The organism is Corynebacterium sp. HMSC066C02 (assembly GCF_001814945.1).
Classification (GTDB): Bacteria; Actinomycetota; Actinomycetes; order Mycobacteriales; family Mycobacteriaceae; genus Corynebacterium; species Corynebacterium aurimucosum.
In genome coordinates this window covers 1-47,371 of record NZ_KV818446.1, presented here as the reverse complement: position 1 = coordinate 47,371, position 47,371 = coordinate 1, and the positions used below count along the sequence as shown (strand labels likewise).

Sequence of the window (47,371 nt, the reverse complement as noted above, 5' to 3'; positions counted from 1 at the left end):
CCTCCATCATGCCGGGTAAGGTCAACCCGGTTATCCCGGAGGTTGTTAACCAGGTCTGCTTCAAGATCTTCGGTAATGACCACGTGGTCACCATGGCGGCTGAGGCTGGCCAGCTGCAGCTCAACGTCATGGAGCCGGTCATCGGTGAGGCACTGTTCCAGTCCATCCGCATTATGGGCAACGCCGTCGATACCCTGCGCGAGAAGTGCGTCACGGGCATCACCGCAAACGCTGATGTGTGCCGCGCTTACGTGGAGAACTCCATTGGTATCGTCACTTACCTGAACCCGTTCATCGGCCACCACAACGGTGACATGATTGCTAAGGAGTCCCTCAAGACCGGCAAGGGAGTCAAGGACCTAGTTCTGGAGAAGGGCCTGCTCGACGAAGAGACTCTCAACAAGGTTCTGTCTGTAGAGAACCTCATGCACCCAGAATTCCGCGGTCAGCTCTACATCGACGAATAAAGCTGTGCCACAGCACTAGCGTATAGAAACGCTGATGCTGCACGCCACGCGCCCGCGCTACCTTCAACGAGGCAGCGCGGGCGCGTCGTTTTCTTTTAGTGGCTGTCCATCTCTCAAGCCCCTCGGCCCTCCTTCGAGCGAAGGGGGTGTGTAAACGGACACAATCGGGCCTGGAATCTCGCTAATGCCACATAAGTAGGGCAGAATAGAGACTGTCAGTTCTCGCGCCCAGGTCGTGTGCGGACCGTCGCGCGATTCACCCCATACTGCAGATCACCTGCACATATTGGAGTTACATAATGGTTGTTGTGCACATCATTATCGTCCTCGCGGCGATTTATCTCGGTGCCCGAATTGGTTCGATCGGCATTGGCATGGCCGGCGGCTTGGGTGTCCTGCTTCTCGGCCTGAGCGGCGTTCCCGTTACACGCGAAGACATTCCTTTCGATGTCATCGGCATCATCATGACTGTTATCGCGGCCATTGCTGCTATGCAACGCGCCGGCGGCATGGACTATCTGGTCTACCTCGCCGAGAAATTCCTTCGCAAGAATCCTAAGAAGATCACGTTCTATGCCCCTGTCGTGACCTGGCTTATGACCGTTCTGGCGGGTACCGGCCACACGGCATTTTCTACGCTTCCCGTCATCGTTGAGGTGGCCAAGGAAGGCAAGGTTCGCCCATCCCGTCCGCTGTCTATCTCTGTGGTGGCCTCACAAATGGCCATCTGTGCCTCGCCCATTTCCGCCGCCGTGGTGTTGCTAGCCTCCCTCTTGGAGCCGATGAACGTGGGCTACTTGCAGATCCTCGCTGTGCTCATTCCGGCGACATTTCTCTCCATTTTCCCTGCCGCGTGGATTGCCAACCGCTCCGGCGCGGAGCTAGAAGATGATCCCGTATACCAGGAGCGCAAGGCCCAAGGCCTGGTAAAGATGCCGCAGGGCTCCCACAATTACAGCCCGGTACAGGGCGCTAAGACCTCCGTCATCATCTTCCTCGTTGCCATCGTCATCGTTATGCTGTGGGCCACCCTGACATCTTCTCAGGTGGGACTCATCGAAGAGCCGACTCTGCCCCGCAATGAAGCCATCATGACGGTGATGCTCACTGCTGCAACCCTTATCGTGATGATCACCAAGATCTCCGCTGGCGACGTACTTAATACGCCAGTGTTCAAGTCGGGCATGTCCGCCTGTATCTGTGTGCTTGGTGTGGCCTGGTTGGGCACCACGCTCATTAACCACTACATGGAGGACATTCAGGCCATCTCCGGCTCCGTCATCGAATCCGCCCCTTGGCTGCTGGCCGTCGTGCTCTTCTTTGCTGCGGCGCTGCTGTACTCGCAAGCCGCGACCACCAAGGCTCTCATGCCGGCTGCTCTGGCCCTCGGCGTCAACCCACTGACCGCTGTGGCTGCCTTCCCTGCGGTATCCGCTCTGTTCATCCTGCCGACCTACCCGACCCTGTTGGCAGCCGTTGAGATGGATGACACCGGCTCGACCCGCATCGGCAAAGCTGTCTTCAATCACCCGTTCATCATCCCCGGCACCGTCAGCATCGCCTTGTCTGTCCTCCTGTGCTACGCCTTCGGTGCGGTCCTGCTTTAGCATCATCGAGAAATTATCTAATGTTGCTCAAGAGGCTTCTTTAGAGCGCTAAGCTGGTGGGCATGACTACGCAACCTTCTGATGTTGACATTGCCCAAGCCCACCAGCTCGAACCCATCACAGATATTGCCGCCCGCGCTGGAATCCCAGCGCCCGCCCTCATCCCTTATGGGCAGAACAAAGCCAAGGTGGATATCACCCAGGTTGGGGATGCCCCCGCCGATGGAAAGCTGGTACTCGTCACTGGCGTCTCTCCGACACCAGCCGGCGAGGGAAAGTCCACCGTACTTATCGGTTTGACCGATGCCCTCACACAGCTTGGCAAGAAGGCAATCGTCGCGCTTCGCGAACCTTCTCAAGGCCCCGTCATGGGCATCAAGGGCGGCGCTGCCGGCGGCGGCTACTCGCAGGTTGTGCCGATGGAGGACATCAACCTTCATTTCACCGGTGACTTCCACGCTATCGCCGCGGCCACCAACACCTTGGCCGCCATCATCGATAACCACATCCACCAAGGCAACGCCCTCAGCATCGATCCGCGCCGCATCACCTGGCAGCGCTGCGTTGACGTCAATGACCGCGCTCTGCGCAACGTCGTCACCGGTCTTGGCGGCCCAGCGCACGGAGTGCCGGGGGAGACCGGATTCACCATTACTGCGGCGTCGGAAATCATGGCCATCCTCGGTCTCGCTACCGATTTGGCAGACCTGAAGAAACGCCTCGGTGATATCACTGTGGGCTACACCTATGACCAGCAACCGGTAACCGCCCGCGACTTGGGCGCAGAGGGCGCACTCACCGCCCTGATGCACGATGCGCTGAACCCCAACCTAGTCCAGACCCTGGGCGGTACGCCGGCTTTCGTCCACGGCGGTCCTTTCGCCAACATCGCTCATGGCTGCAACACACTGTTGGCCACCCAAACTGCTATGCGCTTCGGCGATATCGTCCTCACGGAAGCAGGTTTCGGGGCGGACCTCGGTGGCGAGAAATTCATGGACATCAAGTCCCGCTTTGGTGAGCTTGATGTCGCCGGCGCGGTCGTCGTGGCAACGATCCGCTCCCAGAAGTACAACGGCGGGCAGCCGCGCGAGGAGCTCACCACGGAGAACCTGGAAGCCCTGAAGAAGGGCGTGGTCAACCTCGAGCGCCACGTGGAGAACCTGCGAAAGTTCGGGCTTCAGCCAGTGGTCGCTCTCAACCTCTTTGGGAGCGATACCGAGGCCGAGCGCGAGTTCATGCGTCAGTGGGCGGCCGACTTCGACGTGGCTCTTGAAGAAGCAGAGGTGTGGGCGAAGGGTGGTGCAGGGGCGACTGCGCTGGCTGAGCGCCTTCTGGACAACCTCTCCCAAGGCTCCTCCCGCCAGCTCTACGACCCCGCTGAAGGAATTGAGAGCTCCATCGACACTATCGCCAAGGAAATCTACCGCGCCGAGCGGGTGGAGTATTCTTCCAAGGCTCTCAAGGACTTGAAGTACATCAAGGACAATGGTTGGGAGCAGTTCCCAGTCGTCATTTCCAAGACCCAGTACTCCTTCTCGGATGATCCGAGCCAGCTCGGCGCTCCGGAAGGCCACGTCCTCCACGTCCGCGAACTGCAGCCGCGCACCGGCGCTGGTTTCATCGTTGCCTTAACCGGTGATGTCATGACCATGCCGGGCCTGCCAAAGAAGCCCGCAGCGAACAACATCGACGTTGCCGCTGACGGTTCCATCTCTGGGTTGTTCTAAGCCGCGGCACGGTCTTACGCAGCGCGACGGTCTACGAGGCCTAGTCGGGCCACCCGGGATACTCGGGTGGCGTACCGCCAAAAGCCGGGCAGAGGTCTTGGAACGAGCACCAACCACACAGCTTTGACGTCTTCGGCCTGAAATCTCCGGCCTTGCCATCGCCTTCGATTTTGGCCCAGAGCTCGCCTAGGTCACGCTCGAAGTACTCGAGCTCTTCTGGCCCAGGCGTGAGGAACATCGAATCCAAGACCTTGAGGTACATCAGCCGCAGCTGCGTGGGGATGGTGCCGAGAAGCCGCCAGTACACCAGCGCGTAGAAATTCATTTGGAATTGCGCGTCCTGGGAATACCGGGGAAGCGGCTTCTTTCCCGTCTTATAGTCCACCACGCGCACCTCGCCAGTGGGGGCAACGTCTACGCGGTCGATGAACCCGCGGACAGGCACACCGTTTGGCAAGACGGTATCGACGTACATCTCGCACTCGTGGGCGTCGAAACCTTGGGGGTTTTCCATCTGGAAGTAGCCCTTGATGAGCTGGCGTGCTTCGACGAAGAAATCCAGCTCCTCGGGCTCGGGTACCAATTCACGCAGCTCCGGATCGGAGTCGAGCATCACCGCCCATTCCGGCTTGATCATCTTCACCGCGGCCGGGTACTCACGTTGCTCACGGGGTAGCTGGTGCATCTTCTCCAGCACAGCGTGGACCAGCGTTCCCTTGACCTGGGCTTTTGTCTTAGGTTCAGGCAGCTTGTCAATGGCCCGGAAGCGATAGAGCAGAGGGCATTGCTTGTAATCGGAGGCACGGGAAGGGGAGAGGGCTAGTCTTTTCGGCATAATGTTCCTCAGCCTAGCGCATAGGCAACCTCGTTCCCGCCCGCATCTCCCGACGGTCCGTGGCAAGCTAGTAGGCATGAGCACTACGCAAGATTTTCTCGATTTCATCGCCGCCAGTCCCTCCTCTTATCACGCGGCTGAGGAGGTAGCGCGCGCACTCGTTGATGCGGGTTTTAGCCGCCAAGACGAGTCTGCCGAATGGTCGGCTGCACCAGGCGGTCACGTCATGGTCCGGGGAGGTGCGGTCATGGCATGGTTCGTCCCCGAAGGTGCTAGCCCGGATTCGGGTTTCCGGATTATCGGCTCCCATACTGATTCGCCCGGTCTTGCTCTCAAGCCCACTCCGGATTTCGATTCCGCCGGATGGCAGCAAGTAGCCGTGGAAGTTTATGGCGGAGTCCTTCTCCACAGCTGGTTTGATCGCGAGCTCAACGTCGGTGGTCAAGTCGTCCTGCGTGATGGCACCCGCCACTTGGTCAACACCGGCCCGCTGCTTCGTCTTCCCTCGCTGGCGATTCACCTCTACCGCAAGGATGAGTTCAAGCCGGATCGCCAGCGCCACATGCAGCCAGTGCTCTCCGTGGGCACTCCGGAAACGTCGGTGATGGGGGTCGTCGGCAAGCAGCTAGGCGTCGCCCCGGAAGATATCGCTTCCTTCAACCTCATTACCGCCGATGCCCAGCGCGGTGAGGTCTTTGGCGCCGGCGAAAAGCTCATCGCTGCTGGACGCATGGATAACCTCTCTTCCGTTCACGCCTCTCTGAGGGCTCTTCTCGCCGCCGCGCACAACGCCGATGCCATGAAGCACAAGGACATCCTCGTCATGGCGGCCTTTGATCATGAGGAGGTGGGCTCCTCCTCGCGTTATGGCGCGGGTGGCCCGATTCTGGGTGATATTTTGACCCGCACCGCACGGGCGCTCGGGGCGAACGAGGAGCAGCGCTTCCAGATGTTCACGCGCTCCAGTTGCGTGTCTGCCGATGCCGCCCACTCTGTACACCCCAACTACGCGGAGAAGCATGATCCCACGCACCACCCGATCATCGGCCAGGGACCTGTAACCAAGATTAACGGCAACCAGCGCTACGCCTCCGACGCTCACACCGTGGCCCTGTGGGAATCCGCCTGCCGCCGTGCGGACGTTCCGGTCCAGCGATTCGTGGGAAATAACGACGTGCCCTGTGGCTCCACCATCGGACCGATTTCCGCCACCCGTTTGGGCATCCCCACCGTCGACGTGGGAGTCCCAATGCTGTCCATGCACTCGGCCCGCGAGCTGGTGGGCGAGCGCGACCAACTATGGCTTGGTAACGCCCTTGAGGCATACTTGGTGGGTTAATCCTTGCCACCTTCAACTATGTGAAAGGTTCCCACGCCATGGCTTATTCCGGCCCCTTCCGCTACGGCGACCGCGTGCAGCTCACCGATGCCAAGCGGCGTCACTACACCATCGTCCTCGAGGAGGGAGGCCAGTTCCATTCGCACAAGGGCATCATCAACCACGATGATGTCGTCGGCATGGATGAAGGCTCCGTCATCGATTCGACTCTGGGTAGCTCCTTCCTCCTGTTCCGCCATCTCATGGTGGACCATGTCCTGTCGATGCCACGGGGTGCCGCGGTGATCTATCCCAAAGACTCCGCGCAGATTCTGGTCGAAGGCGATATCTTCATGGGCGCGCGCGTGCTCGAGGCCGGCGCCGGTTCCGGCGCGCTCTCGATGACGCTGTTGCGCGCCGTGGGGCCGGAAGGCCACGTTTTCTCCTATGAGGTGCGCGATGACCACTTGGAATACGCCGTGGATAACGTCACCGAATACTTCGGTAAACAGCCCGAATGGTGGAGTCCCCGCCTTGGGGACTTGGCCGATGTCACCGTCGAGGAGCTGGGCGGCCCCGTGGACCGCGTCATCCTAGACATGCTCGAGCCCTGGGAGCACCTTGAGAAGGTACGCGACATCCTCATCCCGGGCGGCGTTTTCATGACCTATGTGGCCACCGTGCCGCAGCTGATGAAGGTCATGGAGGGCATCCGCGAGCTCAAGTGCTTTACGGAGCCGCGGGCCTGGGAGTCCCTCGTGCGTGAATGGAAGGTGGAAGGTTTGGCCACCCGCCCGGAGCATCGCATGAACGCGCACACCGCGTTTCTGATCTGGACGCGCCGGCTTGCCGACGGCGTCACTCCACCCCGCCCGCAGCGCCGCGCGCGAAAATAAGCCCCGAGGTTAAACGTGGCGCACTGCGCGCTAGGGTGGACTCTATGAACGATGCCACTCATTCCCAGGAACTTGGCCAGCAGCGTCGCCAGATAGAGCAGCTCGCTGAACGCAATGCCAAGCTTGCTGCCCTGTTGAAGGATGCGCGCACGAAGCTTCAGCAGATGCTCGCGGAGGTTGACGCCCTTGCGGAGCCTGCCTCCACATACGGTGTCTTTCTGGGCTATTCCGGGCGCGCGCATGATTCACGCCGTGACGCCGAAGTTTATACCAATGGCCGAGCCATGCGGGTCAAGATTTCGCCGAACCTGGAGCCCGGCTCCCTGAAAGTAGGGCAGCAGGTGCGCTTGGGCGAGGGCTTCGTCGTCGTGGAGGCCTGCGCCCCGGTAAATACGGGCGCGCTGGCGACGATCCAAGAACGTCTCGGCACCGACCGCGCCGTGGTCATCAATTCCTCTGGTGAAGAGCAGGTTGTTCTCCTCGCTGCAGCGTTGCGGGATACCGTGCGCGCCGGCGATACCCTCTTGGTTGAGCCCAAATCTGGTGTAGCCACCGAACGCGTGCACAAGACTGAGGTAGCACAGCTCACGCTGGAGGAAGTTCCTGACGTCTCCTACGAGGACATCGGCGGTTTGGATGAACAGATCTCCCTCATCCGTGACTCCGTCGAGCTGCCTTTCCTGCACCCGGAGCTCTACCGCCAGTACGATCTCCAGCCGCCCAAGGGCGTACTGCTCTACGGCCCGCCGGGCTGCGGCAAAACGCTTATCGCCAAGGCGGTGGCGCATTCACTGTCCGCGTCGCTGGGAGCTAGTGCCCCCAGCTACTTCCTCAATGTAAAGGGCCCAGAACTGCTCAACAAGTTCGTGGGCGAGACTGAGCGCCGCATCCGCCTCATCTTCGAGCGCGCCCGCGAGCTAGCCTCCGAGTCCACCGAGGATGGCAGCCAGCGCCCGGTCATCATCTTCTTCGATGAGATGGAGTCCATCTTCCGCACCCGTGGTTCCGGCGTGTCCTCCGATATGGAAACCACCGTCGTCCCGCAGCTGTTGACGGAGCTGGACGGTGTGGAAAAGCTCAGCAACGTCATCGTCATCGGTGCTACCAACCGTGAGGAACTCATCGACCCCGCCATCATGCGCCCGGGGCGCCTCGACATCAAGATCCGCGTCAACCGCCCGACCAAACAGGGCGCACGCGAAATTTTCGCCCGTCACTTCCCGGAGTCCGTCCCCCACGAGGGCGATCTTTCACAGCTCATCGATACCGCGGTGGACGCTCTCTACGCCGAGCGGCCCTTTGTCACTCTGCACTTCGCTAACGCGGATCCGCGCGTGCTGCACTACCGGGACTTCGTGTCTGGCGCTATGATTGCCAACATCGTCTCCCGTGCCAAGAAGCTAGCGATTAAGGAAGCGTTGGACGCAACAAACTCTGCTGGGGGAGCGCAGCCCGCAGGCATCACCGCCGCGCACCTGCACCAGGCCATCGCGGCCGAGCAGGCAGAATCTGAATACGTACCGACTTCTGCCAACCCGGAGGAGTGGGCGAAGATCGTCGCCGGTACCTCCGCTGGCGCGCATGTCACCGGGGTCGAATTGATGGGAGTACAACCGTGAGCCGTGTTCTAGGAACCGAAACTGAATATGGGATCTCCACGCCGTCCAACCCGGCGTTATCACCGATTGTGACCTCCACCCATGCTGTTGTGGCTTATGCCGCCCTGCATACCGGTGCGCGCTCCCGCTGGGATTTTCGGGAGGAGCACCCACTGCGCGATAGCCGCGGCTTCGATCTCAAGCGCTACCACACGGTGCCCGTGGTGGACCCGAATGCCTTGGGTGTGGCCAACGTGGTGACCGCTAATGGCGCGCGTTTCTACGTCGATCACGCCCATCCGGAGTACTCCTCGCCGGAGTGCACGAATGCCTGGGATGCCATGCTTTACGACGCCTCCGGCGACCTGATCCTTCGTCGCGCAGGGGAGGCCGTAGCATCGCTGACCGCTCAGGGCACGTCCGTGTTGGCCACGCATGATCCCTGCCCACCGCTGAAGTTCTACAAGAACAACGTGGACGGTAAGGGGGCTTCCTATGGCAGCCACGAAAACTACCAGTACTCCAGGGATACTGACTTCGATGACATTGCCCAGGGATTGATTCCTTTCTTCGTCGCTCGCCAGGTGGTCACCGGTGCCGGACGCGTGGGATTGGGTGCTGATGGTGAAGAACCTGGTTTCCAGATCTCACAACGCGCGGACTATATCGAGCAGGAGATCTCCCTGGAAACCACCCTCAACCGCGGCATCATCAACACCCGTGATGAACCACATGCGGTCGCCGAGGACTTCGGTCGCCTGCACGTCATCATCGGTGATGCCACGATGTCCCATACCTCGACGCTGCTCAAGCTGGGCATGACCTCGCTGGTACTCGATGCCATCGAGAGCGGCGTGGACTTTAGTGACCTGCGCCTAGCAGAGCCGGTGGAGGAGGTGCAGCGGGTGAGCCGCGACCTCACTGTGACTCATAAGCTGGCGCTTCGCGACGGCCGCCACCTCACCGCCCTCGACATCCTCGCCGTCTACCGGGAGAGGGTCACCGCCACCACTGAGGCGGATGAAAAGGTGCTCGCCGCCTGGGATGAGGTTGTCGCGCTTTTGGCTGATAATCCGCTCAAGGCCGCCCACCTGCTGGATTGGGTGGCCAAGTATCGCTTGATTAAAGGCTACCTTGACCGCGGCGTCGCGGCCGATGATCCGAAGCTGGCTCTGATCGATTTGCAGTACACAGACATCGACCCCGCAAAATCCCTTTACCATGCGCTCGTGCGCAAGGGACAGATGCGCACCCTGGTCAGTGAGGAAGAGATCGCAGCGGCAGCAGAGACGCCGCCCAGCGACACCCGCGCCTACCTGCGCGGCCACGCTACCCGAAAGTTCGGGGAGGATGTCCTGGCTGCGTCCTGGCAGTCACTGACCTTCCGCATCGGTGAGGCCGAGGGAGCCAACTCTGGAACCGCCTGCGTGGCGCTCGACGACACCACAAGACTCGGGCAAGACGAGGTGGGCGCTCTACTGGAATCTGCGGGCAGTGCCGCCGACTTCGTTGATAGTTTGCGCCAGCTCGGGGTGCGAATCGAGTACCCTACACTGTATTAGCGCAGCATTCTCCACTCGCGAAAGGAGCTCTCACCATGAGCGGACAGCAGTCCCAGATTAATGCCGGTGGCGGTAACGGGCAGGGAGGTGATTCCTCGGAATTCGATGCCGGACAAGTCAGCATCAACAGCGCGGGTACCGATGATCTTCTCGATGAGATTGACGGCCTCCTGGAATCCAACGCCGAGGAGTTTGTGCGCTCCTACGTCCAAAAGGGCGGCGAATAAAGGTGGAGCAGCCCTCCGGTAGCGCCCCCGTTTATGCACGGCGGATTATGGGCATCGAAACCGAGTACGGCATCACTGCGAGCGCAAGCGATGGACAGCGGGTGATGTCCCCGGATGAGATCGCCCGCGTACTTTTCCGGCCCATCGTGTCGACGTACTCCTCCTCGAATATCTTTAGCCCCAACGCCTCCCGCCTCTACCTCGACGTCGGCTCCCACCCGGAGATCGCTACCGCCGAGTGCGATAGCCTGAGCCAGCTCATTGCCTATGAGCGCGCCGGCGATGCCATGGTCAACCGCATGGCCGTGCAGGCGGAGGAAGCCCTAGCGGACGAGGGGGAGAAGCGCGCCGTCTATCTGTTCAAGAACAACGTCGATTCTGCGGGCAATTCCTACGGCTGCCACGAGAACTACCTCATCGGCCGCCACGTGGTGCTCAAGGACCTCGGCAAAGCTCTCCTGCCATTCATGATCACCCGGCAGCTCATCTGTGGCGCGGGGATGATTAGACCTGCTAAGGGTGAGGAACCGGCGCGTTTCGTGCTCTCACAGCGTGCCGACCAAGTCTGGGAAGGTGTGTCCTCCGCGACGACTCGCTCGCGGCCCATCATCAATACCCGCGATGAACCACACGGGGATTCGAAGCGTTTCCGTCGCATGCACGTTATCGTCGGCGACTCCAATATGGCTGAGCCCACGATGGCCGTCAAAGTTGGCTCCACGCTGCTCATGCTGGAGATGCTGGAGGCCGGTTTTGAGGTGCCGAACCTCTCGGTTCTCGAACCTATTCAACACATCCGCGCCATCGCGCTCGACCCGACCGGTCGCACCCAGCTCCCGCTTGAGGGAGGCGGCAGCACCACCGCGCTCGCCGTGCAGCAAGAGCTCTGTACCGCCGCTGAGCGTTGGCTGGAACACCGCGAGGACACAGGCACGCCAACGGCTGAGCTGGCCCGTGTCGTGGACTTGTGGAAGCGCACCCTCCAGGCCATTGAGACTCAGGATTTCTCCGGTGTTGACCGCGAGATCGACTGGGTCATCAAGCGCAGCCTGCTAAACCGCTACCGCGAGCGCCTGGGCGGGGATTGGTCGCACCCCAAGCTGGCACAGATTGACCTGACCTACCACGACATCCGTCCCGGCCGTGGCCTCTACAGCGTATTGGAGCAGCGCGGCATGGTGAAGCGCTGGATCGACGATGCTGCAATCGATGCTGCCGTCGACACCGCCCCGCGAACCACCCGTGCCAAGCTGCGCGGGGAGTTTCTCGCTGTTGCCCGCGAGCTCGATGCCGCGGTAACGGTGGATTGGACGCGGATGAAGGTCAACCGGCCTGAGCCAATGACCGAGGAATTCTCCGACCCCTTTGTGTCCGAGGACCCGCGCCTAGATGGGTTGTTAGACTACATGCGTTCGCACCCAGGCTCGTAGAGCCGTAGAGCTGATCAAGGAACCTGCCACTATGCCTTCAGCAGATCGCACTGCAGCCCGGACGCCGGTCAGAGACCGCGCTATCGAAAGGCTCACCAACCTCACCTTTGCGCTGCATGGCGCCGCGCACCAAGGCGGGGTTCCTGACCGCAGCGCAGCCTGGATTCGCAGCCACGTCGAGGGCTACCAGTCTCGCAGCGACGAGGCTTTTCAGAAACAACTTTCCCGCGACATTGTGACCCTGCAGCGCGCTGGTGTTCCGGTAGTGCATAGCAGTGGGGCAGAAGGTTCGCTGTACCGGCTCGATCCCGAAAGCTACCAGCTACCTCCCGTCGATTTCACGCCACAGGAGGCCATGGTGTTGGGCGTAGCCGGCGGCATTGGCACACCGGGAGGCTTAAGCGATTTCAGCTTGTCCGCGTGGACCAAGCTGGCTGCCTCGGGCGCCTCCCGCGACTTGAGCGGAGCGCCCGTCTACACCGCTGTCAACGACGTGACCAGGCTGAGTCCAGAGCTCGTCACCGCGGTGATTACCGCCGTGCGTGCAGGGCTGCGCATATCCTTTGATTATTACGCTACGCCCTCTGCCGAAGCAGTTCGCCGCCACATGGATCCATGGGGGCTGGTCAACCACCGCGATCGCGTCTACCTTGTCGGCTGGGACGTGGACCGCCAGGCACCTCGGACTTTCCGTGCCACCCGCGTGGATAACGTCAAGCGTTCGCGTCATGCAGCCACGCACCTCGAGCCCACCGCACCACTGCAAGATCTCGTTGTGGAGGCACTAGACCGTGGCGATACCGTGGACGCTCTCCTTGACGTACCAGAGGGGCAAGCTGTCGAGCTTGTCGACGCCGGACGCAGGCGCGAGGACAACCTCGTAGAACTCACCGCCGTGCGGCGGGATTGGCTGGTGCGCACCGCTGCTGGTTATGCACCAGATGTTGTGGTGATCGAACCGCCAGAAGTGCGTGCCGACATCATCGCACTCTTAAATGTCGGTGGGAACGATACAGCGACAACGGCAACCACGGTTAAGACCACGGAGTTTAGGGAGGAGGCCCGCCATGGCTGATCAGCCCCGCAAGCTGCAATCGCTGGTTCGCTCCCTCAACCTCATCCCGTACCTGCGTAAGCACCCGGGGTTGACCCCTATGGAGGCAGCGGAGGATTTGGGGATGACCCCGGTGGAGCTCAAGGACGCCATCGACCGGCTCTTCTGCTCCGGGGTGGGCCGCAATACCGAAGACCTCATCGACTTAAGCTTTAGCTACCGCGATGGCATCGAGATTTACAACGACCAAGGCCTCACCCAGGCACTGCGTCTGACCCCCACCGAAGCTGGTGCACTATTGCTCACCCTTGAGTCTTTAGAAGCGATGCCGGGGCTTGTCGACGTCTCCGCGGTCCATTCCGCCGCCGCCAAGCTGCGCGGAATCATGGATGAAAAGACCGCCGCCATCTATGACTCCCTGGCCACGATTGATCCCGAAGAATCGCAGGTACAAGCAGCACTAGCGGGGGCCGTCGACAAGCGCCAGCAAGTGCGTTTTACCTACTGGAGTATGTCCTCCAACCGGACCAGCGAGCGTACCGTGCATCCGGCCCGCATCTTCATCGTGGATGGCGAGCCCTACCTCGTGGCATGGGATGACTCAGTGGGGGAGCACCGCACCTTCCGCCTCGACCGCATGAATGATGTCGAGGTACTCGAAGCTTCCGCTACCCCGCACGTACGAGAGCTGGATTTCAACCCAGACTCACCCTTTGGTCTAGATCACACTCTTGTTGCGGAGCTGGAGATTAACCAAGAATTCACCTGGCTAGCAGAACACTACGACATCACTCTAGGCGAAAAACTTGAAAATGGGTTCATAGCTGCGCAGATGCCCGTCGGATCCGAGACATGGTTTAGTCGTTTCGCCCTCGGGCAAGCTGACCGTTTGCGGGTCGTGGGACCCCAGAAGCTTGTCGAGGCCATTTCGGAGCATAGAAATCGGGCGCTGGAGCGTTATACTCAACTGCCAGACTAAGAGCTCTCCTGCGTGCGCCCCGTGCAGCACTTCGTTGTGTGGAACCGTACGCTTTATCGACCTAGAAAGAAGGGGCACCCTCAATGACCGTGGGACCTTTGGAAATCGGCCTTGTCGTTCTCGTTATCGTGCTGTTGTTCGGCGCAAAGAAGCTGCCAGAGCTAGCTCGCTCTATGGGCCGGTCCATGCGCATCTTCAAGTCTGAAGTAAAAGAAATGAAGGAGGAGAACAACACTCCTGAGCAGCAGGCCCAGATTGCTGCTTCCAAGAAGAATGACGAAGACTTCTGGAATAGCCCGGAAATGCAGCCGCGTGCTTCTAAGCCGGCTGACGGAAACCAGAACTAATAATCTTTTCTCGGCAAGCAGGCCGCGCTCTGAGTTTTTCGGAGCACTAGGGCCTTGCCTGCCGCCGTGGGCTTTTCTGTGGAGGTCTTGCTGTGAGTGCCGCGAGCACACCGTCTAATGCTGGTTTTAACGCGCGGAAACAAAAATGGGGCTCAAAGCTACGCCGCAAGCCCAAGAATCCGACGGGGGAGATGACCCTAGTCCAGCACCTCCAGGAGCTGCGCCGACGCATCGTCATTTCTCTCCTCGCTTTGGCGGTTGGCGCCATCATTGGTTTTATTTGGTACCAGAACGCCCCGTTTGGCACGTCACCGCTGGGCGAAATCCTGCGCGGTCCTTATTGTTCGCTTCCTGAGGAAAAGCGTGTTTCTTTCACCTCCGACGGTGAGTGCCGCCTGCTTGCCACCAGCCCGTTCGAAATGCTGTTATTGCGCCTCAAGGTCGGTGCGTTGGCTGGCGCGGTATTGTCCTCACCGGTCTGGCTCTACCAAATCTGGGCCTTCATCGTGCCTGGCCTCCATAAGAACGAACGCCGCTTTACCTTCTTGTTTGTCTCGACAGCGGTTCTGCTTTTCGTCCTCGGCGCGGTTCTTGCCTACGTCATCCTTTCCGTGGGCTTGGAGTTCCTCATGGGAATGGGCTCCGAATACCAGACTGCGGCACTGACGGGTGAGCGATACTTCTACTTCTTGCTAGCGTTGCTCCTGATTTTCGGTGTGAGCTTTGAGATCCCATTACTCGTGGTCTGCCTCAACCTCATTGGTGTATTGGAATATGACCACGTCAAGGACAAGCGTCGCATCATCATTGTCGCCATCATGATTTTCGCGGCGGTTGTCACACCAGGCCAAGAGCCCTTCTCAATGTTGGTCTTGGCCGGAGCCCTCGTAATCCTTGTCGAGATAGCCTTCCAATTCTGCCGCATCAACGATAAGCGCCAGAAGCGCGAGCGCCCTGACTGGCTTGACCTCGATGACGAAACTGCCTCGTCCTTGGGTGAAGGCCCGGGTGCCATAGGCGCACCAACTCCTGTATCTGCATCCACAAGCGTTTCCGCTTCTTCGCGGCCAGTATCTTCGAGGCCTGTATCCCCGGCTTCGACCGGTGAAGCTCGGGTGTCGAAGCCTCAACCAACGAACACGCAGCCCCCGCAGAGCGGCTTTTTCGACGACGTTCTGTAGGCTTGTCGGCCTTCTTAGGGAACTTGTTCACGTTCCCGCTTGACACCAGGGACCGGCGTATTAGCAGGCGGTGTCTGACAGGTACCCTGGGGACTTATGACACTGACGCATCTGGACGAGTTCACCCAAGCACTTCCGTACTCACTGGATGATTTCCAAATCCAAGGATGCCAAGCCGTCGAAGCCGGCCACGGCGTTCTGGTCTGCGCGCCCACCGGCGCGGGTAAAACCGTGGTGGGTGAGTTCGCCGTGTCCTTGGCACTGCGCCAAGGGACCCGCTGTTTCTACACCACACCCATCAAGGCGCTGAGTAACCAGAAATACCACGACCTGGTTGACGCACATGGTGAGGATGCGGTCGGCCTGCTGACCGGTGATGTCTCCATCAACTCCTCCGCGGACATCCTCGTGATGACCACTGAGGTCCTGCGCAACATGATTTATGCGGGTTCAGGCGCACTGGATCGCTTGACCCACGTGGTGATGGATGAGATCCACTTCTTGGCCGACGCCTCACGCGGCGCAGTATGGGAAGAAGTCATCCTCAACCTGGAGGAGCACGTCTCCATCATTGGTCTATCCGCAACGGTGTCCAACTCCGAGGAATTCGGCCGGTGGCTGACCACCGTACGTGGTGACACCAAGGTCATCGTCACCGAAAAACGCCCCGTACCGCTGGATCAGTGGATGATGGTCGGCCGCAAAATCTATCCGCTCTTCGAACCCGACTCAGGCGGACAGGTAAACACTGAACTGGCGCGGCGCATCCAACGCCTGGAGACCGGCGATACCGATAATGGCCGCGCAGACTATGCCCAGAACCGTGCGAGCTTCCGCGCCCGCGCCCGTCACAAAGGCGGCGGGCGCCACGACCGGCACAGTGATCGGCGCAGCGGCGCACCCCGCGTGCAAGACCGCTACCGTCCGCTCGGCCGCCCGGAGGTACTCAAAGAGCTGCAGGCCATGGAGATGCTGCCGGCGATTACCTTCATTTTCTCCCGCGCAGGCTGCGATGGTGCGCTGTATCAGTGTTTGCGCTCCCGCATGGTGTTGACCTCCCCGGAAGAAGCCACCGAGATTAAGGCCATCGTCGATAAAGGCGTGGAAGGCATCCCGGAAGAGGACCTCAAGGTCCTTGATTTCAAGCGTTGGCGCGAGGCACTCTCGCGCGGCTTTGCTGCTCACCACGCAGGCATGCTTCCGGCCTTTCGGCACATCGTGGAGGAACTCTTCGTCAAGGGCCTCGTCCGGGCAGTCTTCGCCACCGAAACGCTTGCCCTGGGCATCAACATGCCGGCGCGCACCGTGGTGCTGGAGAAGCTGGTGAAGTTCAACGGCGAGGCACACGTGGACCTGACACCGGGCCAGTACACACAGCTCACCGGCCGCGCCGGTAGGCGAGGCATCGATACCTTGGGCAATGCCGTCGTGCAGTGGGCACCAGCTATGGATCCCACGGCGGTGGCGGGACTTGCATCGACCCGTACATATCCGCTTATTTCTACCTTCGAGCCCGGCTACAACATGGCCATCAACCTGCTGGGCATGCTCGGCTTTGATGACTCGCTGCGCCTGTTAGAAAAATCTTTCGCCCAGTTCCAGGCGGATGGATCCGTTGTGGAGGAAACCCGTGAGATTGAGCGCGCCGAGCACCGCGTTCGGGAGCTGCGCGCACAGTTGGATCAGGCCGTGGACAACCTGGCCCCGCCAGCCACCGATGGCGAAGACCCAGCTGAGATTCTCATGGATTATATGCGGCTGCGCCGCGCACTAACTGAGGAGGAAAAGTCAGCACGGGCTTCCAAAAAGGAGGAGCGCAACAAGGAGGTCGCGGCGGTCCTTGCCCGACTCCAAGTGGGAGAAGTCATCGCTATCGCCACGAAGAAGCGCCCAACGCTGGCCGTCGTTATTACCCCGGCAAACCAGACCGCTGATCCGCGCCCCTGGGTTACCACAGAGACTGGGTGGTCTGGTCGCATCGATTCGGCCGGTATTGATAATCCGCCAATCGTCGTCGGACACATGAAGCTACCGCGCGCAGCGCAGAAGAATCCGCGCCGCCATACCCGATTTGTCCAAGAGGCCTTTAAGCGCGACTACTACAAGCGACCTAAAAAGATGCGCACCGAGCCGCGCAATCGCCCCAACAAGAAGATCGCGCAGTTGCGCGATGCCCTCCGCGAACATCCGGTGCACCATTGGCCGGCGACCGACCGCGAGCAATTGGCCGGTGTGGCACAAAAGCTGGCGCGCCGCGAGAGAGAACTGGCGCGACTAGAGGCCAAGGTAGAGCGCGCCACAGATACCCTTGGCCGTACGTTTGAGCGCATCGTGGACCTGTTGGCAGAGATGGACTACGTGGAGTTCGAAGGCTATGGCGAGAACCGCGAACCGGTCATCACGGACGAAGGCGAGCGCTTGGCCAAGATCCATTCCGAATCCGACCTCCTGGTTGCTCAATGCCTCAAGCGCGGTATCTGGAACGAGCTTGACCCGGCGGAGCTCGCTGGTGTGGCTTCGCTCTGTGTCTTCGAAAACCGCAAGGCCACCCGCGGCGAACCTGGCGCAGCAACCGACGAGATGGCGGACGCCATGAACGCAACCTGGCGCATCTACGGAGAGCTTGTTGCTGATGAGAAGCGCCATAACCTGCCGCAGACCCGTGAACCGGAACCTGCCTTTGCGCTCGCCATCCACCAGTGGACCGCGGGCGCCCCCTTGGCTTATTGCATGGCCGCGGCAAACGAATCCGGCGCGGAACTCACCCCCGGTGACTTTGTCCGCTGGTGCCGACAGGTCATCGACCTGCTCCAGCAGGTGGCCAAGACCGGCTACGAGGACGAGATTCGCCGAAATGCCCGGCGCGCCATTGACGCGATCCAGCGCGGCGTCGTCGCCATCGGCGCCTAGGCCTAGCGCCTAGTTTTCGGAGCCACCGCGAAGCAGTGCCGTGGCTGCCGCCGCGAGTGCTTGGCGGTGGGGCGCAACGAGTGCCACAGTGGCGAGCTTGAGGTTGCGCCCCAGCGGGTTAAGTATGAGGGCTTGCGTACCGATGACGGCGTCATCGACTACAGCTGGACCGCCCGAGTCACCTTTGACTGCCGGAATCGTGTTGAAAACAAATCCGGCGGGGGAGACAGTGGTGCGGAAGTCAATGGACCAGGTGCGGAAGAAGGGAAGGAGAAAAAGCCCACTGCGTTGCTGGGCACGGCGAGCTTTTCCGCCGTATCCCCAGGTGGTGACTGGGGCGCGGAATGGTGGGGTGCTTTTTGCAAGCCCAGGAAGGTCCCGGGGAGGGGCCGGCCGGTCTAGCAAGCACAGCGCCATGTCGGTCCCGTCAATCGTGCGCACGGCGGCCACGCGCCGCTTGAACCCGCCACTCACCTTGTAGTGTTCCCCTCTGTCAAGGCCGCTGCGGAAAAAGTGCGCGCAGGTCAGAACCAACCGGGTTGCCTGCTGGGTGCGGGGGTCTAAGGACGCATCGATGAGCACTCCCGAGCAATAGCTTGAGCGATTACGGATCTTGACGGCAGCGCGATGGGAATTCACGCCTCCCAGCTTAACCGGACGAAGGCGGGCGGTAGGCTAACTGTCATGACTGATTATGCGTCCCGACTGAGCCGCTCCCGCACTATCGCCGCTGCTAAGGGCATCGACATCCTGTTAGTGGGGACAGGTGCCGAATTCGCGTACCTCACCGGTTCGTGGGTTTCCTCCCACGAGCGCCTGACCTGCTTGGTTATCCGCCCCGATGCCGAACCGGTAATCGTCGCCCCCAACACCGACATTGAGTCGCTTCAGGGCGTCGCAGCCCACCTAGTGGGATGGAGCGATGGGCAGGATCCCTATGCGCTGGCTTTGGAAGGCGTGCGCCCCAATACCGTTGCCTTGGGCTCCTCACTGACCGCCGATCACGTATTGCGTTTCCAGTCCGCAATTCGAAGCCAGCTAGATCCGTCCTCGCCGGATGTAACGCACGTGGAATACCTTCTAGCTACTGAGGCACTGGCTGAGCTCTTTAGTCGCAAAGACCCAGACGAGGTGGCGGAGCTACGCGCTGCCGCGGCGGCTATCGATGCCGTGCACGCCGAGGTCCCGCGTCTTTTAGAACCGGGACGCACTGAGGCCGAGGTAGCGTCTGATTTGCGGGAACTCATTTTGCGCGAGCACCGAGAGGTGGACTTCATCATCGTTGGTTCCGGCCCAAACGGGGCGAACCCGCACTACGACTATGGGGACAGAGAACTTGGCGCGGGCGATCCCGTGGTGGTGGATATCGGAGGGACGCTGCCGTCCGGTTATCACTCTGACTGCACCCGCACCTATGTGGTGGGGGCAGCCCCCTCTGCGGCACCCGCCGATTTCCAGGAGGCCTACGCGGTGTTGGAAAAGGCCCAGGCTGCCGGACGAGCTGCCGCACGCCCGGGGGCGAGCGCCCAGGATATTGACCGCGCCACGCGCAAGGTGATCGATGATGCTGGGTGGGGCGAGTATTTCACGCACCGCACCGGGCACGGCATTGGCTTGTCCACGCACGAGGAGCCCTTCATCATGGAGGGAAATGAGCTGGAGCTTTCCCAGTCCATGGCCTTTTCTATTGAGCCGGGTATCTACGTGCCGGGTAAGTGGGGCATGCGTCTGGAAGACATCGTGGTGACCACTGAATCCGGGTGTGAGTCCCTGAACCAGGCACCGCGGGGGTTACGCTAATGAGACGCACTGGTGCGCTGTTGATTCTTGGCGGGCGCAGCGATATCGGCGGCGAGCTTGCGCGTCGGCTGTGCGCAGGCCGCCCAGTGGTACTTGCCGCGCGGGGTGAGCACGGTATGGAGGAACTCACCACAGAGCTTCTCCGCAGAGGGGCGATTTCCGTGCACACGCTATCTTTCGACGCTGCGGATGTCTCCTCCCACCGCGCGGTCATCGAACAAGCCTCAGCACTCGCGGGTGAGGACATCACAACAGCAGTCGTCGCCTTCGGAATCCTGGGTGATCAGGAACGCGCCGAGCACGACGAGGCCCAGGCCTTCGACATAGCACTGGTGGACTATGCAGCACAGGTATCCATGCTCACCGTGCTCGCTGATGTCATGACCACGGGCCACATCGTGGCCTTTTCGTCCATTGCCGGCTGGCGTGCGCGCAGAGCCAACTATGTCTATGGCTCGACCAAGGCAGGCCTGGATGCTTTCTGCCAGGGGTTGGCGGATCGGCTGCAGGGCAGCGACCTAGCCCTGATCACCGCGCGCCCCGGGTTCGTCATCGGATCCATGACTGAGGGGATGAAACCCGCGCCCTTGTCGGTGACCCCAGACGTCGTGGCACAAGCTGTGGTGAAGGCCATCGAGTCCTCGTCGGGTACCGGGTCCCCGTCGGATTCACGGCCGGTCTCCCGCACGCTATGGATCCCTCGGAGGCTTCAGGTGTTGGCTTGGATCATGAAGCTGGTCCCACGGCCAATCTGGCGGCACATGCCGCGCTAGTGATGCCCGAGGGCGGGAGAGTTGAGGGCGGGAGAGTTAGCGTCAAAGATGAAGCCGCGCGGGGCAAGGACTCGCAAGACGACGTCAGCATCGCCTTCGGGCAAATCGTGGATGACCAAACCCCGCCACGGCGTTACTGAAATCGAAGCGCCCAGCTGGGCGATGAGTCCTGCGTACTCCCCAGGCAGCACACCATCCTGCAGGCCCGCACCCAGATCGACGCGGCCGGGCTCAGTGTGTTCGGTCAGCCAGCCGATGGGCAAGGTCGGCGCGGCAAAGGCAGCACGCGTCGGTGAGGGGAAGCCATCGATGGCTTCAGGGCGCTGAGCAGATAGCTCGAGCACGTAGTCGACGAGCTGAGAAATCGCATCGTCTAGTTCTAGGACCGGACCGGTAACCGCCCCCTCTCGGATGAGGCGCGCGGAGCTGGCGTCCTCGTCTTCTCCAGTGCTAGCACCGGATAGTTGGAGCCCAGCCGCCACACCGTGTGAGAGGAGATCGCCCGCGCCACCATCGATACCAAAGACTGCATCCTGGTCGAGAGCGGCGGAGGCTCCTTCAGCTTCGGCCAGGACATCAGCAACGCGCTGCGCCACACGGCGTGCATGAAGGGAGAGGGGAGAGGCCAGCACGTGGGCGTCGGTGGTGGGCAGGGGGACATCGCCAAGCACCTGCTCATCGCGGATGCCGCGCAGGCTGATGACGCTGTGCTCCTCAAGGTACACATGGCCATCGCCATATTCCCTGGCGGCCTGGCCTAGGACAAGCCACTGCTCGGGGGTGACAACACCACCGGCGGGATGGAAGCGCAAGGTATCGGATTCGGAATGCTTCGACTCGGGAAGGGACATGGTGGGTCAGTCTAATCGCTCCGGGAGAGTCACCAGCGAACCGGCAGGTCCAGCAAGTATGGTGGGCTGCATGCCGTTTCTTCTGTTCATCGTGTACATCCTCCTCGAAACCCTGGCGTTTTGGGCAGTTGCCGAGTGGATTGGTGTGCTGTGGGCACTACTAGCCTTGGCGCTGACCATGCTCTTCGGTATGACGATAGCCAGCTGGGAAGTTCGCCGCATGATGGTCAGCCGCATCCGCCAGACCGAAGACGGAGTCTATGTAATGGAGGATCCCACTCCAGGTAAAACAGCCGGCAACGTCGGCCTGACTATGGTGGGCGGAATCCTGCTTTCGCTGCCCGGCTTCGTCTCCACGATCATCGGGGTTCTGCTCATTTTTGCGCCAACGCGTTCCATCATCCGCACGCTTCTTGCTGCGTCGATGTTCCGGAAAATCGAAGACATGGGCGTGCGCGTTTACGAGGCCTCACCCATGGCGCAGCACCGCGACTCCTATGGATCCTTTGGAAACTTCGGTGCGGGCGCTGCCGGCAGCGCCATGGGAAGCAGGGGACAAGCGGACCAAACGCACGAAGTCCTCGATGAAGATGAAATCCGCACATGGACCCAACACGTCAAGCCCGAAGACTTTGAGGACGGAAATAAATAGTGCTCGCTGTGTGTGCCCGGCTTGTCCTCGCAGCTCTTTCGGGCGCGGTCACGTATCTGTCGGTGGAGCCGCGCGGCTGGTGGGCTGCGGGAATCATTGGGGTGGCCATGTTGGTGGCTGCGTTATCTCCTTGGCGAAAGCCCCTGCATTTAGGGTGGGCGGCGCTCATCGCTGTGGTCCATAGCGCTGTCTTGTATCTATTCACCCTGCCGTGGATTGGTGAGCTCGTGGGCAACATGCCCTATATTGCGCTCGCTATCTTCCTGTCCTTGTACAGCATCCTCCTCGGCGTCGGCGGGGCAGCGTTGCTGCGCCTGAATTATGGCTTCGCACTTTTTCCCTTCTTTTATGTGGCGGTGGAAATGCTGCGCTCCTCCGTGCCCTTTGGGGGGTTTGCCTGGGTACGTCTGGCGTGGGGACAGATTGAAGGGCCGCTTGCCAACCTTGCCCCATGGGGTGGGCCTGCGCTCATTAGCTTTGCGGTCGTCTGCGTCGCCGCGGGTGTGGTGGGCCTTACGCGCGCACCACGGTTGGCCTGTGCCTTGCTGGCGGTGCCGCTTCTTGCAGGGCTCATCGCAGCGCAAGGCGTGAATCGACCGAACCACACCACAGGCACGGTCACGGTAGCCGCCGTCCAGGGAAACGTCCCGCGGCTGGGCCTTGACTTTGCAGCGCAACGCCGCGCAGTGTTGGATAACCACGTCCGCGTCACTGAGCAGGCAGCCCAGGATGGCGCTGAGCCAGACATCGTCATTTGGCCTGAGAACTCCTCCGACATCAATCCTTTTGCCAACGAGGACGCACGGGCGCTTATCGACGGCGCCGCCCACGACATCGACGCCCCCATCTTGGTCGGAACTCTCACCCGAGATGAGGTCGGCGCGCGCAATACTATGCAGGTATTCAACCCGGATGGCTCGGTGGGGCAACACCACTACAAGAAGTACTTGCAGCCCTTTGGTGAGACGATGCCGATGCGCGATTTCTTTAGGAAGATCACTGATCTGGTAGACCTAGCGGGCGATATGAAGCCCGGTGACGGGTCAGGCGTGGTGACCATGGCCGGGACTGCAGTGGGCGTTGCTACGTGCTATGAGGTCAGCTTTGACCAGGCGTTCCGAACGGCAATCGATAACGGCGCACAGATTCTCACGACGCCGACAAATAACGCCACGTTCAGCGATTCTGACATGACCTACCAGCAGCTGGCCATGAGCCGCCTGCGCGCGATAGAAGCGGACCGAGCCGTGGTTGTGGCCGCCACATCTGGAGTCTCAGCCATCGTGCACCCCGATGGTTCAGTGAGCCAAGACAGCGGTATCTTTGAACCGGCTTATCTCGAAGAGGAACTTCCGCTGCGAGAAGGGCGTACATTTGCGGTGCGTTATGGTTCGCTCCTGCAGTGGCTCATGACTATTATTGGAACGGTCTGCGCGCTGTTTGCGATCTATTCCACCCGCTTGTCCGGACGACGCAGCGCGTCTTAAAGCAGAAACCTAAAGGAGCAAGGAACTAGTGAGCTCGACCCACGAATCTACTCTGGTCATCATCCCCACCTACAACGAGATTGAGAACCTGCCGCTGATCACCGGCCGCGTGCGCAAGGCCACTCCCGAGGTTCACATCCTGATCGTGGACGATAATTCCCCGGATGGCACCGGAGAGGCCGCAGACAAGCTGGCCGCTGAGGATTCTCACCTGCACGTGCTGCACCGTGAAGGCAAGGGTGGCCTTCTTGGCGCTTATATCGCCGGCTTCGAGTGGGGACTGGAGAAGGATTACCAGGTTCTGTGCGAAATGGACGCCGACGGCTCCCACGCGCCGGAGCAGCTCCACCTCTTGCTTGAAGAAATCAAGAAGGGCGCAGATCTGGTCATTGGCTCTCGCTACGTACCGGGCGGAGAGACAGTGAACTGGCCTGCCAACCGCGAGCTGCTTTCCCGCTTGGGCAACAAGTACATTTCGGTTGCCCTGGGTGCCGGAATCAATGACATGACTGCTGGCTACCGTGCTTTCCGGCGCGAGCTGCTTGAACACCTCGACTTTGAAGAGCTCTCCAACGCCGGATACATCTTCCAGGTGGACGTTGCCTTCCGCGCCATTAAGGATGGCTTCGATGTCCGTGAGGTTCCGATCACCTTTACCGAGCGCGAGCTTGGCGAATCCAAGCTGGACGGCTCCTTTGTCAAGGATTCCCTGCTCGAAGTAACCAAGTGGGGCGTGGCTCACCGCTCCGAGCAGATCAGCGATTTCACCTCGGAGGTTTCGAAGATCGGCTCCCGCACGGTCAAGGACCTGGAGCTTGGCCCGAAGGTCAACACGGCAAAGAATGCCGTGGCCGACTTTGTTTCCGAAGTCTCCAACCTGGTGAAAGGCACCCTCAAGCGTTAATTTGATGCTCATGGCGCCTCATACACGCGCGTAAGGAATAAGAACCAGCCCGGAAGCCCGTTATGGTTTCCGGGCTTTTGCCGTAGTTACCAGTGCTAGTGCTAATGTCATAAGTAGCACTGTAGCTGGTGCACAGTGATTTACTTCACTGTTTCTCACACTACGGATCGTTCGGCACGTACCTGTCGATGGAGGAGATTTTGCTATGGCAACCGTAACGTTCAAAGATGCATCCCTGACCTACCCGGGAGCAAAGGAACCCACCGTCAAGAAATTCAACCTGGAAATCGCTGATGGCGAGTTCCTCGTCCTCGTCGGTCCTTCCGGCTGTGGTAAATCCACCACACTGCGCATGCTGGCCGGTTTGGAAAACGTTACTGACGGTGCCATTTACATCGGAGACAAGGACGTCACCCACGTTGCACCGCGTGACCGTGACATCGCCATGGTTTTCCAGAACTATGCTCTCTACCCACACATGACCGTGCGCGAGAACATGGGCTTCGCACTGAAGATCGCCGGCAAGTCCCAAGACGAGATCAATAAGCGCGTCGACGAAGCAGCCGCTACCTTGGGCCTGACCGAATTCTTGGAGCGCAAGCCGAAGGCCCTGTCCGGTGGTCAGCGCCAGCGTGTGGCCATGGGCCGCGCCATTGTTCGTAACCCGCAGGTCTTCCTCATGGATGAGCCGCTGTCTAACCTCGATGCCAAGCTGCGTGTTCAGACGCGTACGCAGATTGCAGCCCTGCAGCGCAAGCTTGGAGTTACCACCGTCTACGTCACCCACGACCAGACGGAGGCCTTGACCATGGGTGACCGTATCGCGGTGCTGAAGGATGGCTACCTGCAGCAGGTTGGCGCGCCCCGCGAGCTTTATGACCGCCCCGCCAACGTCTTCGTCGCGGGCTTCATCGGCTCCCCAGCCATGAACTTGGGCACCTTCTCAGTCAAGGATGGTGACGCCACCTCTGGCCACGCTCGCATCGAGCTTTCCCCGGAAACCCTTGCCGCGATGACGCCCGAGGATAATGACCGCATCACCATCGGTTTCCGCCCGGAAGCACTGGAGATCATTCCGGAGGGCGAGTCCACAGATCTTTCCATCCCGATCAAGCTCGACTTCGTGGAGGAACTTGGTTCTGATTCCTTCCTCTACGGCAAGTTGGTGGGCGAGGGCGACCTTGGATCCTCAAGCGAGGACGTCCCCGAGTCCGGCCAAATCGTCGTCCGCGCTGCGCCGAACACCGCGCCGGCCCCGGGCAGCATTTTCCACGCGCGCATCGTGGAGGGTGGCCAGCACAACTTCTCGGCGTCGACCGGCAAGCGCCTTCCTTAAGCCCCCGTGCCGGCTGCCCCGCGGCACGTAATGAATAGGACAGTTTCAGCCATAGTCAGCAGAAAAGGTGGAGTGATTCACCATGAAAGAGTCCATGAGCATCACCTCGTCGACGTACGCGTCGGCACTGCTGACGCTGCCCTGGGACACACCATTAGAGCAGTGGCCCGATGCTCTCATCGCCGCATTGCCCAGGGGTATTTCCCGGCATATCGTGCGGTTCGTGGGGATCAACCGTGGCATCGTCGCGGTCAAAGAAATTGGTGCGCGTACCGCCCACCACGAGTACAAGATGCTGCGTGAACTGCAGCGCCTTGGCGCCCCTAGTGTGCGCCCCGTAGCCGTGATCACCGGCCGCCATCCGGCAGAGGAAGACTACGGGGAACTCACCGCAGCTTTGGTAACCGAGCACTTGGAGTTCTCCCTGCCCTATCGCGAGATCTTCTCTCGGCACCTCACGGTCGTGGAAGCGGAGAAGCTCATCCGCGCCCTGTCCGTGCTGTTGGTGCGGATGCATCTGCTCAACTTCTACTGGGGCGATGTGTCACTGTCCAACACTCTCTTTCGGCGCGATGCTGAGACCTATTCCGCCTATCTTGTCGATGCCGAGACGGGCGAGTTCCAACCCAACCTCTCCGAATCACGCAGGCTTTACGACGTCGACATTGCCCGCGTCAACATCATCGGCGAGCTCATGGACCTACAGGCGGGTGAATGCTTGGATGGGTCTATCGATGTCATTACACTAGGCAGCCTTGTCGAGAGTTCCTATCTTGAGCTGTGGACAGAACTCACCGCTGAGGAGGCCGTGGATGCCAGTGAGTACTGGCGCGTCTCCGAGAGAATCGACCGCCTCAACCAACTGGGCTTTGATGTAGGGGAGCTCAAGGTAACCAAGGACGATTCTCGGCAGGTGGTGCGAATCCGGCCCGTAGTGGTGGATCCGGGTCACTATCGTGCAGAGCTGTTGAGCTTAACTGGACTCAGCGTCGAAGAGCATCAAGCCCAACGCCTTCTGGGCTCCATCCAGGCCTACCAGGCCGTGGAATGTGGGCCTCACGTCGGCCTTACCCAGGCCGCGCACTTGTGGATGACGCATGAGTATGAGCCGACTATCGCTGCCGTGCCCGAAGAGATGCTAGACAAGCTTGAGCCGGCACAAATCTTCCACGAGATAGTCGATCACCGTTGGTTCCTCGCCCAGGAAAGGGGAGAGGCCGTCACGCTCGCGGAGGCCACGGCATCCTATCTGGCGTCTGTACTACCAGCCCGCCGTGCTGAGGCCCGGCTCCTCAACACGCCCCCGGCAGACGAAGACTTGTCATAACCTCTCGCGTGTCCCAACAACGCCCGCAATCTCAAATCCAACCAGACTTTTTCAACTGCTTTTTATATGTTTTGTAAGTTTTAAGCCCGATTGCCCCATAAATGGGGAGGGTTTCCATGCCCGAATATGGATATGGTCACAATCGGGTGTTTTATGTCCGAATTCTTTTGAATATGTGGACTACCTCACTAAGATGGAGGGCAGGCTAACCAGTTCATAGTCGGACTACGATCCGCTATGAAGCACTTGGTGGCGCTGGGAAGAAGCCTTCGTTACGGGAGGTCTCCCAGACACAACCGAATACGAGCCGGGTATCTATCCCTGGCCCACCATCCCGCTTTTCATCAAGAAAGATGAGGACCTCATGAAGCGTCTTACTCGCATCGCATCCATCAGCATGGCATCCATGCTCGCCGCCGCAAGTCTCGTCGCATGCTCAGGCTCCACCGACGAGGAAGGCGATGTTTACTTCCTGAACTTCAAGCCTGAACAGGACGCGGCATACCAGGAAATCGCAAAGGCCTACACTGAAGAAACCGGTGTCAAGGTCAAGGTCGTTACCGCCGCCTCCGGCTCTTATGAGCAGACCCTCAAGGCGGAAATCGGTAAGGATGAAGCCCCGACTCTCTTCCAGGTCAACGGACCTGCTGGCTTCATCACCTGGCAAGACTACATGGCGGATATGTCGGACACTGAGGTAGCTAAGCAGCTCACCGACGACATCCCACCGCTAACCACCGAGGACGGAGAGGTACGCGGCGTCCCGTTCGCCGTCGAAGGCTTCGGCATCATCTACAACGACGAGATCTTCGACAAGTACATCGCCACCTCCGGCGCGAAGATCAAGTCCACGGATGAAATCAAGGGCTACCAAAAGCTCAAGGAAGTCGCCGAGGATATGCAGGCAAAGAAGGACGAGCTCGGTATCGAGGGCGCCTTCGCCTCCACCTCACTGACCTCCGGTGAAGACTGGCGTTGGCAGACCCACTTGGCTAACGCTCCGATCTGGCAGGAGTACCAGGACAAGAACGTCGAGGACACCAACGATATCGAGTTCTCCTACAACAAGGAGTACAAGAATCTCTTCGACCTCTACCTTGATAACTCCACCGTAGAAAAGTCTCTTGCACCTTCTAAGACGGTGTCTGATTCCATGGCTGAGTTTGCGCAGGGTAAGGCCGCCATGGTTCAGAACGGTAACTGGGCATGGTCCCAGATTTCCGAGACCTCTGGCAACGTGGTCAAGGAAGACAAGATCAAGTTCTTGCCCATGTACATGGGTCTGCCAGACGAAGAAAAGTACGGCATCAACGTCGGCACCGAGAACTACTTGGGCGTGAACTCTGAGGCCTCTGAGGTCGACCAGCAAGCCACTAAGGACTTCGTAGATTGGCTGTTTACCTCTGATGCTGGCAAGGAGCACGTGGTGAAGGACCTGGGCTTCATCGCACCGTTCGAAAGCTACACCGCTGAAGACACCCCGAATGATCCCCTTGCTGAGCAGGTCGCGGAAGCTATCGCTAACGAGGATCTGACCACCTACCCGTGGAATTTCCAGTACTTCCCGTCGCAGCAATTCAAGGATGACTTCGGCCAGGCCTTGTCGCAATACGCCTCCGGAACGCTGAAGTGGGAGGACGTCGTCAAGCAGTTCAAGGACAACTGGGCTGCTGAGAAGGAATCTAACTGGGGCTAAATCTTTAAAGTCCCAATCCCCTCGCCAAACGTCTTCCGGCATTGGAGGGCGGGGAGGGGAGTAGGTGAGGATTGTGGCCCACGCCGGTGGCACGTGCGCGACTGGTTCTCCGCATCCTCAGCCTCTTCTCCTCGCCGCCTTCCCGCTGGGAAACGTGTGGCACCACCTGAAGTTAAGGTTTCACCACCATGCAAGCAACGCTGAAGAAGTATTTCCCAGTCTTTGTCTTGCCCACCCTTCTGGCATTCATGATTGCCTTCTTGGTGCCGTTCATCGTGGGTTTCTTCCTCTCATTTACGAAGTTCACCACCATCACCAACGCCAGATGGGTTGGCATCGACAACTACGTCAAAGCTTTCTCCCAACGCGAAGGTTTCATCTCCGCCTTCGGTTTCACCGTCCTCGTGGTCATCGTTTCCGTGATCACCGTCAACGTCTTCGCCTTCCTCTTGGCGTGGATGCTTACTCGCAAACTCCGCGGTACCAATTTTTTCCGCACAGTCTTCTTCATGCCGAACCTCATCGGCGGCATCGTGCTGGGTTATACCTGGCAGACCATGATCAACGCCGTGCTCTCGCACTATTCCACAACGATTAGTGCGGACTGGAAGTTTGGCTACGCCGGCCTCATCATGCTGCTTAACTGGCAGCTGATCGGCTATATGATGATCATTTATATCGCCGGCCTCCAGAACGTCCCGCCCGAGCTCATCGAGGCTGCCGAGCTCGACGGTGTCAATAAGTGGGAGATGCTGCGCCACGTCACTATTCCGATGGTCATGCCGTCGATTACCATCTGCCTCTTCCTGACTTTGTCGAACTCCTTCAAGCTCTTCGACCAGAACTTGGCGCTGACCAACGGCGCTCCTGGCGGGCAAACTGAGATGGTGGCGCTCAACATCGTCAACACGCTCTTTAACCGTATGAATGTCGAGGGGGTCGGCCAGGCCAAGGCTGTCATCTTCGTCGTCGTTGTGGTCGTCATCGCTTACTTCCAGCTGCGCGCGACCCGCTCCAAGGAAATCGAGGCTTAAGTTATGACTACCAGCACTTCAGCGCAGGCCGTTCCGGCCTCGAAGAAGAAGGACCACCAGCTTCCCTCGGATAATAAGACTCGGATGTCTGGCGGCGCCAAGTTCGTGGTCTACGCCATTCTGGTGTTCTTCACCATCGTCTTCCTTGGGCCGATCCTCTTCATCTTCATCAACTCCTTTAAGTCCAAGTTCGCTATCTCCTCCGATCCTTTCTCGCTTCCCATCGGTGAAACGTGGGTCGGCTTCGAGAACTTCATGGTGGGCTTGACCAAGCAGGGATTCTTGGAAGCGACCTTGTGGTCCTTCATCATCACGATCCTGTCCGTCATCGTCATCGTGTTCTTCTCCGCGATGACCGCCTACTACATCACGCGCGTCAAGACGTGGTGGACAAACCTTCTGTACTACCTCTTCGTGGTCTCCATGATCATCCCCTTCCAGATGGTCATGTTCCCGACGGTCAAGATTGCAGACATGCTTCACCTCAACAACCCGATCGGTATCGTGGTGCTTTACCTCGGTTTCGGTTCCGGTCTGTCGGTGTTCATGTTTGCGGGCTTCGTCAAGTCCATCCCTCTGGATGTCGAGGAAGCCGCGATGATCGACGGTTGTGGGCCGATCCAAAACTACTTCCGTGTGGTGTGGCCCATGCTCAAGCCGACTGCCATTACCGTGGCCATTCTCAACGCCATGTGGGTGTGGAACGACTACCTGCTGCCGTACTTGGTCATCGGTCTGTCCACGCGATACAAGACCATCCCGGTGGTCATCCAGTCCTTCGTTGGCTCCAACGGTAACCGCGATATGGGTGCCATGATGGCCATGCTGGTACTGGCCATCATCCCCATCGTCATCTTCTACTTCTCCACGCAGAAGCACATCATCGAAGGTGTGGCTGCCGGTGCCGTGAAGGGTTAAACCGGTGCGATAGGTTAGAAAACCATGAATCGCATGCTCGGCCCCGAATCGAAGTTCTACGCTGCTCTGAGCCTCTTCGCTGACCTAGTCATCGTGAATGTTCTCTTGGTGATCACGTGCTTTCCCGTGTTCACCGGGGGAATGTCCTTGCGCACCGCCCATGCGGTGACCGGGCAGATGGTCCGGGAGGAAGGTTCTCGCCGCGGCTCAGCCTTCGTTCGGGGCCTTCTGACGCGTCCCGGGGTCAACACCGCATGGTGGTTGATTTGCCTCGCCGTCGCCGCCTTAGCCGCGTATGAATTCGCCATTATTGCCAAGGCAGATCTGGGTTCAATGGGCCTGATACTGCGTGCAGCCTTGATCTCGGGGCTTATCGTATTGGGCTGTGTCAGCGTATGGTTCTTCCATCTCGATGCGCCGGGGCTCGGATTCCGTCAAAGAAGCACACAGGCCATAATGAAGGCGGTAGGGCACCTACCGCGTACTCTATTGGCAGTATTGCCTGGCATAGTGCTTGTTCTGTATCCCGTCTTTTTCCCAGCGCAGTGGGGAGGCTACCTGTTCTTCCTCGCGGTGCTGGGCCCAGCTCTCGCGGTCTATCTCGCCGAGCTAGTGCTGCAATGGCCCGAACTCAATTCGCAATCACCCGATAGCTCTTCTTCCTAACGCGGTGCGCGCCAGCTGGCCTAAAGCCGAAAATAGGGTAGCGGTATCCACGTCATCGTGGATCCGCTACCCTGTGGTCTTTGTGGGCTTCCTAGAAGCCCTCTAAGCTTCGCCTTCTTCCTGCGCCTTCTGTTCCTTGAGCAGACGGGCGGCCGCGCGGCGACGAGAACGAAGATTCTCAATGCGCTCGGTCAAAAGTTCATCCAACTCCTCAATGGAGCGGCGCTCGCGCAGCATGTCCCAGTGGGTCCGCGGTGGCTTCACGGGCTTGGACTCGACGCCTTCGCCTTCAACCAGGGTGCCGAGTTTTCCGTTCTTACACATCCACTCCTCGGGGATCTCCGCATCGTCAGCGAAGGGCACCTCATAGATGTCGCCGTCTTCGGTGCGGTACTTCACCATTTGGCGTGGGGCCAAGTCGTGGTCGCGGTCGGTTTCGTAACTCACTGCGCCCATGCGGCTGCCACGGAGTACGCGATCTGCCATGCAACATCATCCTTTTCACGTGTTGAGGTAGGGAAGTGATCAGGGTCGACCCATATCACCCAGAGAACAATCATTATAACGAACGGCCCACTGCCTTTGTTCCCACCCTCGGTTTAATGGGCTAAGGTGTGTGAGGTGATTGGTACACAGGATCCGCAGCCCGGAAAGCCAACAAGGCGCGGCTCGGCTACCTGCCAGTGGTGCGGCAAAGAGATCGCCCAGGGCGGCCGAGGAAGGCCTCGCAAGTTTTGCTCGCCCTCGTGCAAGCAACGCGCGTACGAACAGCGCCATAACGTCGCAGGGACGCCTATTCCAGCCAACGCTGTCATCTTGACTCCGGAGAAGGCCGACCGACTTCGTGACGGCCTCTTCGAGCTTCGATGCTGTGCCGAGGACGTCGCCACGGCGGCGTCGGAAAGCGCCAGCGCTGAAGAAATGGAAGAACTGTGTGCCGAACTGGTCACATTGGCTCGCAAGCTTGAGGAATTGAGATAGCACATGAAATCTGTACTAGGCAACCGCAAACTGATTGTCAGCATCTTCGTGATCCTGATTGTGGCCTCAACGGCACTGGCCCTTGGACCGCTAGCGTTCTCTTTGATCATGGGCCGTGGCGTCCAGACCGAGCCGATCAACGCGGATAAGGTCCAAGCCGCAACAACGGACATCGACGGCGAATGGCAGGTGGCGCAAGGTTCGGCACATAACCACACCTCAGCAGGGTTTACTATCGACGAAATCCTCCCGGCAGATAAGCGCACGACGTCTGGTTCCACCAAGCACGTCACCGGGCAGGCTACCATTCAGCACGGCATCGTCGAGAAGGCGCGCATCGCCGTGGACATGTCCTCCTTGACCACGGATAAAAAGGTGCGCGACCAAAACATGAAGACGAAGCTCTTTGAGGTCTCAAAGTATCCAGAATCCACCTTTACGTTGACCGAGCCGGCTGATGTCTCCGCCGTGCCTGACGACGGCTCACTGGTTACCATCCCACTCACAGGTGACCTCACCATCCACGGTCAAACCAAGAGCGTGACGCAGGACTTCCAGGTGGTTCGCGATGGTGGCACCATCATCCTGGGCGGCGATATTCCGGTTAACCGTCTCGACTACGGAATTGAGACTCCAGAGATGATCGCCGCACGAATCTCGGAAACCGGCGAGATCAATGTCCGCGTAACTTTTGAGAAGAAATAGCTACGGTTCCTTATGAAATCTCGCCATCTCATTCCAGTCCTGTGGATCCGGCTCGTCGTGCTCGCAGGCTTCAGCATCTTCATTTGGACCCAAGACATGAAGCTCCTCGCTGCCTTCTCAGTGCTACTCGTAGTCCTTACGGCGGTACAGCTGGTGATCGCCTACCGTCAGCGCTAAAACTCGCACTCGGTACAGCCACAGAGGAACATAGGCCAATTACGTAACTGTGACTATATTTGGGCGATAAGGGGACTCGGCCGCACGGCAAACAGGGGATGCAAATTGGGAACGTCACGAGCTGTCAGCGGTTAACCCCGTACGCGTACAGTGCATTGCTTGAGGCCAATAAAGAGCACGCAAATGGACTGCCCGGAAACTGACAAAAGCAGGAAGCCGCGCATCAGCAGAAAAGTGTCATGCCACAACAACAGCGCAATATAGGAACAGTAAGCATTCCAGAAACTGCAAGGCGGACGTCTCGACACCTAAGCACCGAACGGCGGCAAGATGGGGACAGCACACCCGTCACAGCGCCACAACAATCCACGGACACCGACACCTCACGGTCAAGGCCCGCACTGGACCCGGCCAGGTTTAGCTAAAAGACCACGCTTGGCCCACTGCCTTAAACATTGTCCGATAATGTACATTATGTCAGATAATCGACGCGCCCACTTCCCGCCCAATGCAAAAACTTACCCAAGAAAAATTTTTCACCCATTGAGACTTTTATTTCATTGCGTGGGACGGTAGTGTTTCCCTCACAACCAATCGACCTATCGAAATAATCAAGGAGGGCGCCTCTCACATGACCGCCGTCAGCACAACACCGCCAAACGCAGCGGCCCCAGCACAGCAGCTCACCAAACGTGACCGTGTGCGTGTGGCCGTGGCTTCAACTATTGGCACGACCATCGAGTTCTATGATTTCTACATTTATGCCACGGCAGCCGTAGCCGTCTTTCCTTTCCTCTTCTTCCCGAAGACTGAGGATCCGACCGTTGCCCTGCTGCAGTCCTTTGCAACCTTCGGCCTTGCCTTTATCGCTCGACCACTGGGCTCACTGCTCTTTGGGCACTTCGGCGATCGCATCGGCCGCAAAGCCACGCTCGTTGGCGCACTCCTGACGATGGGCATTGCCACCTTTATCATTGGTATCCTGCCTACCTACCAAACCGCAGGCATTATCGCGCCGGCCCTGCTGGCCCTGATGCGCTTCTGCCAAGGTTTGGGCCTGGGCGGCGAATGGTCCGGTGCAGCTTTGCTGGCCTCCGAGACCGCGAAGGAAGGTAAACGAGCTTTTGCCGCCATGTGGCCGCAGTTTGGCGCACCCTTCGGCTTCCTACTGGCCAATGGCTTCTTCCTGACGCTCGTAGCCACCATGGATTACTCGCGCGGCGATACCACCGGCACCTTCATGGAATGGGGCTGGCGCCTGCCCTTCCTCGCCTCTGCTGTGATGGTGCTCATCGGTCTCTACGTCCGCTTGCGCCTGGAAGAAACACCGGTTTTCCAGCAGGCCGTTGATGAAGGCAAGAAGGTCAAGACCCCTATGGTGGAGGCTTTCCGCACAGCATGGAAGCCGATGATCATTGGCACCTTCGTGATGGTCTCTTGCTACACCCTATTCTACCTGGTCACCACCTGGATCCTTTCCTACGGTATTGGCGATAAGACCAAGGAGCTGGGTTTGGGCATCCCCTACCTGGAGTTCCTGGAGATCCAACTGATCTCTATCTTCATGTTCATCATCGGCATTCCGGTGTCCTCCATGCTCTCGGACAAGTACGGACGCAAGCCGATCTTGACCATAACCTCGCTTATCATGATTGCCTTCGGCTTCAGCTTCCCGTACTTCTTGGGCATTGCGCACGCTGACCGCAACTCCGTCCTTGGGTTCCTGGTCGTTGGCATGTTCATCATGGGCCTCATCTTCGGCCCTATGTCCGCCGTTCTCCCAGAGCTCTTCCCCACCAACGTGCGCTACACCGGCTCCGGCATCGCGTACAACGTGTCCTCTATCCTCGGCGCCGCCGTGGCCCCGTTCATCGCAACGTGGCTCGTAAGCACATACAACGTGAGCTACGTGGGCTACTACCTGGTTATCGTTTGCTTCATCTCCCTCATCGCCATCCTCATGATGCAGGAGCTAAAGGATCAGGACCTGTCCCAGGTTTAGGTCTTTAAATACAAACATCTCCCCGACTCTTTCTGGTCTGAAGCACCAAGGTCGGGGAGATTTTTATTGCGGCGTTGCGGGCTCTACTCACGTCACGCTTCACCTGACACCGCCTGCGGGCGCCATTCATGGGTGGTTGTGCCCCACTGCTGCCAAAAGTGCCAACCACCTATCACGAGCCCTTAATCTACTCAGCCTGCCTAGAAACTACGCAGTAACAGCAGCTTCAGCAGCCTTCGCATCTTCCTCGATGGGTTTACGGCGCACGATGGCGGAGAAGAGCGCACCAGTAATATTTGCCCACACCGCGGCGACCACACCCGGAATCGCCGCCTCCGGAGTGAAGAACTGCAGCGCCAATGCCGAGGCCAGACCGGAGTTCTGGGTCGCCACTTCAATTGCCGTGGTGCGTGCCGCTGCCTCGCGCTGGCGAGCAATTTTCGCCAGATAGTAGCCGAAAAGAAATCCGATGAGATTCTGGATAGCCACGCCCACGAATACCACGAGCCCCACGGTCACGAGCTTGTCCTGGGACTTTGACACCACCGCCATGACCACGCCGCCGATGCCAGCGATGGCCACCCACGGCAAGGCCGGCAGAACCTTGTCCACAGCTTTAGTAGCAATCACGCGCAGCAACAGGCCCAGGCCCACCGGAATGAGGACGGTCTGGACCAGCGACCACACCATGCCGGCACCGTCAACCTCTGCGGTTTGTCCCGCCAACCACAGCATGAGCACCGGCGTCATGATCGGCGAGACGAGGGTTGACACCGAAGTCATCGCCACCGACAACGCTACATCGCCCTTAGCCAGGTAGGCCATCACATTGGAGGCAGTACCGCCGGGCACAGACCCGAGGAGGATCAGGCCGACAGTGGCGGCGTCGGAAAGCCCTAGCATTTTCGCCACGAGCACAGCACTCGTCGGCATGATGGCAAATTGACAAATAACGCCCAAGAAGATGGGCAGCGGGCGCTTCGCCACTAGGGCCAGGTCCGGAATAGTCAGGGTAAGGCCCATGGAAAACATGATGACCATGAGCAACTGCGAGGTGTACTGCCCCACCGGTTCAAAGGTACTGGGACTCACAAAGGCGACAATGGCGCAGGCAATAATAACGATGGGAAAGATGTAGACGGCGAGTTTCTCGCCGGTCTCCCCCTCTGTACGCGGGTTCGTCATGGTGTTTCCTTTCCAGAGTATGTCTCACTAGATGAATTGAGTATCCCATATGATGAACCTCACGTACCCGTTTTGGTCCAGATTTACTGTCACGCGATAGATTAGAAATATGTCCAAGCTTTTAAGCCCCGATTCCTCTCGTTTCTCCCGCCCAGCCGGCACCACGAGCCAGGCCGACGCGGTTTCTGCACACTACAAGAACGGCTCCCCCGCCGAGCTGGTGGCGGACATGGAAGCCATCGTTGGTCACGAGAACGTGCACGGACGTCTCAGCGACCTCGTGCGCTTCTCCTCTGATGCCGGCCCTTACCGCTCCATCCCGAACATCGTGGTCTCCCCGCGCAACGCCACGGACCTCGCTGCGCTGATGAAGTACTGCGATACTCACGATCGCCACATGACCTTCCGCGCAGCAGGAACGTCGCTGAACGGCCAGGCCATGGGCGATGACATCCTCGTCGATGTCAAAACCCACTTCGGCGGCATGGAGGTGCGCGAAGAAGGCCGCAAGCTGTGGTCCCGCCCCGGCGTCATCTTGGGCGATGCCCAGGCGGTACTCTCCCGCCACGGCTTCATGCTGGGGCCGGACCCGGGATCCACGTCCGTGTGCACCATCGGTGGCGTGCTGGCCGATAACTCCGGCGGCATGCGCTGCTCTTTAGAGCGCGATAGCTACCACAGCATTGAAGAGCTCATCTTCGTCCTACCTTCGGGCACCATCGTGGATACTTCGCGCGGTGATGAGGTCTTCCGCAAGCAGGAGCCGAAGCTCCACGCCGATCTACTGGCCTTCCGCGACAAGCTGCGCGCTAATACCGAGATGGTGGACTTCCTGCGCACCAAGTTCTCCATCCGCAACACCAATGGTCTTCGTATCGACGCCTTCCTCGACGAGGATGAGCCCGTGCACATCCTCAAGCGCCTGCTCATCGGTTCCGAGGGCATCTTCGGCGCCATCACGGAATCCGTCATCCGCACGGTGAAGCTACCGCGTGTGAAGGCCACGACGTGGGTCGAGCTGCCCAACCTGCGTGATGCCGCAAACTACGTGCACCCCATCATGGAAACCGGCGCGGAAGCCTGCGAACTCCTGGTCGCCCCGGTCATGCGCCGCTCGGCCGAACACTATGCGCATGCGCCGGAATCCTGGCGCAACCTTGATGATGATGCCGCGGCACTCCTCGTCGAGGTGGGCGGCAGCGACGAGGCAGATTTGGACAAGGCCATGGATCGCCTACGCACCGTGCTTGCCGACGCCCCACTACTCCGCCCCCTCGAATTCCTCACCACCGCAGAAGGTATGCGCGGTGCGTGGGAACTGCGCAACGGCCTCTATGGCCTGCTGGGCGCAGACCGCCCGAACGGCACGGCGTACATCACCGAGGATGTCTGCTTCCCGCCCTCTCAGGTTGGCGAAGCCGCAGCAGACCTGTTGGACTTGCAGGCCAAGTATGGCTACCCGGAATCCGTCATGGGGCACGCTGCTTTTGGCAACCTGCACTTCTTCTTCACCCCGCGTTTTGATGTCGAGGAAGAGCGCGAGTCCTATGCCGCGTTCTTGGATGATCTGGCCGAGCTGGTCATTGATAAGTACCAGGGCTCAATGAAGGCCGAGCACGGCACCGGCGTAAACATGGCTCCCTTCCTGGAGCACGAGTGGGGCACAGAGGCCTTCGAGCTGTTCTGGGAAGTCAAGAACATGATCGATCCCAAGGGCATCCTGGCGCCGAACGTGAAGCTTACACGCGACCAAACCATCCACCTGCGCAACTTCAAGTCCTTCCCGAAGGTCGAGAATGAAATCAACCCGTGTGTGGAGTGCGGCTTCTGCGAGCCTGTCTGCCCCTCGCGCCACGCCACGGTGACCCCACGCCAGCGCATCGTGCTGCGCCGCGAGATGGCCCGGCAGCAAGAAGGCTCGGAGGTGCTGGCGCAGCTACAGAAGGAGTACCAGTACGACGCAGTCGACATGTGCGCCGCAGACGGCACCTGTTCTATCCCCTGCCCGATTAGCATCGATACAGGTGCGGTCATGAAGCAGCTGCGCGCGCAACAGGCTACCCCGGCCCGCGAGAAGGTGGCACTGACGACGGCGCAGCGCTGGGAACTGGTGGAAAAGCTTGCCCGCGCTGGCATCATCTCCGCCAACAAGATTCCCCACAAGCCCCTCGAGCTGGGCGCCAACATGGCTCGCAACGTGGTAGCTCCCGACTTGCTGCCCACCGTCCCGGGGCCGCTTCCGAAGGCCGCATCGCGTCTGCCGGAAACCCCGCGCGAGGGCGCTGGCGCACTCTACTTCCCTGCCTGCATCAACCGCATCTTCGGCCGCCCAGCCGGCGCGGCCAAGGATTCAGTCGACCTCCCGCGCGCCATCGTGGAACTAGGACGCCGCGCTGGCCAGCCAGTGTGGATTCCGGAGGACGTCGCGGGCGATTGCTGTGGTACACCGTGGTCGTCCAAGGGCTACAAGGAAGGATTTGAGTACCAGGCTCAAAAGATCGTGCGCGACCTCTGGCATTGGTCGGAACACGGCCAGCTGCCCATCGTGGTCGATGCTGCCAGCTGCACCCACGGGTTGCTAGATTCCGTTCCTGAGGTGCTCTCCCCTGCTGACCGCAAGCTTTGGGAGGATCTGCGCATCCTCGATGTCGTGGAATGGCTGCGCGATGAAATCGCCCCACACCTGCCCATCGTGAAAAACATGGGCAGCATCGCCGTACACCCAACCTGCTCGACTGACCACATGGGCATGAGCCAAGCGCTCGTTGACCTGGCAAACCTCTGCGGCTCTGCCAAAGTCCCGGAGGGCGCGATGTGCTGTGGCTCCGCCGGTGACCGTGTCATGCTGCACCCGGAGCTCGTCGAGTCCGCCACACGCGAGGAGCGCGTTTCTCTCGACACGGAACACTTCGACGCCTTCGTCTCCGATAACCGCACCTGCGAGATGGGCCTGGAGATGATCTCCGGACGGACCTATGAATCAATCGCAGTGCTGTTGGAACGGGCCTCCCGTCCGGTCGTCACGCCCTAGAAGAGGTGACGCTTAACGGCGACCCCCGCGGTTGCGGTGGGTCGCCACCACGTGCACCGCATCCAGCATCCCTAAGGTGAGCAGCGCCTCGCGGAGAGCAAACTGGAACGTCCAAAGGCGGCGGAAAACCTGGTCGAAGCCCGCTGCCGCAGCTTCGCGGTGCCGCCCGTCGAAGAAGCTGCGCTGGTAACGAAGCGTTTCCAGGTAGTGGGTTCCGGTGTGGGTCTGAGCGATGATGCGCAGGTTGGAGCGCCTATCGAAGAGTCGGTGGGTCTCCTCCAGCGTCGGGTAATCCAGGCCAGGCCATATATAAGCTCGCAGAACCTGAATCGCGGACTGGGCGGCCGGAGTCATCGCCTCGGTAGCAAAGAGCGATCCCATGGCCACTCGCCCACCGCTGACCAGCGAGCGATCCAGCATCTGCACATAGCGCCGGCGTTCGGGAGCCGATAGCGTCTCTAGCTTCTCCACGCTCACTATCGCGTCATAGCGCCCGCGCCACTGCTTCGGATTGGGCAACGCCGTTTCGATGCCCTGCACATGGACAGAATCAGCGGCTCCCTCAAGGAGTAGTTGTTCGTCGAACAGCGCCTGCTGCTCAGCATCCCCCGTAAGGACGTCAACGGTGGCGCGCCGGGCAACGGCTTGAATTGCTACCTGCAGACCAGTCGCCGGATAAACCAGAAGATGTGTGCCGGCGCCGGTGCGGGTGGCGTCGAGAAGCCACTGTGCAGCGCGGCGCTGCGCATCGCCCAAGTCCTCACGGTCGGTGTGCGTCGGCTCGGTCACGCTTGTCACATCGACGAAGTGCTCTTTGGGTTCTTTGCTCCCCACCCGCGCACTATAGCTGCGCACCGCTTCACGCACCGTTGTGGGAACGCCGCTAGCAAAGATGCCGCCCGAATGGCTGAGGGAATCACCCGCATACAGTTTCACCACATCAAGAGGCAGCTCGCCCGGGCTCGAAGTCTCCACCGCAAGCTCTTTCGCCTTCGGCCGGTAGCCCACCCCCAGCAGCCGCAGGAGAACTTTGACCAAACGATCGGAATCGGGCGTCGTCCACTCCCCTGCCATATAAGACTCGGCTAAGCCCAGCCAGCCTGAATCGGCGATGCGGGAGAAGAGGGCGTCGTGAAGCACGGCTAGATCTGGGTCCTCGCCGTCCAACTCGACCCCAGCTTTGGAACACGCCTGCGCAAATTCCGCCTCCGACCGGTCGCTTTTGAAACGCAGCAGGCGTGAAGAAGGGACGGTGGCCACGCCCGGCCACGCCGCAGCGTCAATCGAAGCCAAGTGGGAATACACGCTCTAGCCAGCCTTCCTCATCGCACACACGTATTTTCTTAGACTAAAACGGGCGAGCCACGAAAAGGTGGAGGCGCGGCCTAAAAAGCCAGTTAATAACCCATAAAGTATGCATGTACCGCTAGAAAGGTTTAGACTAACTCGGGTAAAATAATCTAGCTTTCTTAAGGAAGGTATTCAATCACCATGGCGCACACCCCCTACCGTCCTAGTAACGGCCGCCACCACGTCGTTGTTATCGGTGCCGGCTTCGGCGGCATCAACGCCGTTAAGAAGCTCAAGGACGCGGATGTTGAGATCACCCTGATCGACAAGAAGAACCACCACCTCTTCCAGCCGATGCTTTACCAGGTCGCCACCGGCGTCATCTCCGCCGGTGAGATCGCCCCATCCACGCGTCAGATCCTGCGCCACCAGGACAACGTCAACTTCGTCAACGGTGAGGTTACCGACGTCAACATCAAGGATCAGACCGTCACCGCAGAACTTGACGGCGCGGTTCGCACCTACGGCTACGACTCCCTCATCGTCGCCGCCGGCGCTGGTCAATCCTACTTCGGCAACGACCACTTTGCCGAGCACGCACCGGGCATGAAGACGCTTGACGACGCCTTCGAGATCCGCTCCCGCATCATCTCCGCCTTCGAGAAGGCTGAGTTGGAAGAAGATCCTGCCAAGCGTGAGAAGCTGCTGACCTTCGTCATCGTCGGAGCTGGCCCGACTGGTGTTGAGCTCACCGGCCAGATTGCTGAGCTGGCACAGCGTACGTTTGCTGGCGAATACTCCAACTTCGGTTCTTCCTCCGCCAAGATTTACCTGCTGGATGGTGCCCCGCAGGTTCTTCCGCCCTTTGGCAAGCGCCTCGGCCGCAAGGCTCAGCGCACCTTGGAGAAGCTGGGCGTTGACGTGCGCCTCAACGCCATGGTCACCGACGTCACCGCTGACGCCGTCACCTACAAGAACATGAAGACTGAGGAAGAGGTCACCATCGAGGCCGCGACCAAGATCTGGTCCGCAGGTGTCGCTGCTTCCCCGTTGGGCAAGCTTATCGCTGACCAGGCAGGTGTGGAGGCGGACCGTGCCGGCCGTGTCTCTGTCAACGAGGACCTCACGGTTGGTGAGTACAAGAACGTCTACATCGTCGGCGACATGATTTCCCTCAATCGCCTTCCGGGTGTGGCCCAGGTGGCCATCCAAGGTGGCAACCACGTGGGCAAGCTCATCGAGGCCAAGATTGATGAAGAGTCCACCGCTAACGAGGCCGAGCCGTTTGAGTACTTCGACAAGGGCTCCATGGCCGTCATTTCCCGCTTCAACGCAGTGGTCAAGCTGGGCAAGACTGAGTTCGCTGGTTTCCCGGCTTGGATTTCCTGGCTTGGTCTGCACATCTTCTACATCGTTGGCTTCCGCAGCCGCACCCTCGTTGCGCTGCACTGGCTGCTCAACGCCTTCTCGCGCGACCGCGGCAATCTGGAGATCACCCAGCAGCAGCGCGTTGCTCGCAACGTGATTGACCGCGACCTCCACTAGGTCTTACGCGTCTTTTAAGGAGAGAGGATATATCCTCTCTCCTTTCTCTTTGCCCATGTACGGTAGAGGGAAGACCAACCTAGCTTAAGGAGAAAACCGTGAGCCAACCTGCGCTGCCTCGTGTCCTCAGCATTGCCGGCACCGATCCCACGGGCGGCGCTGGTATTCACGCCGACCTCAAGTCTTTTGAGGCCGCTGGGGCCTACGGCATGGCCGTGGTGACCGCCCTGGTGGCGCAGAATACGCAGGGCGTGCGCGCTATCCACACCCCACCGGTGGACTTTTTGCGCGAACAGCTGGAAAGTGTCAAGGACGACGTGACTATCGACGCCGTCAAGATCGGCATGCTGGGCTCTGTTGCCATTACCGAAGCGGTGAGCGACTTCATTACTTCCCTCCCCACGGGTGTGCCGGTGGTCTGCGATCCGGTCATGGTCGCCTCCAGCGGTGACCGCCTGCTCGAGCCGGAGGCGGAACGCGCAGTACGTGAGCTGGCTTGCCGCGCGACAGTGGTCACCCCCAACCTGCCGGAGCTTGCAGTCCTCGCGGGCGTAGCAGAACCGCGCACCTTTGATGATGCTCTTTCTGTTGCAACCGAGTGGGCCCACGAGAACGACACGTGGGTCGTAGTCAAAGGCGGGCACCTCGATGGTGCTCAGGCCGATAACGCGACCGTAAGCCCTTCCGGCGAAATCACGCGCGTGCCCTGCCCGCGGATTGATACGAAGAACACGCACGGCACCGGCTGCTCTCTGTCCTCTGCCCTAGCGGCGCGTTTGGGCGCGGGCCAATCCCTCGACGAGGCACTGGTATGGGCAACTGAATGGCTCCACGAGGCGATCGTGCATGCGGATGCGCTCCACGTCGGGCACGGACACGGCCCCGTTGACCACGGCCACCGGCTCCGGCGCCTCGCCGCGGAGGCACAAAGTTAGCCCAGCAGATCGGCGCCTGGGCGGGTAAGCACGGCCACCATGAAGGTGGAATTCTCCTTAAAGACCTTCATGTCCCAGGATGCAAAGATGAAATCGACCCGATAACCCACTGAGCGAGCGAGGTCGAGGAAGTCCTCAAAGCCCCAGCCGCGGCCCTCGCCAAAACCGACGACGAAGCGGCCGCCGGGGCGTAGCGCGTTAAACACATTGCGCAAGGCCGCCTCACGCCCTTCGGTAGCAATGAAAGTCATGACGTTGCCCGCAGCCACGGCGATGTCGAAGTTATTCTCGGGGATTTCCTCCTCGGAAAGATCACCTACCTCCCAGCGGGCCTCCGGATAATCGTTGACCGCATGTTCGATCAAGATGGGATCGACGTCCACGCCCACGACGGTATGCCCGCGTTTTACCAACTCACCGCCAAGACGTCCGGAACCGCAGCCGGCGTCGAGAACGCGGGAGTGGCGTTCACTCATGGCGTCGATAAGCCGGGCTTCCCCATCGATATCCTTGCCCTGGGCCCGTAGCGTCTTCCATTTCCGTGCAAAATTGTGGGAATGGGCGGGATTCGCTGCAGTTACTTCTTTCCAGGTAGGCATGACAACGAGTATAGGCCTTTAGAGGTGTAAGATTTAGCCGCTCTTATAAAACGCCTATACGAAGCGAAGGAGGCTGAGACACGATGCCATCTGTACCGTCACCATTCAAGCCACGCAAGAAAAACACTTCGGACAATAATTCGCCGAGTTTTTCTGTGCCTGTCGAGCGCGCCATTGAGCACTGCCGAGTGTTCATCGACGGCGAGGCACTGCCCGGTGAGTTCACCCCGCACAGCGCGCTGCAAACCGTGGAAGAATACGGCCGCGGCTTCGTGTGGGTAGGCCTGCATGAGCCCTTAGAGTCCCAGATGACGAAGGTGGCGGCTGAGTTCCGCATCCACGAACTCATCGTTGAAGACACGGTCCAGGCCCACCAGCGCCCGAAATTAGAGCGCTACGATGACCAGCTCTTCGTGGTGGCACGGTCAGTGAACTACCGCGACCACGATGAAGTTGCCGATAAGCGCCAGATCATCTCCACGGGTGAAATTCAGATGATCATCGGCGACACATTCATTATCACGGTCCGTCACTCAGCGAAGCTGCCCAACTTAGCCTACGTGATTCAGGATGAACAGGACCTAGTTGAGCAGGGCCCCATATCGCTCGCGTGGAAGATTTTGGACATGATGGTGGACCGCTATTCGGAGATCTGCCGCCTCATCGCCATCGAGGTCGACGAACTAGAAGAAGAAATCTTCACCCCGAATTCGCTGCCCAACATTGACCGTATCTACATGTTTAAGCGAGAGATTCTGGAGATGAAGCACGCGATCGTGCCGCTCTCGCCGGCTTTGCGGGCGATGGTCGCAGACCACAAGGATCTCATTCCGAAGACGATTCGCTCCTATCTGCGCGATGTCAACGATCACCAGCTCGTCGTTCAAGACCAGGTGGCGGGCTTTGACGAGCGCTTGACCTCGCTTATCGACGCCTCCGTCGCCAAAATCAACATGCAGCAAAACTCCGACATGCGCACGATCTCTGCGGTGGTTGGCATGTGGGCCGCTCCGACGCTCGTGGCGGGTATCTACGGTATGAACTTTGATGTCATGCCGGAGCTGCATTTTCCTTGGGGCTATTACGGGGCAATTGGCCTCATGGTCTTGGTCGTGGCCGGAATGTGGTGGTGGTTCCGGCGCAATAACTGGCTGTAGGGGCTACTGCACCACCATGGTGCGCAGTGTGGAAGCAGCGAGAAGTACATCGCCCTGGCTGATTTTTACTTCCCACAGCTGCGTGCGGCGGCCCTTGTACAGCGGCGTAGCGACGGCGCTGACGGTGCCTTCGGCTACCGGTTTAAGGAAGTCTGTGTTGTTGTTCACGCCGACAACCGGCTTGCCCGCGAGAATGAGGCTGCCGACAGATGCAGTGGACTCCGTAATCGTGCAGAAAAGCCCGCCATTCGCCACGCCCCACGGCTGGTGGTGGTCTGGAACGACGTCGACCTCGGAGCGAATCTCATCAGCCGAGATGTGTGTGAAGCGCAGTCCGATGAGCCCGGCAAGCCCCTGTGGGTGAGAGTTGATGATGTCAAGTTCCTCAGCGTTGAGCGGCCGTGTTTGGGATACCGCGACAAACTTTTCAAAGATTTCAGAGTGTTTCATGCCACACCAGGTTAGTGGATATCGGTGACGTAGGATGGTGGACATGACTCAAACTGCTGAAAAGACAGATCTTGCTCAGATTGGCGTTGTGGGCCTCGCTGTAATGGGCTCCAACCTCGCGCGTAACTTTGCCCGAAACGGAAATACCGTCGCGGTCTACAACCGCAGTCCGGAAAAGACCCGCGCGCTCATCAGTGAGCACGGTGATGAAGGTACCTTCATCCCGTCCGAAACTGTCGAAGATTTCGTTGCCTCCCTCGAGCGCCCCCGCAAGGCAATCATCATGGTGCAGGCTGGCGCGGCTACCGACGCCGTCATCAATCAGCTCACCGAGGCGATGGATGAGGGCGACATTATTATTGATGGCGGCAACGCCTTATTCACGGACACCATTCGCCGTGAGAAGGAGGTGGCGGCTAAGGGCCGTCACTTTGTCGGCGCGGGAATTTCCGGTGGTGAAGAAGGCGCGCTCAATGGCCCGTCCATCATGCCTGGCGGCCCAGCAGAGTCTTGGGAGACCCTGGGTCCAATCCTTGAATCGATCGCAGCAGAAGTGGACGGAACGCCATGTGTGACCCACATTGGACCGGATGGCGCGGGTCACTTTGTCAAGATGGTGCACAACGGCATCGAATACGCCGACATGCAGGTTATCGGTGAGGCATACCAGCTGCTTCGTTATGGTGCAGGCATGGAACCAGCTGAAATCGCTGAGGTTTTCCGCGAGTGGAACGCCGGCGACCTGGACTCCTACCTCATTGAGATCACCGCCGAAGTGCTGGCACAAAAGGATCCGGAGACAGGTGCCCCGCTTGTCGACGTCATCGTGGACGCCGCCGGCCAGAAGGGCACCGGCCGTTGGACCGCCATTAATGGCCTCGAGCTGGGCGTGCCGATCACCGGCATTGCGGAATCGGTGTTCGCGCGTGCGCTCTCCTCTGCCACCGCTCAGCGTGCAGCTGCCCAGGAGGGCCAGCTGCCCTCCGGAACCATTACCGAGCTCAACGTAGATAAGGCCGAGTTCGTCGAAGACGTTCGCCGTGCACTGTATGCCGCAAAGCTCATTGCCTACTCTCAGGGCTTCGATGAGATCAAGGCTGGCTCCGAGGAGTTCGGCTGGAACGTGGACCCACGTGACTTGGCTACAATCTGGCGCGGTGGTTGCATCATTCGTGCGAAGTTCCTCGACCGCATCCGTGAGGCCTACGACAACAATGCCGACCTGCCTGCCTTGATTTTGGACCCGTATTTCAAGGGCGAGCTGGAGAACCTCATCGACCCGTGGCGCCGCGTCGTCGTTGCTGCAACGCAGCTGGGCCTGCCGGTTCCGGTCTTTGTCTCTTCCCTCTCCTACTACGACAGCTTGCGAGCCGAGCGCCTCCCTGCTGCTCTAATCCAGGGCCAGCGCGACTTCTTCGGCGCCCACACTTTCAAGCGTGTGGACCGGGACGGCACATTCCACATCGAATGGTCAGGTGACCGCTCCCTGACCGAAATGTAGCCGCCAAGCCCCTCCCCCGAGGGGCTTTTCTTATATCTGTTCCGCCGAACGTATTCTCCCTTCTCCGGCTGCGCCCCTCACCGTTCCTGCGGAGCGCTCCTAGGCGCCACACGCCGCCGTTCCAGCCATGGCTCACATCCTCTCGCCCGCAGCCACCGTTCACCCAGCCAATCCCGTCCCCTACCCTTTGTCAGCATTAGCCACGCCTGTGGCCAACCTTCCTCCCGT

At 59.7% G+C, this 47,371-nt stretch carries 41 protein-coding genes and 1 pseudogene; 34 read left to right on the top strand and 8 right to left on the bottom strand.

Translation table 11 applies throughout. The features are described 5' to 3' along the window. The 3 genes and pseudogenes from HMPREF2996_RS04095 to HMPREF2996_RS04085 all read left to right on the top strand — a co-directional run. Window positions 1–467 (top strand): annotated as a pseudogene (locus HMPREF2996_RS04095) (lyase family protein); the annotation flags it as partial. Window positions 468–766: 299 nt separating this feature from the next. After that, window positions 767–2,074 carry an anaerobic C4-dicarboxylate transporter gene (locus HMPREF2996_RS04090; RefSeq protein WP_070730242.1) on the top strand — a complete coding sequence of 436 codons (1,308 nt, stop codon included), beginning with the start codon at window positions 767–769 and terminating at the stop codon, window positions 2,072–2,074. A 62-nt stretch (window positions 2,075–2,136) separates the two neighbouring features. Further along, entirely contained in the window at window positions 2,137–3,804 is a 1,668-nt protein-coding gene (locus HMPREF2996_RS04085; RefSeq protein WP_070730239.1) for a formate--tetrahydrofolate ligase, read from the top strand. A gap of 40 nt (window positions 3,805–3,844) precedes the next feature. Here the strand turns inward: HMPREF2996_RS04085 and HMPREF2996_RS04080 are convergent, their stop codons facing one another. Beyond that, window positions 3,845–4,639, bottom strand: coding sequence for a RecB family exonuclease (locus tag HMPREF2996_RS04080; RefSeq protein WP_070730237.1), 795 nt, complete (start codon window positions 4,637–4,639; stop codon window positions 3,845–3,847). A 76-nt stretch (window positions 4,640–4,715) separates the two neighbouring features. Between HMPREF2996_RS04080 and HMPREF2996_RS04075 the strand changes: the two genes are divergently transcribed. The 11 genes from HMPREF2996_RS04075 (at window position 4,716) to HMPREF2996_RS04025 (ending at window position 18,141) form a co-directional block, all read left to right on the top strand. Continuing rightward, window positions 4,716–5,978, top strand: a complete 1,263-nt coding sequence (locus HMPREF2996_RS04075) for a M18 family aminopeptidase (RefSeq protein ID WP_070730235.1) — start codon at window positions 4,716–4,718, stop codon at window positions 5,976–5,978. Window positions 5,979–6,016: 38 nt separating this feature from the next. Continuing rightward, window positions 6,017–6,853 carry a tRNA (adenine-N1)-methyltransferase gene (locus HMPREF2996_RS04070; RefSeq protein ID WP_010186638.1) on the top strand — a complete coding sequence of 279 codons (837 nt, stop codon included), beginning with the start codon at window positions 6,017–6,019 and terminating at the stop codon, window positions 6,851–6,853. Window positions 6,854–6,897: 44 nt separating this feature from the next. Continuing rightward, window positions 6,898–8,472 (top strand): proteasome ATPase, encoded by a 1,575-nt coding sequence (arc, locus tag HMPREF2996_RS04065; protein ID WP_070730234.1) that lies wholly within the window; start codon window positions 6,898–6,900, stop codon window positions 8,470–8,472. Further along, window positions 8,469–10,013 carry a depupylase/deamidase Dop gene (dop, locus tag HMPREF2996_RS04060; RefSeq protein ID WP_070730232.1) on the top strand — a complete coding sequence of 515 codons (1,545 nt, stop codon included), beginning with the start codon at window positions 8,469–8,471 and terminating at the stop codon, window positions 10,011–10,013. The genes arc and dop overlap by 4 nt, the downstream gene beginning before the upstream one ends. Window positions 10,014–10,048: 35 nt before the next feature. Then, window positions 10,049–10,240: a ubiquitin-like protein Pup gene (locus HMPREF2996_RS04055; RefSeq protein ID WP_070446620.1), complete on the top strand. Its 192-nt coding sequence runs from the start codon at window positions 10,049–10,051 to the stop codon at window positions 10,238–10,240. 47 nt (window positions 10,241–10,287) lie between these two features. Further along, entirely contained in the window at window positions 10,288–11,670 is a 1,383-nt protein-coding gene (gene pafA, locus HMPREF2996_RS04050; RefSeq protein WP_070446621.1) for a Pup--protein ligase, read from the top strand. A 31-nt stretch (window positions 11,671–11,701) separates the two neighbouring features. Next, window positions 11,702–12,745: a helix-turn-helix transcriptional regulator gene (locus HMPREF2996_RS04045; protein WP_070643564.1), complete on the top strand. Its 1,044-nt coding sequence runs from the start codon at window positions 11,702–11,704 to the stop codon at window positions 12,743–12,745. Continuing rightward, complete coding sequence (locus tag HMPREF2996_RS04040) at window positions 12,738–13,703, top strand: helix-turn-helix transcriptional regulator (protein ID WP_070730230.1); 966 nt, start codon at window positions 12,738–12,740, stop codon at window positions 13,701–13,703. The genes HMPREF2996_RS04045 and HMPREF2996_RS04040 overlap by 8 nt, the downstream gene beginning before the upstream one ends. Window positions 13,704–13,786: 83 nt before the next feature. Next, the gene (tatA, locus tag HMPREF2996_RS04035) at window positions 13,787–14,050 is read left to right on the top strand and encodes a Sec-independent protein translocase subunit TatA (RefSeq protein ID WP_070446624.1); all 264 of its coding nucleotides are present in this window, start codon (window positions 13,787–13,789) and stop codon (window positions 14,048–14,050) included. A 191-nt stretch (window positions 14,051–14,241) separates the two neighbouring features. Further along, window positions 14,242–15,231 carry a twin-arginine translocase subunit TatC gene (gene tatC, locus HMPREF2996_RS04030; RefSeq protein WP_070710621.1) on the top strand — a complete coding sequence of 330 codons (990 nt, stop codon included), beginning with the start codon at window positions 14,242–14,244 and terminating at the stop codon, window positions 15,229–15,231. A 96-nt stretch (window positions 15,232–15,327) separates the two neighbouring features. Then, window positions 15,328–18,141 (top strand): DEAD/DEAH box helicase, encoded by a 2,814-nt coding sequence (locus tag HMPREF2996_RS04025; protein WP_070730228.1) that lies wholly within the window; start codon window positions 15,328–15,330, stop codon window positions 18,139–18,141. Between the two features lie 9 nt (window positions 18,142–18,150). Here HMPREF2996_RS04025 and HMPREF2996_RS04020 read toward each other — a convergent pair whose 3' ends face one another. Then, complete coding sequence (locus HMPREF2996_RS04020; protein WP_246822984.1) at window positions 18,151–18,780, bottom strand: trypsin-like peptidase domain-containing protein; 630 nt, start codon at window positions 18,778–18,780, stop codon at window positions 18,151–18,153. A gap of 45 nt (window positions 18,781–18,825) precedes the next feature. Here HMPREF2996_RS04020 and HMPREF2996_RS04015 point away from each other — a divergent pair, with 45 nt between their 5' ends. Both HMPREF2996_RS04015 and HMPREF2996_RS04010 read left to right on the top strand, forming a co-directional pair. After that, a complete protein-coding gene (locus tag HMPREF2996_RS04015) occupies window positions 18,826–19,941 on the top strand; it encodes a M24 family metallopeptidase (protein WP_070730223.1) in 1,116 nt (371 codons plus the stop codon). Next, complete coding sequence (locus HMPREF2996_RS04010; protein WP_070730221.1) at window positions 19,941–20,714, top strand: SDR family oxidoreductase; 774 nt, start codon at window positions 19,941–19,943, stop codon at window positions 20,712–20,714. The genes HMPREF2996_RS04015 and HMPREF2996_RS04010 overlap by 1 nt, the downstream gene beginning before the upstream one ends. Here the strand turns inward: HMPREF2996_RS04010 and HMPREF2996_RS04005 are convergent. Beyond that, window positions 20,711–21,565 carry a cobalamin biosynthesis protein gene (locus HMPREF2996_RS04005; protein WP_070730219.1) on the bottom strand — a complete coding sequence of 285 codons (855 nt, stop codon included), beginning with the start codon at window positions 21,563–21,565 and terminating at the stop codon, window positions 20,711–20,713. The two genes, HMPREF2996_RS04010 and HMPREF2996_RS04005, sit on opposite strands and share 4 nt — an antisense overlap. 70 nt (window positions 21,566–21,635) lie before the next feature. Between HMPREF2996_RS04005 and HMPREF2996_RS04000 the strand changes: the two genes are divergently transcribed. From HMPREF2996_RS04000 to musI, 9 genes are all read left to right on the top strand, one after another. Further along, a complete protein-coding gene (locus tag HMPREF2996_RS04000; RefSeq protein WP_070730217.1) occupies window positions 21,636–22,217 on the top strand; it encodes an FxsA family protein in 582 nt (193 codons plus the stop codon). Next, window positions 22,217–23,704, top strand: coding sequence for an apolipoprotein N-acyltransferase (gene lnt, locus HMPREF2996_RS03995; RefSeq protein WP_070730215.1), 1,488 nt, complete (start codon window positions 22,217–22,219; stop codon window positions 23,702–23,704). The genes HMPREF2996_RS04000 and lnt overlap by 1 nt, the downstream gene beginning before the upstream one ends. Before the next feature lie 28 nt (window positions 23,705–23,732). Further along, complete coding sequence (locus HMPREF2996_RS03990) at window positions 23,733–24,608, top strand: polyprenol monophosphomannose synthase (protein ID WP_070730212.1); 876 nt, start codon at window positions 23,733–23,735, stop codon at window positions 24,606–24,608. Between the two features lie 205 nt (window positions 24,609–24,813). Continuing rightward, window positions 24,814–25,944 (top strand): ABC transporter ATP-binding protein, encoded by a 1,131-nt coding sequence (locus tag HMPREF2996_RS03985; RefSeq protein WP_070643590.1) that lies wholly within the window; start codon window positions 24,814–24,816, stop codon window positions 25,942–25,944. Window positions 25,945–26,026: 82 nt separating this feature from the next. Continuing rightward, window positions 26,027–27,271 (top strand): DUF4032 domain-containing protein, encoded by a 1,245-nt coding sequence (locus HMPREF2996_RS03980; protein WP_070717790.1) that lies wholly within the window; start codon window positions 26,027–26,029, stop codon window positions 27,269–27,271. Between the two features lie 364 nt (window positions 27,272–27,635). Next, window positions 27,636–28,967: an ABC transporter substrate-binding protein gene (locus tag HMPREF2996_RS03975; RefSeq protein ID WP_070730211.1), complete on the top strand. Its 1,332-nt coding sequence runs from the start codon at window positions 27,636–27,638 to the stop codon at window positions 28,965–28,967. A 188-nt stretch (window positions 28,968–29,155) separates the two neighbouring features. Beyond that, window positions 29,156–30,001 (top strand): carbohydrate ABC transporter permease, encoded by an 846-nt coding sequence (locus HMPREF2996_RS03970; RefSeq protein ID WP_070710629.1) that lies wholly within the window; start codon window positions 29,156–29,158, stop codon window positions 29,999–30,001. A 3-nt stretch (window positions 30,002–30,004) separates the two neighbouring features. Further along, window positions 30,005–30,919 (top strand): carbohydrate ABC transporter permease, encoded by a 915-nt coding sequence (locus tag HMPREF2996_RS03965; RefSeq protein ID WP_070643599.1) that lies wholly within the window; start codon window positions 30,005–30,007, stop codon window positions 30,917–30,919. Between the two features lie 24 nt (window positions 30,920–30,943). Beyond that, complete coding sequence (gene musI / locus HMPREF2996_RS03960) at window positions 30,944–31,585, top strand: ABC transport system MusEFGK2I component MusI (RefSeq protein ID WP_070511924.1); 642 nt, start codon at window positions 30,944–30,946, stop codon at window positions 31,583–31,585. 102 nt (window positions 31,586–31,687) lie between these two features. Here musI and HMPREF2996_RS03955 read toward each other — a convergent pair whose 3' ends face one another. After that, entirely contained in the window at window positions 31,688–32,071 is a 384-nt protein-coding gene (locus HMPREF2996_RS03955) for an RNA polymerase-binding protein RbpA (RefSeq protein WP_010186588.1), read from the bottom strand. Window positions 32,072–32,206: 135 nt separating this feature from the next. On the opposite strand from HMPREF2996_RS03955, the gene HMPREF2996_RS03950 reads away from it, so the two are divergent. The 4 genes from HMPREF2996_RS03950 (at window position 32,207) to HMPREF2996_RS03940 (ending at window position 35,450) form a co-directional block, all read left to right on the top strand. Further along, on the top strand, window positions 32,207–32,566 hold the full coding sequence (locus HMPREF2996_RS03950; protein WP_070643601.1) for a hypothetical protein: 360 nt from the start codon (window positions 32,207–32,209) through the stop codon (window positions 32,564–32,566). A gap of 3 nt (window positions 32,567–32,569) precedes the next feature. Next, window positions 32,570–33,271, top strand: a complete 702-nt coding sequence (locus tag HMPREF2996_RS03945; protein ID WP_070717793.1) for a YceI family protein — start codon at window positions 32,570–32,572, stop codon at window positions 33,269–33,271. Between the two features lie 12 nt (window positions 33,272–33,283). After that, entirely contained in the window at window positions 33,284–33,448 is a 165-nt protein-coding gene (locus HMPREF2996_RS12815; protein ID WP_168163667.1) for a hypothetical protein, read from the top strand. Between the two features lie 631 nt (window positions 33,449–34,079). Then, window positions 34,080–35,450: an MFS transporter gene (locus HMPREF2996_RS03940; protein WP_070730209.1), complete on the top strand. Its 1,371-nt coding sequence runs from the start codon at window positions 34,080–34,082 to the stop codon at window positions 35,448–35,450. Window positions 35,451–35,657: 207 nt separating this feature from the next. Here HMPREF2996_RS03940 and HMPREF2996_RS03935 read toward each other — a convergent pair whose 3' ends face one another. Further along, window positions 35,658–36,635 (bottom strand): bile acid:sodium symporter family protein, encoded by a 978-nt coding sequence (locus HMPREF2996_RS03935; RefSeq protein ID WP_070643609.1) that lies wholly within the window; start codon window positions 36,633–36,635, stop codon window positions 35,658–35,660. 109 nt (window positions 36,636–36,744) lie between these two features. Between HMPREF2996_RS03935 and HMPREF2996_RS03930 the strand changes: the two genes are divergently transcribed. Continuing rightward, window positions 36,745–39,666, top strand: coding sequence for an FAD-binding and (Fe-S)-binding domain-containing protein (locus tag HMPREF2996_RS03930; protein ID WP_070730206.1), 2,922 nt, complete (start codon window positions 36,745–36,747; stop codon window positions 39,664–39,666). Window positions 39,667–39,678: 12 nt separating this feature from the next. Here the strand turns inward: HMPREF2996_RS03930 and HMPREF2996_RS03925 are convergent, their stop codons facing one another. After that, window positions 39,679–40,971 carry a class I SAM-dependent methyltransferase gene (locus tag HMPREF2996_RS03925; protein ID WP_070730205.1) on the bottom strand — a complete coding sequence of 431 codons (1,293 nt, stop codon included), beginning with the start codon at window positions 40,969–40,971 and terminating at the stop codon, window positions 39,679–39,681. A 186-nt stretch (window positions 40,972–41,157) separates the two neighbouring features. Between HMPREF2996_RS03925 and HMPREF2996_RS03920 the strand changes: the two genes are divergently transcribed. Both HMPREF2996_RS03920 and thiD read left to right on the top strand, forming a co-directional pair. Beyond that, a complete protein-coding gene (locus HMPREF2996_RS03920; protein ID WP_070730202.1) occupies window positions 41,158–42,501 on the top strand; it encodes an NAD(P)/FAD-dependent oxidoreductase in 1,344 nt (447 codons plus the stop codon). 98 nt (window positions 42,502–42,599) lie between these two features. After that, on the top strand, window positions 42,600–43,436 hold the full coding sequence (gene thiD, locus HMPREF2996_RS03915) for a bifunctional hydroxymethylpyrimidine kinase/phosphomethylpyrimidine kinase (protein ID WP_070730201.1): 837 nt from the start codon (window positions 42,600–42,602) through the stop codon (window positions 43,434–43,436). On the opposite strand, the gene HMPREF2996_RS03910 is transcribed toward thiD, so the two are convergent. Continuing rightward, window positions 43,433–44,035: a class I SAM-dependent methyltransferase gene (locus HMPREF2996_RS03910; protein ID WP_070730198.1), complete on the bottom strand. Its 603-nt coding sequence runs from the start codon at window positions 44,033–44,035 to the stop codon at window positions 43,433–43,435. The two genes, thiD and HMPREF2996_RS03910, sit on opposite strands and share 4 nt — an antisense overlap. 83 nt (window positions 44,036–44,118) lie before the next feature. On the opposite strand from HMPREF2996_RS03910, the gene corA reads away from it, so the two are divergent. Then, complete coding sequence (gene corA, locus HMPREF2996_RS03905; protein ID WP_070643624.1) at window positions 44,119–45,192, top strand: magnesium/cobalt transporter CorA; 1,074 nt, start codon at window positions 44,119–44,121, stop codon at window positions 45,190–45,192. Between the two features lie 3 nt (window positions 45,193–45,195). Here corA and HMPREF2996_RS03900 read toward each other — a convergent pair whose 3' ends face one another. Further along, window positions 45,196–45,642 (bottom strand): PaaI family thioesterase, encoded by a 447-nt coding sequence (locus tag HMPREF2996_RS03900; protein ID WP_070730196.1) that lies wholly within the window; start codon window positions 45,640–45,642, stop codon window positions 45,196–45,198. 43 nt (window positions 45,643–45,685) lie between these two features. Here HMPREF2996_RS03900 and gndA point away from each other — a divergent pair, with 43 nt between their 5' ends. Continuing rightward, complete coding sequence (gene gndA / locus HMPREF2996_RS03895) at window positions 45,686–47,143, top strand: NADP-dependent phosphogluconate dehydrogenase (RefSeq protein ID WP_070730194.1); 1,458 nt, start codon at window positions 45,686–45,688, stop codon at window positions 47,141–47,143. The last annotated feature ends 228 nt before the right edge of the window (window positions 47,144–47,371 follow it).

Coding starts and splice junctions, on each gene's coding strand:
- HMPREF2996_RS04090 (WP_070730242.1), top strand. CDS start 767: ATGGTTGTTGTGCACATCATTATCGTCCTCGCGGCGATTTATCTCGGT.
- HMPREF2996_RS04085 (WP_070730239.1), top strand. CDS start 2,137: ATGACTACGCAACCTTCTGATGTTGACATTGCCCAAGCCCACCAGCTC.
- HMPREF2996_RS04080 (WP_070730237.1), bottom strand. CDS start 4,639: ATGCCGAAAAGACTAGCCCTCTCCCCTTCCCGTGCCTCCGATTACAAG.
- HMPREF2996_RS04075 (WP_070730235.1), top strand. CDS start 4,716: ATGAGCACTACGCAAGATTTTCTCGATTTCATCGCCGCCAGTCCCTCC.
- HMPREF2996_RS04070 (WP_010186638.1), top strand. CDS start 6,017: ATGGCTTATTCCGGCCCCTTCCGCTACGGCGACCGCGTGCAGCTCACC.
- arc (WP_070730234.1), top strand. CDS start 6,898: ATGAACGATGCCACTCATTCCCAGGAACTTGGCCAGCAGCGTCGCCAG.
- HMPREF2996_RS04055 (WP_070446620.1), top strand. CDS start 10,049: ATGAGCGGACAGCAGTCCCAGATTAATGCCGGTGGCGGTAACGGGCAG.
- pafA (WP_070446621.1), top strand. CDS start 10,288: ATGGGCATCGAAACCGAGTACGGCATCACTGCGAGCGCAAGCGATGGA.
- HMPREF2996_RS04045 (WP_070643564.1), top strand. CDS start 11,702: ATGCCTTCAGCAGATCGCACTGCAGCCCGGACGCCGGTCAGAGACCGC.
- HMPREF2996_RS04040 (WP_070730230.1), top strand. CDS start 12,738: ATGGCTGATCAGCCCCGCAAGCTGCAATCGCTGGTTCGCTCCCTCAAC.
- tatA (WP_070446624.1), top strand. CDS start 13,787: ATGACCGTGGGACCTTTGGAAATCGGCCTTGTCGTTCTCGTTATCGTG.
- tatC (WP_070710621.1), top strand. CDS start 14,242: ATGACCCTAGTCCAGCACCTCCAGGAGCTGCGCCGACGCATCGTCATT.
- HMPREF2996_RS04025 (WP_070730228.1), top strand. CDS start 15,328: ATGACACTGACGCATCTGGACGAGTTCACCCAAGCACTTCCGTACTCA.
- HMPREF2996_RS04015 (WP_070730223.1), top strand. CDS start 18,826: ATGACTGATTATGCGTCCCGACTGAGCCGCTCCCGCACTATCGCCGCT.
- HMPREF2996_RS04010 (WP_070730221.1), top strand. CDS start 19,941: ATGAGACGCACTGGTGCGCTGTTGATTCTTGGCGGGCGCAGCGATATC.
- HMPREF2996_RS04005 (WP_070730219.1), bottom strand. CDS start 21,565: ATGTCCCTTCCCGAGTCGAAGCATTCCGAATCCGATACCTTGCGCTTC.
- HMPREF2996_RS04000 (WP_070730217.1), top strand. CDS start 21,636: ATGCCGTTTCTTCTGTTCATCGTGTACATCCTCCTCGAAACCCTGGCG.
- HMPREF2996_RS03985 (WP_070643590.1), top strand. CDS start 24,814: ATGGCAACCGTAACGTTCAAAGATGCATCCCTGACCTACCCGGGAGCA.
- HMPREF2996_RS03980 (WP_070717790.1), top strand. CDS start 26,027: ATGAAAGAGTCCATGAGCATCACCTCGTCGACGTACGCGTCGGCACTG.
- HMPREF2996_RS03975 (WP_070730211.1), top strand. CDS start 27,636: ATGAAGCGTCTTACTCGCATCGCATCCATCAGCATGGCATCCATGCTC.
- HMPREF2996_RS03970 (WP_070710629.1), top strand. CDS start 29,156: ATGCAAGCAACGCTGAAGAAGTATTTCCCAGTCTTTGTCTTGCCCACC.
- HMPREF2996_RS03965 (WP_070643599.1), top strand. CDS start 30,005: ATGACTACCAGCACTTCAGCGCAGGCCGTTCCGGCCTCGAAGAAGAAG.
- musI (WP_070511924.1), top strand. CDS start 30,944: ATGAATCGCATGCTCGGCCCCGAATCGAAGTTCTACGCTGCTCTGAGC.
- HMPREF2996_RS03955 (WP_010186588.1), bottom strand. CDS start 32,071: ATGGCAGATCGCGTACTCCGTGGCAGCCGCATGGGCGCAGTGAGTTAC.
- HMPREF2996_RS03945 (WP_070717793.1), top strand. CDS start 32,570: ATGAAATCTGTACTAGGCAACCGCAAACTGATTGTCAGCATCTTCGTG.
- HMPREF2996_RS12815 (WP_168163667.1), top strand. CDS start 33,284: ATGAAATCTCGCCATCTCATTCCAGTCCTGTGGATCCGGCTCGTCGTG.
- HMPREF2996_RS03940 (WP_070730209.1), top strand. CDS start 34,080: ATGACCGCCGTCAGCACAACACCGCCAAACGCAGCGGCCCCAGCACAG.
- HMPREF2996_RS03935 (WP_070643609.1), bottom strand. CDS start 36,635: ATGACGAACCCGCGTACAGAGGGGGAGACCGGCGAGAAACTCGCCGTC.
- HMPREF2996_RS03930 (WP_070730206.1), top strand. CDS start 36,745: ATGTCCAAGCTTTTAAGCCCCGATTCCTCTCGTTTCTCCCGCCCAGCC.
- HMPREF2996_RS03920 (WP_070730202.1), top strand. CDS start 41,158: ATGGCGCACACCCCCTACCGTCCTAGTAACGGCCGCCACCACGTCGTT.
- HMPREF2996_RS03910 (WP_070730198.1), bottom strand. CDS start 44,035: ATGCCTACCTGGAAAGAAGTAACTGCAGCGAATCCCGCCCATTCCCAC.
- corA (WP_070643624.1), top strand. CDS start 44,119: ATGCCATCTGTACCGTCACCATTCAAGCCACGCAAGAAAAACACTTCG.
- HMPREF2996_RS03900 (WP_070730196.1), bottom strand. CDS start 45,642: ATGAAACACTCTGAAATCTTTGAAAAGTTTGTCGCGGTATCCCAAACA.
- gndA (WP_070730194.1), top strand. CDS start 45,686: ATGACTCAAACTGCTGAAAAGACAGATCTTGCTCAGATTGGCGTTGTG.